54 protein-coding genes and 1 tRNA gene (1 of these 55 cut by a window edge) are annotated in these 56,131 nt (G+C 67.8%); 22 read left to right on the forward strand and 33 right to left on the reverse strand.

From position 1 onward, the window contains the following. Positions 1 to 95: 95 nt before the first annotated feature. The 13 genes from fusA to H0I76_RS13320 form a co-directional block, all read right to left on the reverse strand. Positions 96 to 2,237: an elongation factor G gene (gene fusA, locus H0I76_RS13260; protein ID WP_200610598.1), complete on the reverse strand. Its 2,142-nt coding sequence runs from the start codon at positions 2,235 to 2,237 to the stop codon at positions 96 to 98. Between the two features lie 15 nt (positions 2,238 to 2,252). After that, positions 2,253 to 2,723 carry a 30S ribosomal protein S7 gene (gene rpsG / locus H0I76_RS13265; RefSeq protein WP_200610601.1) on the reverse strand — a complete coding sequence of 157 codons (471 nt, stop codon included), beginning with the start codon at positions 2,721 to 2,723 and terminating at the stop codon, positions 2,253 to 2,255. 12 nt (positions 2,724 to 2,735) lie between these two features. Continuing rightward, entirely contained in the window at positions 2,736 to 3,107 is a 372-nt protein-coding gene (gene rpsL, locus H0I76_RS13270; protein WP_200610603.1) for a 30S ribosomal protein S12, read from the reverse strand. Between the two features lie 281 nt (positions 3,108 to 3,388). Next, entirely contained in the window at positions 3,389 to 3,916 is a 528-nt protein-coding gene (locus H0I76_RS19470) for a YbjN domain-containing protein (protein ID WP_200610605.1), read from the reverse strand. Positions 3,917 to 4,078: 162 nt separating this feature from the next. After that, positions 4,079 to 8,323, reverse strand: coding sequence for a DNA-directed RNA polymerase subunit beta' (gene rpoC, locus H0I76_RS13280; RefSeq protein ID WP_200610607.1), 4,245 nt, complete (start codon positions 8,321 to 8,323; stop codon positions 4,079 to 4,081). Positions 8,324 to 8,415: 92 nt separating this feature from the next. Next, complete coding sequence (gene rpoB / locus H0I76_RS13285; protein WP_200610609.1) at positions 8,416 to 12,519, reverse strand: DNA-directed RNA polymerase subunit beta; 4,104 nt, start codon at positions 12,517 to 12,519, stop codon at positions 8,416 to 8,418. Positions 12,520 to 12,777: 258 nt separating this feature from the next. Next, positions 12,778 to 13,164 carry a 50S ribosomal protein L7/L12 gene (gene rplL / locus H0I76_RS13290; RefSeq protein ID WP_200610611.1) on the reverse strand — a complete coding sequence of 129 codons (387 nt, stop codon included), beginning with the start codon at positions 13,162 to 13,164 and terminating at the stop codon, positions 12,778 to 12,780. Between the two features lie 83 nt (positions 13,165 to 13,247). Then, a complete protein-coding gene (gene rplJ, locus H0I76_RS13295) occupies positions 13,248 to 13,763 on the reverse strand; it encodes a 50S ribosomal protein L10 (RefSeq protein ID WP_200611224.1) in 516 nt (171 codons plus the stop codon). Between the two features lie 290 nt (positions 13,764 to 14,053). Continuing rightward, positions 14,054 to 14,749: a 50S ribosomal protein L1 gene (gene rplA, locus H0I76_RS13300; protein ID WP_200610612.1), complete on the reverse strand. Its 696-nt coding sequence runs from the start codon at positions 14,747 to 14,749 to the stop codon at positions 14,054 to 14,056. Further along, positions 14,749 to 15,174, reverse strand: coding sequence for a 50S ribosomal protein L11 (rplK, locus tag H0I76_RS13305; protein WP_200610615.1), 426 nt, complete (start codon positions 15,172 to 15,174; stop codon positions 14,749 to 14,751). The genes rplA and rplK overlap by 1 nt, the downstream gene beginning before the upstream one ends. Before the next feature lie 107 nt (positions 15,175 to 15,281). After that, positions 15,282 to 15,815, reverse strand: a complete 534-nt coding sequence (nusG, locus tag H0I76_RS13310; RefSeq protein WP_200610618.1) for a transcription termination/antitermination protein NusG — start codon at positions 15,813 to 15,815, stop codon at positions 15,282 to 15,284. Between the two features lie 234 nt (positions 15,816 to 16,049). Beyond that, entirely contained in the window at positions 16,050 to 16,232 is a 183-nt protein-coding gene (gene secE, locus H0I76_RS13315) for a preprotein translocase subunit SecE (RefSeq protein ID WP_234455316.1), read from the reverse strand. A gap of 57 nt (positions 16,233 to 16,289) precedes the next feature. Continuing rightward, positions 16,290 to 16,365 (reverse strand) — tRNA-Trp (locus H0I76_RS13320). Between the two features lie 173 nt (positions 16,366 to 16,538). Between H0I76_RS13320 and H0I76_RS13325 the strand changes: the two genes are divergently transcribed. Next, entirely contained in the window at positions 16,539 to 16,916 is a 378-nt protein-coding gene (locus tag H0I76_RS13325) for a cyclic nucleotide-binding domain-containing protein (RefSeq protein ID WP_200610620.1), read from the forward strand. 24 nt (positions 16,917 to 16,940) lie between these two features. Here the strand turns inward: H0I76_RS13325 and H0I76_RS13330 are convergent, their stop codons facing one another. Further along, a complete protein-coding gene (locus tag H0I76_RS13330; protein ID WP_200610621.1) occupies positions 16,941 to 17,681 on the reverse strand; it encodes a sulfotransferase-like domain-containing protein in 741 nt (246 codons plus the stop codon). Between the two features lie 366 nt (positions 17,682 to 18,047). Between H0I76_RS13330 and H0I76_RS13335 the strand changes: the two genes are divergently transcribed. Together H0I76_RS13335 and H0I76_RS13340 are read left to right on the forward strand one after the other, a co-directional pair. Next, positions 18,048 to 18,857: a tyrosine-protein phosphatase gene (locus H0I76_RS13335; protein ID WP_200610622.1), complete on the forward strand. Its 810-nt coding sequence runs from the start codon at positions 18,048 to 18,050 to the stop codon at positions 18,855 to 18,857. Between the two features lie 128 nt (positions 18,858 to 18,985). Beyond that, the gene (locus H0I76_RS13340; RefSeq protein ID WP_200610623.1) at positions 18,986 to 20,272 is read left to right on the forward strand and encodes a pyridoxal-phosphate-dependent aminotransferase family protein; all 1,287 of its coding nucleotides are present in this window, start codon (positions 18,986 to 18,988) and stop codon (positions 20,270 to 20,272) included. A gap of 195 nt (positions 20,273 to 20,467) precedes the next feature. Here the strand turns inward: H0I76_RS13340 and arfB are convergent, their stop codons facing one another. From arfB to rpsB, 5 genes are all read right to left on the reverse strand, one after another. Next, positions 20,468 to 20,902: an alternative ribosome rescue aminoacyl-tRNA hydrolase ArfB gene (arfB, locus tag H0I76_RS13345; protein WP_200610624.1), complete on the reverse strand. Its 435-nt coding sequence runs from the start codon at positions 20,900 to 20,902 to the stop codon at positions 20,468 to 20,470. A gap of 1 nt (position 20,903) precedes the next feature. Next, positions 20,904 to 21,500: a VUT family protein gene (locus tag H0I76_RS13350; protein ID WP_200610625.1), complete on the reverse strand. Its 597-nt coding sequence runs from the start codon at positions 21,498 to 21,500 to the stop codon at positions 20,904 to 20,906. Positions 21,501 to 21,584: 84 nt separating this feature from the next. Continuing rightward, the gene (locus tag H0I76_RS13355; protein ID WP_200610626.1) at positions 21,585 to 22,808 is read right to left on the reverse strand and encodes a mandelate racemase/muconate lactonizing enzyme family protein; all 1,224 of its coding nucleotides are present in this window, start codon (positions 22,806 to 22,808) and stop codon (positions 21,585 to 21,587) included. 201 nt (positions 22,809 to 23,009) lie between these two features. Then, entirely contained in the window at positions 23,010 to 23,903 is an 894-nt protein-coding gene (gene tsf / locus H0I76_RS13360) for a translation elongation factor Ts (protein ID WP_200610628.1), read from the reverse strand. A gap of 141 nt (positions 23,904 to 24,044) precedes the next feature. Beyond that, complete coding sequence (gene rpsB, locus H0I76_RS13365; protein ID WP_200610631.1) at positions 24,045 to 24,830, reverse strand: 30S ribosomal protein S2; 786 nt, start codon at positions 24,828 to 24,830, stop codon at positions 24,045 to 24,047. A 221-nt stretch (positions 24,831 to 25,051) separates the two neighbouring features. Here rpsB and H0I76_RS13370 point away from each other — a divergent pair, with 221 nt between their 5' ends. Further along, positions 25,052 to 26,317, forward strand: a complete 1,266-nt coding sequence (locus tag H0I76_RS13370) for a glycosyltransferase family 87 protein (RefSeq protein ID WP_200610633.1) — start codon at positions 25,052 to 25,054, stop codon at positions 26,315 to 26,317. After that, positions 26,314 to 27,273 (forward strand): tRNA (adenosine(37)-N6)-dimethylallyltransferase MiaA, encoded by a 960-nt coding sequence (miaA, locus tag H0I76_RS13375; protein ID WP_200610636.1) that lies wholly within the window; start codon positions 26,314 to 26,316, stop codon positions 27,271 to 27,273. Before H0I76_RS13370 ends, miaA begins: the two co-directional genes overlap by 4 nt. 58 nt (positions 27,274 to 27,331) lie before the next feature. Here miaA and H0I76_RS13380 read toward each other — a convergent pair whose 3' ends face one another. Continuing rightward, positions 27,332 to 27,889 carry a hypothetical protein gene (locus tag H0I76_RS13380; protein WP_200610638.1) on the reverse strand — a complete coding sequence of 186 codons (558 nt, stop codon included), beginning with the start codon at positions 27,887 to 27,889 and terminating at the stop codon, positions 27,332 to 27,334. Positions 27,890 to 28,228: 339 nt separating this feature from the next. Here H0I76_RS13380 and H0I76_RS13385 point away from each other — a divergent pair, with 339 nt between their 5' ends. From H0I76_RS13385 to H0I76_RS13410, 6 genes are all read left to right on the forward strand, one after another. Beyond that, positions 28,229 to 29,977 (forward strand): acetolactate synthase 3 large subunit, encoded by a 1,749-nt coding sequence (locus tag H0I76_RS13385; RefSeq protein WP_200610641.1) that lies wholly within the window; start codon positions 28,229 to 28,231, stop codon positions 29,975 to 29,977. Between the two features lie 43 nt (positions 29,978 to 30,020). Further along, a complete protein-coding gene (locus H0I76_RS13390) occupies positions 30,021 to 30,866 on the forward strand; it encodes a sulfotransferase domain-containing protein (protein WP_200610644.1) in 846 nt (281 codons plus the stop codon). A 95-nt stretch (positions 30,867 to 30,961) separates the two neighbouring features. Further along, positions 30,962 to 31,534, forward strand: coding sequence for an acetolactate synthase small subunit (gene ilvN / locus H0I76_RS13395; RefSeq protein ID WP_200610648.1), 573 nt, complete (start codon positions 30,962 to 30,964; stop codon positions 31,532 to 31,534). Continuing rightward, the gene (locus H0I76_RS13400; RefSeq protein WP_200610651.1) at positions 31,531 to 32,187 is read left to right on the forward strand and encodes a hypothetical protein; all 657 of its coding nucleotides are present in this window, start codon (positions 31,531 to 31,533) and stop codon (positions 32,185 to 32,187) included. Before ilvN ends, H0I76_RS13400 begins: the two co-directional genes overlap by 4 nt. 107 nt (positions 32,188 to 32,294) lie before the next feature. Further along, a complete protein-coding gene (gene ilvC, locus H0I76_RS13405; protein WP_200610655.1) occupies positions 32,295 to 33,317 on the forward strand; it encodes a ketol-acid reductoisomerase in 1,023 nt (340 codons plus the stop codon). 26 nt (positions 33,318 to 33,343) lie between these two features. Next, complete coding sequence (locus H0I76_RS13410; protein WP_200610658.1) at positions 33,344 to 34,000, forward strand: trimeric intracellular cation channel family protein; 657 nt, start codon at positions 33,344 to 33,346, stop codon at positions 33,998 to 34,000. A 220-nt stretch (positions 34,001 to 34,220) separates the two neighbouring features. Here the strand turns inward: H0I76_RS13410 and H0I76_RS13415 are convergent, their stop codons facing one another. Then, entirely contained in the window at positions 34,221 to 34,394 is a 174-nt protein-coding gene (locus H0I76_RS13415; RefSeq protein WP_200610660.1) for a hypothetical protein, read from the reverse strand. Between the two features lie 132 nt (positions 34,395 to 34,526). Between H0I76_RS13415 and H0I76_RS13420 the strand changes: the two genes are divergently transcribed. The 6 genes from H0I76_RS13420 (at position 34,527) to H0I76_RS13445 (ending at position 39,375) form a co-directional block, all read left to right on the forward strand. Continuing rightward, complete coding sequence (locus H0I76_RS13420; protein ID WP_200610663.1) at positions 34,527 to 35,117, forward strand: GNAT family N-acetyltransferase; 591 nt, start codon at positions 34,527 to 34,529, stop codon at positions 35,115 to 35,117. Positions 35,118 to 35,181: 64 nt separating this feature from the next. Beyond that, the gene (locus tag H0I76_RS13425) at positions 35,182 to 35,952 is read left to right on the forward strand and encodes an SDR family NAD(P)-dependent oxidoreductase (RefSeq protein ID WP_200610666.1); all 771 of its coding nucleotides are present in this window, start codon (positions 35,182 to 35,184) and stop codon (positions 35,950 to 35,952) included. Positions 35,953 to 36,088: 136 nt separating this feature from the next. Beyond that, a complete protein-coding gene (secG, locus tag H0I76_RS13430) occupies positions 36,089 to 36,499 on the forward strand; it encodes a preprotein translocase subunit SecG (protein WP_200610669.1) in 411 nt (136 codons plus the stop codon). Next, positions 36,496 to 38,259 (forward strand): ArnT family glycosyltransferase, encoded by a 1,764-nt coding sequence (locus H0I76_RS13435; RefSeq protein WP_200610671.1) that lies wholly within the window; start codon positions 36,496 to 36,498, stop codon positions 38,257 to 38,259. Before secG ends, H0I76_RS13435 begins: the two co-directional genes overlap by 4 nt. Before the next feature lie 73 nt (positions 38,260 to 38,332). Next, the gene (locus H0I76_RS13440; RefSeq protein ID WP_200610673.1) at positions 38,333 to 39,064 is read left to right on the forward strand and encodes a glycosyltransferase family 2 protein; all 732 of its coding nucleotides are present in this window, start codon (positions 38,333 to 38,335) and stop codon (positions 39,062 to 39,064) included. Next, positions 39,064 to 39,375, forward strand: coding sequence for a lipid-A-disaccharide synthase N-terminal domain-containing protein (locus H0I76_RS13445; RefSeq protein ID WP_200610675.1), 312 nt, complete (start codon positions 39,064 to 39,066; stop codon positions 39,373 to 39,375). Before H0I76_RS13440 ends, H0I76_RS13445 begins: the two co-directional genes overlap by 1 nt. Before the next feature lie 10 nt (positions 39,376 to 39,385). On the opposite strand, the gene H0I76_RS13450 is transcribed toward H0I76_RS13445, so the two are convergent. After that, positions 39,386 to 40,609, reverse strand: coding sequence for a patatin-like phospholipase family protein (locus H0I76_RS13450; RefSeq protein WP_200610677.1), 1,224 nt, complete (start codon positions 40,607 to 40,609; stop codon positions 39,386 to 39,388). Positions 40,610 to 40,838: 229 nt separating this feature from the next. On the opposite strand from H0I76_RS13450, the gene H0I76_RS13455 reads away from it, so the two are divergent. Together H0I76_RS13455 and H0I76_RS13460 are read left to right on the forward strand one after the other, a co-directional pair. Next, positions 40,839 to 42,482, forward strand: coding sequence for a CTP synthase (locus H0I76_RS13455; RefSeq protein ID WP_200610679.1), 1,644 nt, complete (start codon positions 40,839 to 40,841; stop codon positions 42,480 to 42,482). Between the two features lie 449 nt (positions 42,483 to 42,931). Further along, positions 42,932 to 43,699 (forward strand): hypothetical protein, encoded by a 768-nt coding sequence (locus tag H0I76_RS13460; RefSeq protein WP_200610681.1) that lies wholly within the window; start codon positions 42,932 to 42,934, stop codon positions 43,697 to 43,699. Between the two features lie 243 nt (positions 43,700 to 43,942). Here the strand turns inward: H0I76_RS13460 and H0I76_RS13465 are convergent, their stop codons facing one another. Beyond that, complete coding sequence (locus H0I76_RS13465) at positions 43,943 to 44,536, reverse strand: HD domain-containing protein (protein WP_325166451.1); 594 nt, start codon at positions 44,534 to 44,536, stop codon at positions 43,943 to 43,945. Positions 44,537 to 44,850: 314 nt separating this feature from the next. On the opposite strand from H0I76_RS13465, the gene H0I76_RS13470 reads away from it, so the two are divergent. Next, positions 44,851 to 45,048 carry a hypothetical protein gene (locus H0I76_RS13470; RefSeq protein WP_200610684.1) on the forward strand — a complete coding sequence of 66 codons (198 nt, stop codon included), beginning with the start codon at positions 44,851 to 44,853 and terminating at the stop codon, positions 45,046 to 45,048. Positions 45,049 to 45,070: 22 nt separating this feature from the next. Here H0I76_RS13470 and H0I76_RS13475 read toward each other — a convergent pair whose 3' ends face one another. Beyond that, positions 45,071 to 45,457, reverse strand: a complete 387-nt coding sequence (locus H0I76_RS13475; RefSeq protein WP_234455317.1) for a DUF2237 family protein — start codon at positions 45,455 to 45,457, stop codon at positions 45,071 to 45,073. 133 nt (positions 45,458 to 45,590) lie between these two features. Between H0I76_RS13475 and H0I76_RS13480 the strand changes: the two genes are divergently transcribed. Continuing rightward, entirely contained in the window at positions 45,591 to 46,157 is a 567-nt protein-coding gene (locus H0I76_RS13480; protein WP_200610686.1) for a lipid-binding SYLF domain-containing protein, read from the forward strand. A 28-nt stretch (positions 46,158 to 46,185) separates the two neighbouring features. On the opposite strand, the gene rpe is transcribed toward H0I76_RS13480, so the two are convergent. From rpe to H0I76_RS13495, 3 genes are all read right to left on the reverse strand, one after another. After that, on the reverse strand, positions 46,186 to 46,884 hold the full coding sequence (gene rpe, locus H0I76_RS13485; RefSeq protein ID WP_200610687.1) for a ribulose-phosphate 3-epimerase: 699 nt from the start codon (positions 46,882 to 46,884) through the stop codon (positions 46,186 to 46,188). Positions 46,885 to 46,976: 92 nt separating this feature from the next. Beyond that, complete coding sequence (locus H0I76_RS13490) at positions 46,977 to 47,645, reverse strand: gamma-glutamyl-gamma-aminobutyrate hydrolase family protein (protein WP_200610688.1); 669 nt, start codon at positions 47,643 to 47,645, stop codon at positions 46,977 to 46,979. Positions 47,646 to 47,714: 69 nt separating this feature from the next. Beyond that, positions 47,715 to 48,611, reverse strand: coding sequence for an NAD(P)-dependent oxidoreductase (locus tag H0I76_RS13495; protein ID WP_200610689.1), 897 nt, complete (start codon positions 48,609 to 48,611; stop codon positions 47,715 to 47,717). Positions 48,612 to 48,762: 151 nt separating this feature from the next. Between H0I76_RS13495 and H0I76_RS13500 the strand changes: the two genes are divergently transcribed. Next, positions 48,763 to 51,246 (forward strand): penicillin acylase family protein, encoded by a 2,484-nt coding sequence (locus tag H0I76_RS13500; protein ID WP_200610690.1) that lies wholly within the window; start codon positions 48,763 to 48,765, stop codon positions 51,244 to 51,246. A 121-nt stretch (positions 51,247 to 51,367) separates the two neighbouring features. Here H0I76_RS13500 and H0I76_RS13505 read toward each other — a convergent pair whose 3' ends face one another. The 6 genes from H0I76_RS13505 to H0I76_RS13530 all read right to left on the reverse strand — a co-directional run. Then, on the reverse strand, positions 51,368 to 51,562 hold the full coding sequence (locus tag H0I76_RS13505) for a hypothetical protein (protein WP_200610691.1): 195 nt from the start codon (positions 51,560 to 51,562) through the stop codon (positions 51,368 to 51,370). Positions 51,563 to 51,730: 168 nt separating this feature from the next. Further along, positions 51,731 to 52,948 (reverse strand): cysteine desulfurase, encoded by a 1,218-nt coding sequence (locus tag H0I76_RS13510; RefSeq protein WP_200610692.1) that lies wholly within the window; start codon positions 52,946 to 52,948, stop codon positions 51,731 to 51,733. A gap of 19 nt (positions 52,949 to 52,967) precedes the next feature. Then, a complete protein-coding gene (locus H0I76_RS13515; RefSeq protein ID WP_200610693.1) occupies positions 52,968 to 53,543 on the reverse strand; it encodes a hypothetical protein in 576 nt (191 codons plus the stop codon). Positions 53,544 to 53,561: 18 nt separating this feature from the next. After that, positions 53,562 to 54,263 (reverse strand): Yip1 family protein, encoded by a 702-nt coding sequence (locus H0I76_RS13520; RefSeq protein ID WP_200610694.1) that lies wholly within the window; start codon positions 54,261 to 54,263, stop codon positions 53,562 to 53,564. 71 nt (positions 54,264 to 54,334) lie between these two features. Beyond that, positions 54,335 to 54,937, reverse strand: a complete 603-nt coding sequence (locus tag H0I76_RS13525; protein ID WP_200610696.1) for a hypothetical protein — start codon at positions 54,935 to 54,937, stop codon at positions 54,335 to 54,337. A 45-nt stretch (positions 54,938 to 54,982) separates the two neighbouring features. Next, on the reverse strand, positions 54,983 to 56,131 hold the 3' portion of the coding sequence (locus tag H0I76_RS13530) for a SufB/SufD family protein (RefSeq protein ID WP_200610699.1). Its footprint extends 123 nt past the window's final position; 1,149 of the gene's 1,272 nt are visible here — the last part of the coding sequence; its start codon lies off the right edge, out of view; its stop codon occupies positions 54,983 to 54,985.

Consider the following 56,131-nt stretch of genomic DNA (forward strand, 5'->3'; position numbering starts at 1 on the left):
TTCACATGCGGCTTATTCCGCTCGAACTTTGCCTTACCCATTGTTTCTTCCTCCTAGTGGGGCGTCAGATGCTGCGGCTGCGCGGAGCAGCCGGATCACGCATACTTCGCCTGGATTTCCTCAGAGATGTTCGACGGAACCGGCTCGTAGTGGTCGAACTGCATCGTGAACTGCGCGCGACCCGAAGACATCGAGCGCAGGTTGTTGATGTAGCCGAACATGTTGGCGAGCGGCACGAAGGCGTTGATGACATTCGCGTTGCCGCGCGTGTCCTGACCCTGCACCTGACCGCGGCGGCTGGTGAGGTCGCCGATGATGCCGCCGGTGTATTCCTCCGGGGTCACGACCTCGACCTTCATGATCGGCTCGAGCAGCTTCGCGCCGGCCTTCTTGAGGCCCTCGCGCATGGCTGCACGGGTCGCGATCTCGAACGCCAGGACCGACGAGTCGACATCGTGATACGCGCCATCGACCAAGGCGACCTTGAAGTCGATCACCGGGAAGCCCGCGAGCGGACCCGACTCCATGACCGACTTGATGCCCTTCTCGACACCGGGGACGTACTCCTTCGGCACCGCGCCGCCGACGATGCGGCTCTCGAACGAGTAACCCTCGCCCGGCTCGGTCGGGGTGATCTCGAGCTTGACGCGGGCGAACTGGCCCGTGCCGCCGGTCTGCTTCTTGTGCGTGTAGTCGATCTCGGTCGCGCGCGAGATAGTCTCGCGGTAGGCAACCTGCGGCGCACCGATGTTCGCCTCGACCTTGAACTCGCGCTTCATGCGGTCGACCAGGATGTCGAGATGGAGCTCGCCCATGCCCTTCATGATGGTCTGGCCCGACTCGAGATCGGTCTCGACGCGGAACGACGGATCCTCGGCCGCGAGGCGCGCGAGCGCCGCCGACATCTTCTCCTGGTCGGCCTTCGACTTGGGCTCGACCGCGATCTCGATGACCGGCTCGGGGAAGGTCATGGTCTCGAGGACGACCGGGTTCGACGGATCGCAAAGCGTGTCGCCGGTGGTCGTCTCCTTCAGGCCCGCGAGCGCGATGATGTCGCCCGCGAAGGCCTCGTCGATCTCCTCGCGGTTGTTCGAGTGCATCATCATCATGCGCCCGACGCGCTCGCGCTTGCCCTTGGTCGAGTTGAGCAGCGCGTCGCCCTTCTTGATCGAGCCCGAGTAGATCCGGGTGAAGGTGAGCGAGCCCACGAAGGGGTCGTTCATGATCTTGAACGCGAGGCCCGAGAACGGCTCGGCGTCATCGGCGTGGCGCTCGATGTTGCGCGTCTCCGTCTCGTCGCCCGGCTTGAAGCCCTTGTAGGCCGGCACGTCGAGGGGCCCGGGCAGGAAGTCGATGACAGCGTTCAGCATCGGCTGCACGCCCTTGTTCTTGAACGCCGAGCCACAGAGGACCGGCACGAACGACATCGCGAGAGTGCCCTTGCGGATCAGGTCGAGCAGCTCGCGGTAGTCAGGCTCGTTGCCCTCGAGATACGCCTCCATCGCCTCGTCGTCCTGCTCGACGGCAAGCTCGACCAGCTCGGCGCGCATTTCGGCGGCCTTGTCGGCCAGCTCGGCGCGGATGTCCTGAACGACCCACGATGCACCAAGGTCCTCGCCCTTCCAGACCCACTCCTTCATGGTGAGGAGGTCGATGAGGCCTTCGAACTCGTTCTCAGCACCGATCGGGCACTGGATCGGCAGGGGCTGGGCGCCCGTGCGATCCTTGATCATGCGCACGCAATTGAAGAAGTCGGCGCCGATCTTGTCCATCTTGTTGACGAACACGACCCGCGGCACCTCGTAGCGGTCGGCCTGGCGCCATACCGTCTCGGTCTGGGGCTCGACGCCCGCATTCGCATCGAGCACGCAGACCGCGCCGTCGAGCACCGCCAGCGAACGCTCGACCTCGATGGTGAAGTCGACGTGGCCAGGGGTGTCGATGATGTTGAAGCGGAAGCGCGCCTCGTCCGGCGTGTCGCCATAGAGACCCGTCGGGTTCTTGCCGTCCTCGGTGCGGAACCAGAAGGTCGTGGTCGCAGCCGAGGTGATCGTGATCCCGCGCTCCTGCTCCTGCTCCATCCAGTCCATCGTCGCGGCGCCGTCATGCACCTCGCCGAGTTTGTGGCTCTTGCCGGTGTAGTACAGGATGCGCTCGGTCGTCGTGGTCTTGCCGGCATCAATGTGGGCCATGATGCCAAAATTGCGATAACGGCTGAGCGAATATGCGCGGGCCATCGTAAGTTCCTCGGGTTACCAGCGGTAGTGGCTGAACGCCTTGTTAGCGTCGGCCATCTTGTGCGTGTCTTCGCGTTTCTTCACGGCCGTGCCGCGGTTCTGCACCGCGTCCATCAGCTCGGCGGCGAGACGCTCTTCCATGGTGTTCTCGTTGCGCTTGCGCGACGCGTCGATCAGCCAGCGGATCGCCAGCGCCTCGCGGCGCTCGGGGCGCACGTCGACGGGAACCTGGTAGGTGGCACCACCGACACGGCGCGAGCGAACCTCGACCGCGGGCTTCACGTTGTCGAGCGCCTCGTGGAACACCTCGACGGGCTCGCGCTTCAGACGCGCCTGGATGCGGTCGAAGGCGCCGTAGACAATGCCCTCGGCGGCCGATTTCTTGCCGTCATACATCAGGTTGTTCATGAACTTGGTGACCACGCGGTCACCAAACTTGGCGTCCGGCAGAACTTCGCGCTTCTCGGCGCTGTGACGACGGGACATCTCGCGGTCTCCTTATTTCGGACGCTTGGCGCCGTACTTCGAACGGCGCTGCTTGCGGTCCTTCACGCCCTGCGTGTCGAGCACGCCGCGCAGGATGTGGTAGCGCACGCCCGGAAGGTCCTTCACGCGGCCGCCGCGGATCAGAACCACCGAGTGCTCCTGAAGGTTGTGGCCCTCGCCGGGGATGTAGCTGATCACCTCGTAGCCGTTGGTGAGCCGCACCTTCGCCACCTTGCGGAGCGCCGAGTTCGGCTTCTTGGGCGTCGTGGTGTAGACGCGCGTGCAGACGCCGCGCTTCTGCGGACAGGCCTGCAGATGCATGGCCTTCTGTCGCTTCACTTTGGGCTGCCGGGGCTTCCGGATCAGCTGCTGAATCGTCGGCATGGGTCGCGTTGCCCTTCTCGTTCTTCCATCCGTTCCCTGCGGTCCCCCGGCGGCCCCGAGGGGCCATGCGGGAACGCACGAAAAGCCGCAAGCCGATGCGAAGATCGCACCCCTGCGGCAGAATTTCAGAGGACCGGGCCGAAGCCGGGTCATGCATGCCATTCTTAAGGCAGTTCTTCACCCCGCACGAGGCAGCTCGCGCGAAAGTCCGCGGAACATACTCGCGCCCCCCTGGTCGGTCAAGGGCGATTTTTCGCCTTCCGCAGCGCGTCGCCGGCGGCCTAACGCGCTGTGAAATCTTGAAATTCCGTCAGAGCGACGCGCCACCAGTCGAACCATGCATCAAGGTTCTGGCGGGTGACGCCGCCGGCGAGAGTCGCATTCATCTCGAGGATCAGCTCGCCAGGCTCTTCCCCGGCGCTCACCTTGCCGAAACGGCGCTCGAGATTCCACCGGTTCGCCTGCCACACGCGCGCCTGGCGCGACGCCGGCTTGTCGGGATCGTCAGAATCGCGAAGATCCGCGCGCGTGACGAACCGCAGGTCGGTGCAGCCCTGCCCCTGATCGCAGCCATAGAACTCGATCGCGTAAGGGATGCCCGCCATCTCGGCCTCGATCCGCGGGTCCCCCATCGCGTCGGTGCGCCACGGGGCCGGCCCGTAGCGCCAGGCGATTTCCGAGATCGGCTGGGGGTCGCTCGCGTCGACATAGCCCTCGGGCGTGGGCACGGGCTGCTCGGGCCGCTCGAAGCCAGCGGGCACGCCGGAGCAGGCGGCCGCGCCCGCAAGGACGGCGCAGACGGCAGGCACGGAAAAGGATCGGGTGGCAAGGCAAGCGCGCAGCATGGAGCAGACCCTGCCGCGCCGCCGGGCGCCGCGCAACAGCTAATGCCGCCCCGCCGCCCGCGCGGAAAACGGAAAGCCCGGCCGCATGGGCCGGGCTTTCACGATCTTGTAGCGACCTGGGCGCGATCAGAGGATGTCGCCGAACCCGCCGCCACCTGACGACGCCTCGGCGTCGGCAGATTCCTCTGCGACATCGATCACCTCGAGCGCAGCGGCCGCCTCGCGTGCCGCCGCCTCGCGTTCGGCAACGATGCGCTTGTCGCGCCGCTGGGCCTCGAGCTTCATGCGCATCGTCGCGCCGCCAGTGCCCGCCGGGATCAGGCGCCCGACGATCACGTTCTCCTTGAGACCGACGAGCTTGTCGCGCTTGCCCTGGACGGCCGCCTCGGTCAGCACGCGCGTCGTCTCCTGGAACGAGGCCGCCGAGATGAACGACCGCGTCTGCAGGCTCGCCTTGGTGATGCCCAGCAGGACCGGACCACCCTGGGCGGGACGCTTGCCCTGCGCTTCCATCTTGGCGTTGACCTCGTCGAACTCGGCGCGGTCGATCTGCTCGCCCGGAAGAAGCGTGGTGTCACCCGACGCGGCGATCTCGACCTTCTGCAGCATCTGGCGAACGATCACCTCGATGTGCTTGTCGTTGATCTTCACGCCCTGCAGGCGATAGACGTCCTGCACCTCGTTGATCAGGTACTCGGCCAGCGCCTCGATCCCCATGATGGCGAGGATGTCATGGGGGGCGGGATTGCCGTCCATGATGTACTCGCCCTTCTGGATCACATCGCCTTCCTGCACGGTGATGTGCTTGCCCTTCGGGATCAGGTATTCCCGCGGCTCGAGGCTGTCGTCGAGCGGCTCCAGCACGATCCGCCGCTTGTTCTTGTAGTCCTTGGCGAAATGCACGGTGCCGTCGATCTCGGCGATGATGGCGTGGTCCTTCGGACGCCGGGCCTCGAACAGCTCGGCCACGCGCGGCAGGCCGCCCGTGATGTCCTTGGTCCGCGCACCTTCACGCGGGATACGCGCGATGACGCCGCCAGCCTTGATCTCCTGCCCGTCCTCGACCGACAGGATCGCGTCGACGGACATGAAGTAGTGGGCCGGATTGCCGTTATCGAGCTTGACCATCTCGCCATTGGCGTCGACCAGCGTGATCGCCGGACGCAGCTCGTTGCCCTTGGGCGCCGAACGCCAGTCCGAAACGATGCGCTGCGCGATGCCGGTGGCCTCGTCCGTCTCCTCGCGCACCGAGATGCCGGCATAGAGGTCGACGAACTTCGCCACGCCCGCCTTCTCGGCGATGATCGGTAGGGTGTACGGGTCCCACTCGGCCAGACGGTCGCCGCGCTTCACCTCGGTCCCTTCCGGAGCCAGAAGCTTGGTGCCGTAGGTGACCTTGTAGGCGGCCCGCTCGCGACCCTGCTCGTCGACGATCGCAAGCTGCATGTTGCGCGCCATCACGATCGTCTCGCCGTCCGCGTTGGTCAGCTTGTTGGTGTTGCGGTACTCAAGCTTGCCTTCCTGCGTCGACTCGAGGAACGACTGGTTCGAGACGTTCGCCGCGCCGCCGATGTGGAAGGTCCGCATCGTCAGCTGGGTGCCCGGCTCGCCGATCGACTGCGCCGCGATGATGCCGACGGCCTCGCCGACATTCACCCGGGTGCCGCGGGCAAGGTCACGCCCGTAGCACTGGGCGCAGATCCCGTCCTCGGCCTCGCAGGTCAGCGGCGAGCGCACGTAGATCTCCTGGACCTTGGCCTCGTCGATGGTCGCGGCGTGACGCTCCTCGATCAGCTCGTCGGCGGGGTGGATTACCTCGCCGGTCGCCGGGTCGAGCACGTCCTCGAGCGGGACGCGGCCAAGCACCTGCTCGCCGATCGACGAGATCACGTTGCCGCCGTCGATCACCGCACGCGCGGTGATGCCCTGCGAGGTGCCGCAATCCTCGATCTTGATGATGCAGTCCTGCGCCACGTCGACCAGACGCCGCGTGAGATAGCCCGAGTTCGCGGTCTTAAGCGCCGTGTCGGCAAGGCCCTTGCGCGCGCCGTGGGTCGAGTTGAAGTACTCGAGCACGGTGAGGCCTTCCTTGAAGTTCGACACGATCGGGGTCTCGATGATCTCGCCCGACGGCTTCGCCATCAGGCCGCGCATGGCGGCCAGCTGACGCATCTGGGTGGGCGAGCCACGGGCACCCGAGTGGCTCATCATGTAGACCGAGTTGGGCTCCTTCTCGCGGCCCGTCTCCTCGTCGATCTGGACCGACGAGATCTCCTTCATCATGGCGTCGGCCACCTTGTCGGTGCACTTCGCCCAGGCGTCGACGACCTTGTTGTACTTCTCGCCCTGGGTGATCAGACCGTCCATGTACTGCTGCTCGAATTCCTTCACGAATTCGCGCGTCTCGTTGACGATGTCCCACTTCGATTCCGGGATCACCATGTCGTCCTTGCCGAACGAGATGCCGGCGTTGCAGGCCTCCTTGAAGCCCAGCGACATGATCCGGTCGCAGAAGATCACCGACTCCTTCTGGCCGCAGTGGCGGTAGACGGTGTCGATCACCTCGCCGACCTCGCGCTTGCGCAGCACGCGGTTGACGATGTCGAAGGGCACCTTGTGGTTCCGCGGCAGCAGGTTCGCGATCATCATGCGGCCGGGCGTGGTCTCGACGCGCTGGACAATCCTCTCGCCGTTCTCGTCAACCGTGTGGAAGCGGGTGACGATCTTGGTGTGGAGATTGATCATCCGCGAGGCGAGCGCGTGCTCGATCTCGGCCATGTCGGCGAAGGCCTTGCCCTCGTTGGGCTCGCCTGCCTTCTCCAGCGACAGGTAGTAGAGGCCGAGGATCATGTCCTGCGAGGGCACGATGATCGGCTTGCCGTTCGCCGGGCTGAGCACGTTGTTCGTCGACATCATCAGGACGCGCGCTTCCAGCTGGGCCTCGAGGCTCAGCGGAACGTGCACGGCCATCTGGTCGCCGTCGAAGTCGGCATTGAACGCGGCGCAGACCAGCGGGTGCAGCTGGATCGCCTTGCCCTCGATCAGCACCGGCTCGAAGGCCTGGATGCCCAGGCGGTGCAGCGTCGGCGCGCGGTTCAGCAGGACCGGGTGCTCGCGGATCACCTCGTCGAGGATGTCCCAGACTTCCGGGCGCTCCTTCTCGACCAGCTTCTTGGCCTGCTTGACGGTGGCCGAATAGCCCTTGGCATCAAGCCGCGAGTAGATGAACGGCTTGAACAGCTCCAGCGCCATCTTCTTCGGCAGGCCGCACTGATGAAGCTTGAGCTCGGGACCCGTCACGATGACCGAACGGCCCGAGAAGTCGACGCGCTTGCCGAGCAGGTTCTGGCGGAACCGGCCCTGCTTGCCCTTGAGCATGTCCGACAGCGACTTCAGCGGGCGCTTGTTCGCGCCGGTGATGACGCGGCCACGCCGGCCGTTGTCGAACAGCGCGTCGACGGCCTCCTGCAGCATGCGCTTCTCGTTGCGCACGATGATGTCGGGCGCGCGCAGCTCGATCAGCCGCTTCAGGCGGTTGTTGCGGTTAATGACCCGGCGGTAGAGATCGTTGAGGTCCGAGGTCGCGAAGCGGCCCCCGTCCAGCGGCACCAGCGGGCGCAGCTCGGGCGGGATGACCGGAACCACGGTCAGCACCATCCATTCCGGCCGGTTGCCCGACTCGATGAAGCTCTCGACGAGCTTCAGGCGCTTGATGATCTTCTTGGGCTTGAGCTCGCCGGTCGCCTCGGCGAGGTCAGCGCGCAGCCGCTCGGCCTCGTCCTCGAGGTCGATCGCCGCCAGCATCTCGCGGATCGCCTCGGCGCCGATGCCGGCGCGGAAGGCGTCCTCGCCGTACTGGTCCTGCGCGTCGAGATGCTCCTCCTCGGTCAGCAACTGGCCGGGCGTCAGGTCGGTCATGCCGGCCTCGATCACCACGTACTGCTCGAAATAGAGGATGCGCTCGAGATCGCGCAGCGTCATGTCCAGCATCAGGCCGATGCGGGACGGCAGCGACTTGAGGAACCAGATGTGCGCGACCGGCGCGGCCAGCTGGATGTGGCCCATGCGCTCGCGCCGGACCTTCTGCAGCGTGACCTCGACGCCGCATTTCTCGCAGGTCACCCCGCGATACTTCATCCGCTTGTACTTGCCGCAAAGGCACTCGTAGTCCTTGATCGGCCCGAAGATGCGGGCGCAGAACAGGCCGTCGCGCTCGGGCTTGAAGGTGCGGTAGTTGATCGTCTCGGGCTTCTTGATCTCGCCGAACGACCACGAAAGGATCCGCTCCGGGCTCGCCAGCGAGATCTTGATCTCGTCGAACGACTTCGGCGCGTCATGGGTATGGAACAGATTGGTGAGTTCCTGGTTCATGTCAGACTCTCCGTCATCTCCCCCATCAGCGATGGGAGCCCCCGGAGGCGCCGCGCGGGGGATGGTGCGCGGCGCCCTTGGGGCAATTCCTGTCAAGCCGCGTCGTCTTCGCTGTCCTGCAACTCGACGTTGAGGCCCAGCGAGCGGATCTCCTTGACGAGAACGTTGAACGATTCCGGAATGCCGGCCTCGAAGTTGTCCTCACCCTTGACGATCGACTCGTAGACCTTGGTGCGGCCTGCCACGTCGTCCGACTTCACGGTCAGCATTTCCTGCAGCGTGTAGGCAGCGCCATAGGCTTCCAGGGCCCAGACTTCCATCTCGCCGAAGCGCTGTCCGCCGAACTGCGCCTTGCCGCCCAGCGGCTGCTGGGTCACGAGGCTGTAGGGGCCGGTCGAGCGCGCGTGGATCTTGTCGTCCACGAGATGGTGCAGCTTCAGGAGGTACTTGTACCCCACGGTCACCTTGCGCGCAAACGCCTCGCCGGTGCGCCCGTCATAGAGCGTCACCTGCCCCGACTCGTCGAGGCCCGCCATGCGCAGGTGCTCGTTGACGTCGGCTTCCTTGGCGCCGTCGAAGACGGGCGTCGCGATCGGCACGCCGTTGCGGATGTTGGCGGCGGCCTCGACCAGCTCGGACTCGTTCATGTCCGAGGTCGCCTCCGAGAAGATCTCGTCGCCATAGACGATCTTCATCGCATCCTTGACCGGCGTGAGGTCGCCCGAGCGGCGATAGGCATCAAGCGCCTCGCCGACCTGGCGGCCCAGGTTTGCCGCGGCCCAGCCCATATGCGTCTCGAGGATCTGCCCGACGTTCATGCGCGAGGGCACGCCCAGCGGGTTGAGCACCAGGTCGACCGGGCGCCCGTCCTCGAGGAACGGCATGTCCTCTTCGGGCACGACGCGGCTGATGACGCCCTTGTTGCCGTGGCGGCCGGCCATCTTGTCGCCGGGCTGCAGCTTGCGCTTCACCGCGACGAACACCTTGACCATCTTCATGCCGCCCGGCGGCAGGTCGTCACCGCGCCGGACCTTTTCGACCTTGTCCTCGAAGCGGGCATCGAGCACGCGCTTGGCGGCGTCGAACTGCTTGTTCAGCGCCTCGACCGCGGCCGCGTCCTGCTCCTCGGGCAGCGCCAGCTGCCACCACTGGCCGCGGGACAGCTCGGACAGAAGCTCCTCGGTCACCGTGGTGCCCGCCTTCACGCCCTTCGGTCCCTTCACGATCGACTTGCCCAGGATGAGGTCCTTGAGACGCGCATAGATGTTGCGCTCGAGGATCGCGAGCTCGTCATCCCGGTCACGGGCCAGACGCTCGATTTCCTCGCGCTCGATCTGCAGCGCACGCTCGTCCTTGTCGACGCCGTGGCGGTTGAAGACCCGCACCTCGACCACCGTGCCGAAGTCGCCCGGCGGCATGCGCAGCGACGTGTCGCGCACGTCCGAGGCCTTCTCGCCGAAGATCGCACGGAGAAGCTTTTCCTCCGGCGTCATCGGGCTTTCGCCCTTCGGCGTGATCTTGCCGACCAGGATGTCGCCCGGCCCCACCTCGGCACCGATGTAGACGATGCCCGCCTCGTCGAGGTTGCGCAGCGCTTCCTCGCCGACATTGGGGATGTCGCGGGTGATCTCCTCGGGCCCGAGCTTGGTGTCGCGGGCCATGACCTCGTATTCCTCGATATGGATCGAGGTGAACACGTCGTCCTTGGCAATCCGCTCCGAGATCAGGATCGAATCCTCGTAGTTGTAGCCGTTCCACGGCATGAACGCGACGAGCACGTTCTTGCCGAGCGCCAGCTCGCCCAGGTCGGTCGAGGGACCATCAGCCACGACGTCACCGGCCTTCACCGTGTCGCCCACCTTCACCAGCGGGCGCTGGTTGATGCAGGTGTTCTGGTTCGAGCGCTGGAACTTGCGCAGCCGGTAGATGTCGACGCCCGGATCGCCGATCTCCATCTCGTCGGTCACGCGCACGACGATACGGGTGGCATCCACCTGGTCGATTACGCCACCGCGCCGCGCGGTGATCGCGGCACCCGAGTCCCGCGCCACCTTGGCCTCGATCCCCGTGCCCACGAAGGGCGCCTCGGCACGCAGCAGAGGCACCGCCTGGCGCTGCATGTTCGAACCCATCAGCGCACGGTTGGCATCATCGTTCTCGAGGAACGGAATGAGCGCCGCCGCGACCGACACGAGCTGCTTGGGGCTCACGTCGATCAGGTCGACCGCGTCGCGCGGGCTAAGCGTGAACTCGCCGCCCTTGCGCGTCGAGACGAACTCGTTCTGGAACGTGCCATCCGCGTTCAGACGCGCATTGGCCTGGGCGACGGTGTGGCGCATCTCCTCGGTGGCGCTCAGATAGACCACCTCGTCCGTCACCTTGCCGTCCACCACCTTGCGGTAGGGCGTCTCGATGAAGCCGTACTTGTTCACGCGCGCGAACGACGCGAGCGAGTTGATCAGGCCGATATTCGGCCCTTCCGGCGTCTCGATCGGGCACATGCGGCCATAATGCGTCGGGTGCACGTCACGCACCTCGAAGCCCGCCCGCTCGCGCGTCAGGCCGCCCGGCCCCAGCGCCGAGAGGCGCCGCTTGTGCGTGACCTCGGACAGCGGGTTGGTCTGGTCCATGAACTGCGAGAGCTGCGACGAGCCGAAGAACTCGCGCACCGCGGCCGCCGCCGGCTTGGCGTTGATCAGGTCCTGCGGCATCACCGTGTCGATCTCGACCGAGCTCATGCGCTCGCGGATCGCGCGCTCCATGCGCAGAAGGCCGACGCGGTACTGGTTCTCCATCAGCTCGCCGACCGAGCGCACGCGACGGTTGCCCAGGTGGTCGATGTCGTCCACCTCGCCGCGCCCGTCGCGCAGGTCGACCAGCGCCTTGATGACCGCCAGCATGTCCTCCTTGCGCAGCGTGCGCTGCGTGTCGGGGGCGTCGAGTTCGAGACGCATGTTCATCTTGACCCGGCCCACGGCCGAAAGGTCGTAGCGCTCGGCATCGAAGAACAGCGACTGGAACATCGCCTCGGCGGCCTCGAGGGTCGGCGGCTCGCCCGGGCGCATCACGCGGTAGATGTCGAGCAGCGCCGTCTCGCGGCTGACGTTCTTGTCCACCGCCATCGTGTTGCGGATGTAGCCGCCGATCGAGATGCCGTCGACGTCCAGCGTCTCGATCTCGGTGATGCCGGCTTCCTCGAGGGTCTTGAGCGTGTCCTCGTCGAGCTCGTCGCCCGCCTCGACATAGATCGCGCCCGTCTCCTCGTTGATCATGTCGGCCGCGACATAGCGGCCGATGATCGCCTGGTAGGGCACAAGCACGTGCTCGACGCCGTTCTGCGCGAGATCGCGCAGCTTCTTGGGCGTAAGCTTCTGCCCGGCCGAGGCAACCACCTCGCCGCTCGCGGCATCGACCAGGTCATGCACCGGCGTCGTGCCCCGCAGGCGGTCAACGTTCAGCGGCGTCGCCCAGCCATCGCCCTGGCGGCGGTAGGTCACGCGGTTGTAGAAGTAGTCGCAGATCCCTTCCTGATCGAGACCCAGCGCATAGAGCAGGGTCGTCACCGGCAGCTTGCGGCGCCGGTCGATGCGGGCATAGACGATGTCCTTCGCGTCGAACTCGAAGTCCAGCCACGAGCCGCGATAGGGGATCACGCGGGCCGCGAACAGCAGCTTGCCCGAGGAATGCGTCTTGCCCTTGTCGTGATCGAAGAAGACGCCCGGGCTGCGGTGCATCTGGCTGACGATGACGCGCTCGGTGCCGTTGACGACGAAGGTGCCGTTCGAGGTCATGAGCGGCATGTCGCCCATGTAGACATCCTGCTCCTTGATGTCCTTGACCGAGCGCGCGCCCGTGTCCTCGTCCAGATCGAACACGATCAGCCGCAGGGTGACCTTCAGCGGCGCCGAGAAGGTCATGTCGCGCTGCTGGCATTCCTCGACGTCGTATTTCGGCGCTTCGAGCTCGTACTTCACGAACTCAAGAACCGCCGTCTCGTTGAAGTCCTTGATCGGGAAGACCGACTGGAACACGCCCTGCATGCCCTCGCCATCGGTCGGTTTCGGCCCGTCACCGGACTGGAGGAAAAGATCGTAAGAGCTTTTCTGAACCTCGATCAGGTTCGGCATGTCCGCCACTTCGCGGATCTTGCCAAAATACTTGCGAATACGCTTCCGGCCGGAAAACATATTGCCCATTGTTACCTCGGGTCCTGCGTCCACGCATGTCGGCTCAGGGGCAACCGTCATGCGCCGGTTCTGGTGCGATCTGGGGCCCCATCCCTCCGGCCGGCGCCCCCGCCGACCGTGCCCGGACCCCTTCCGCGCCGTCCGAGAGCCTGCGCCGGGGCACACGCCCCGCATCTCAGGCCCTGAGACGACGCGGGCCGGACCCGCCGTTGCAGCGGATCCAGCCGTTTCTTCCTCAATCCCGCGTGGCGAAGGCCACGCGCGGGATCACTTGAGCTCGACCTTGGCGCCAGCCTCTTCGAGCTTCTTCTTGATCTCCTCGGCCTCGGCCTTCGGAGCCTGCTCCTTCACGGCCTTGCCGCCGGCTTCGACCAGATCCTTCGCCTCCTTGAGGCCCAGGCCGGTGATGGCACGGACTTCCTTGATGACGTTGATCTTCTTGTCGCCCGCCTCGACGAGGATGACGTCGAACTCGGTCTTTTCCTCTTCGGCCGCAGCGGCGTCACCGCCGCCGGCGCCCGGCATCGCGGCCACGGCCACGGCGCCAGCCGCGGGCTCGATGCCGTACTTGTCCTTGAGGATGTTCTTCAGTTCCGCCGCTTCCAGCAGCGTGAGGCCGACGAGTTCCTCGGCCAGTTTCGCGAGATCAGCCATGTGTCTCTTCCATTCCGTTCATTTCAGATGTGGGTCTGGGGCGCAGTTTCGCGTCTGCCCCGATCCACGGTTTCGCGTCGATGTCAGGCCGCTTCCCTCGTCTCGAGGGTTTCGCAGATCGCTGCAATCTGGCTGCCAGGCGCGGTGATCGCCGCGACGAGGTTGCCGGCGGGCGACATGAGCATGCCGACGATCGAGGAGAGAAGCTCCTCGCGCGAAGGCATGCTTGCCACCGCCTTGACCCCATCGGGGTTGAGAACCTCGCCGCCCATTGCGCCGCCAACAATCTGGAACTTGTCCTTCTTCTTGGCGAACGCGTCCGCGACCTTGGCCGCGGCGACGGGGTCCTCGGAGTAGGCGAGCACCGTCTGCCCCTTCAGGAACTCACCCATGCCTGCGCAGGGTTTTCCTTCCAGGGCGATCTTGGCGAGCCGGTTCTTGGCGACCCGAACCCCGCCCCCAGCTGCACGCATCTGGGTACGGAGATCCGACATCTCGGCGACCGTGAGACCGGCGTAGTGCGCAACCACCACGACGCCAGAGTCCGCAAAGATCCGGCCGAGTTCATCGACCGCCTGTGCTTTTTGGGCTCTATCCACAGTCGTCTCCAAGTTTGGCTTCGGGGATGCCCCCTCCGCCGGCTCAGTTTCGCCGGGGCGGTCGTCCCGCCTCGGCTCTCAGGCTCCCGTCCGGGGTCCCGACCAAGATCGCCGGCGCCGCGACGCGGCATTGGCTGATCCGTTCGATCCCCGTCTATGGCAGGACTTGCGCCCCCGAGGGGACTGCCCACCGTCTCGGACAGGTGGGGGCGTTTCGGCCCCCGGGCACTCCCGGCAGAAGCCGGGAATTCCGTCATGCACCGCGGGGGACGTCCCCGCGGTGCGATAGCTCACGCGCTCAGGCTGTCGAGGGCCACCGAGACGCCGGCGCCCATGGTCGAGCTCACCGACATCTTCTTGAGGTAGGTCCCCTTGGCGCCCGTGGGCCTCGCGCGGTTGACCGCATCCACCAGCGCGCGGATGTTCTCCACCAGCTTGGCGCCGTCGAAGCTGACCTTGCCGACGCCGGCATGGATGATGCCGGCCTTCTCGACGCGGAACTGCACCTGGCCGCCCTTGGCGTCCTGCACCGCCTGCGCCACGTCCATCGTGACCGTGCCGACCTTGGGGTTCGGCATCAGGCCGCGCGGGCCGAGGATCTTACCCAGGCGACCAACGATCGGCATCATGTCCGGGGTCGCGATGCAGCGGTCGAAGTCGATCTTGCCCGACTGCACGATCTCCATCAGGTCCTCGGCGCCGACCACGTCCGCACCGGCTTCCTTGGCCTCGTCGGCCTTCGCGCCACGCGCGAAGACGCCGACGCGGACCGACTTGCCGGTGCCGTTCGGCAGGTTGACCGAGCCGCGGACCATCTGGTCGGCGTGACGGGGATCGACGCCCAGGTTCAACGCAACCTCGACGGTCTCGTCGAACTTGGCCTTGGCGTTCTCCTTGATCAGCGCGACCGCCTCGTCGAGCGGCAGGTTGGCCTTGCCCTCGGTGGCGGTGCGGATCGCCTTCATGCGCTTGCCGATCTTCGCCATCACTTCACCTCGATGCCCATGGACTTCGCCGAGCCCACGATGATCTGCATCGCGGCTTCCACGGTGTTCGCGTTGAGGTCCTTCATCTTGGACTCCGCGATCTCGCGCACCTGCTTGAGGCTGATCGTGCCCTTGGTCTCGCGACCCGGCTTGTTCGCCCCGCTCTTGAGCTTCGCGGCCTTCTTGATCAGGTACGACGCCGGCGGCGTCTTGATCTCGAAGGTGAACGACTTGTCCTGGTAGTAGGTGATCACGGTCGGGCACGGTGCGCCCGGCTCGATCTCCTGGCTCTTGGCGTTGAATTCCTTGCAGAACGCCATGATGTTGATGCCACGCTGGCCGAGCGCCGGGCCGATTGGCGGCGACGGGTTCGCCTTTCCGGCAGGAACCTGCAGCTTCAGCGTGCCGATGACCTTCTTCGCCATCGTTCCTTCCTCTTCTCTCCGGCCCCGCGACGCGTCACGGGGCACTCTGCGAAAGCGTGGTGCGGTCCGGACGGCGCGCCGCCCTCGCCTCCCACGGGCTCAACCCGTCAGGCCGGTTTCGAGACCTGCGAGTATTCCAGATCGACCGGGGTCGCCCGGCCGAAGATCGAGACGCTCACCTTCAGGCGCGCGTTCGACTCGTCCACATCCTCGACCAGACCGGTGAAGCCCTCGAAGGGGCCGTCAGTGACATTGACCTGCTCACCGATCTCGAAGGTGATCGAGGGACGCGGCCGCTCCAGCCCTTCCTCGACCTGGTTCAGGATCCGCGCCACCTCCGAGTCGCGCAGCGGCGTCGGGCGGCCCTGCGGGCCGAGGAAACCGGTGACGCGCGGAATGTCGTTGATCGCGTGGTACGAGCGGTCGGTCATCTCCATCTTCACGAGCACGTAGCCCGGCATGAAGCGCCGCTCGACATTAACTTTCTGGCCGCGACGGACCTCGACGACCTCTTCGGTCGGGACCATCACTTCCTCGATCTCGTCCTCGAGGCCCTGCTGATGCATGGCATCGCGGATCGCTTCGGCGACCTTCTTCTCGAAGTTCGAGAGGACATGGACCGAATACCAGCGCTTCGCCATCGTGTCGTGCCGCCTTTTATCGCTCGCGCCGGGGCGCTGCCTGTCCGCCCGCGACCGCCTGCCCGTTGCCGCGCCGGACAGCTCCGGCCGGTAAAAACCCTGCCTGCTCCAGCCCTTGCGGTGCCTGCCTCAACCGGAAAGGCGCGCGAACGCGAATCGCCGCGCGCCGGGACAGTTGATGAAGCCTGCCGGGACTATCGCTCAAGCCCGAGGAAATCAAGTCCCGATCGCTGCTCAGAGCGACAGCAGAAGCTCGACACCCAGGCTCAGGAGCTGGTCGACCGCAAAGAAGAACGTCGCGACCAGCGCCGCCATGATGAACACCATCACCGTGGTGAGTCCCGCCTCCTTGCGCGTCGGCCAGACGACCTTCGCTGCCTCGGAACGGACTTCCGCGACGAATTTCGCCGGGTTCATCATGCTTAACTCCCTTCGAAGACCCCGCCCGCGCGCCATACGCCGATGGGCGGGCGGTGGCAGGGGCAGCAGGACTCGAACCCGCGACCCTCGGTTTTGGAGACCGATGCTCTACCAGCTGAGCTATACCCCTAGGCCGAGGCAGCATTTACGGGCAAACAGCGCTCTATGCAAGGGGGCGTGGCACCCCGGGTCGACCTGTTGCGCCGGTCGCGCGTGGCGCACGTGGATCGTGACTGAAGCCGCGCTTTAGATTAAGGTTTTTGGCGCATGGGTGGGACAGGCGAACCGAAAGGAGTTGGGCCGATGTCCCGAATCGAGTTCGCGCCGGGCGAGGTCATCTTCCGCCAGGGCGACCCTAGCACGCACTGCTATCGCGTCATATCAGGCCGGGTCGAGATCCGGATCGACGTGCCGAGCGCCATGCGGCGCGGCCGCAGCACGGCCATCGCCACCAGCGGACGCGGCGATCTGATCGGCGACATGAGCCTGATCGACAACGCCCCGCGATCGGCAACGGCAGTCGCGCTCGAACGCACCGTCTGTGAATCCTACAGCGCTGCCGCTTTCCTGCGGATGCTCGAAGCCGAGCCGGACGAGGCATCCTCCTATGTGAGGCGTCTCATCCACCGCGTGCGGGACGGCAACCGGAAGCTTGCGCGCGGCGCGCCGCCGCGAGGCTGACGCCTCGCGCTGGCAGCCGTCAGTTCATTCTCCCGCTTCGACAGGGCCGAGGCGCCAGGCGCGCATCGTCTCGTAATACGGCATGCAGGCCTCGACCACGCCCTCCAGCTCCGGCGGAACCGGTCCAGGCTCGCGATAGCGTGCAAATCCCGTCGACTGCTCGACCCTGCCGTACCAGTGGGCGCCCCAGACGCCGTCACTCGCGCGCCGCCCCGCCGGCCAGCGCAGCATCGCCGGGTCGAAGACCACACCCAGCGCGCCGCACAGCGCGGGCAGCATCGCCTCGGGCCGCTCGAGCACGTCGCGGGCCTCGGCGACCGGCGGCGCCATGCCGGTGAGCTGGCAGATATGGTCGAAAAGCTCGGCCTGCTGGCGATAGCCCAGGTCGTCCGCCCTCATCCCTGCCCAGCCCTTGTGGAAGGACGCCGCCACCGCCTGCGGCGGCCGGATCAGGAAGGCATGGCGCACGGACCCCATCCAGGCACGCGGCGCGCCGTCGATCATGTGCTGGCACATGTGCTTCTGGTAGATGATCGGCGCGTCGTCGGCCGTCGCGCACCGCTGGGCGATTGCCTCCCAGTCAGTCGCGTGGCACGCGATCACTTCCTCCCTCATCGGGTGGTCGAGCCCCGTGTCGTTCAGATACGCGGCATAGAAAGGCTCGTCCATGACGACCGTGTCTCTCCGGTTCTCCCACGCGCGCATCATGGCCGTCGATATGTTGCGCGGACCGGACCACATCGCGATCCGTACTGTACAGGGCATATCCCTCACGTCCTTGCCGGTTACGCCAATCGTCAACCTCGTCTGCCTCACCGCCGCGCGTTCCCCAAAACACCGGGGTCGCACGATCATCGGTTCGCGGATACGCGCTTAGAGGCCGCTTCGCTGCGATCCGGACACCTCGCCGTAACGGCGGGGACCGGTGGCGCTGCACGACAGTACGGCCGATCTGCAACGCATCCATGGTTCAGAGTGCACGAGGATGGTGCCGATGTTGAGGCACGAAATATCACTGAACCGTCACAAAGGTCACAGGGTGAGGCACAGAATCGACACATTGGATCCGGGCGGGACACGCAGGCGGCTCGCGCTTGTGACGCGGCACATGTCGCGGTATAGCGCCGCCCCATGCGCGAGACAGCATCCCGACCGGACGACGACGCCCAGGCGAGCCCCTCTGACCGGGATCCTGCGCACGCGGCGAAGGCCGGCCCGGCGGAGCCGCCCGCCCCGGAGCTCGACGGCTGGTACCTCAAGCATCGCGATCGCATCGAGCGCTGGCAGCGCCCTCTGACGACGCCGCGCGACCGGCTCAGCGCCTGGGCCAACATGCTGCTGGTCGACCACGGCTTCCTGCGCCTGGTCTACTCGAACACCTTCAGGGTGACGCCGCAGCTGTGGCGCTCGGCCCAGCCGGCGCCGCACAACCTGCGCCGGTTCAAGGCGGCGGGCGGGCGCACGGTCGTGACGCTGCGCGGCGGGCTCACCTTCGGCTCGCTGCCGCTCGAGCGCGAGGCCTGCGAGAAGCTCGGCCTCGACTTCCGCAGCTTCACCCTGCGCTCGCGTGGCCTGCCCAGCCGCGACGAGCTTGCCGCGATCGACCGCCTGTTCGCCGAGGTCGAGCGCCCCGTGCTGCTGCACTGCAAGTCCGGCGCCGACCGGGCAGGCTTTGCCGCCGCGCTCTGGCTCATGCTGGTCGAGGATGCGCCAGTCGAGGTCGCGTGCCGCCAGCTCTCGCTCCGCTACGGCCATGTCCGCCAATCCAAGACCGGCGTGCTCGACGCGTTCTTCGATGCCTATGCCCGCGAGGGCGCGTCGCAGGGACGCTCGCTTCGGGACTGGATCGCGACCGACTACGACCCCGCCCGGATCACGCGCGAATTTCACGCTCAGGGCTGGGCGAGCCTGCTCGTGGACCGTATCCTGAATCGCGAGTGAGCGTCACCGATCACCATCGGTGATCGTCTGCATCAAGATTCGCGCCTTGCCTTGCGCCGGGCGCGGCATAGCCTGCCCGCACCACGCCCCCGCGACCGAGCCAGGGCGGCCCGATTTGAGAGAACCGCATGACCCTCGCCGATACCCGCCTCTCCGCCCGGCCTCGTGCCGCCGCGACCGCGACCCCTGCCCTGAAGCACGGCCGCCATTTCCTCTCGATCCCCGGCCCCTCGGTGATCCCCGACCGCGTGCTCGCGGCGATGGCATGCGCCATGCCCAACATCTACGAGGGCGAGCTGGTCGAGCGCTCGGAAAGCATTCTGGCCGAACTGCCCTCGATCGCGCGCACCACCACGGGCGTGCCCTTCATCACCGTCTCGAACGGCCATGGCGCGTGGGAGATGGCGCTCACCAACACCCTGTCGCGCGGCGACAAGGTGCTGGTGCTCGAGAGCGGTCGCTTCGCCGTGGGCTGGGGCGAGATGGCCCGGGTCATGGGCATCGAGGTCGAGGTGCTCAACGCCCGTCCGCGGCGCGCCGTCGATCCTGCCGCGGTCGAGACACGTCTCCGCGAAGACCGCCAGCACGAGATCAAGGCCGTGCTCGTGGTCCAGATCGACACCGCCTCGTCGGTCTGCAACGACATCGCCGCGATCCGCGCCGCGATCACCAATGCGGGCCACCCTGCCCTTTTCATGGTCGACTGCATCGCCTCGCTCGGCTGCGTGCCCTTCGAGATGGACGCCTGGGGCGTCGACGTCACGGTCGCGGGCAGCCAGAAGGGCCTGATGGTGCCCCCGGGGCTCGCCTTCTGCTGGGCGGGCCCGCGCGCGATGGAGGCCTGCCAGACCGCGGGCCTGCGCACCGGCTACTGGGACTGGCGCGCCCGCTCCGCCGAGGGGCAGCACTACCTGCGCTATTGCGGCACGCCGCCGGTCTCGCATCTCGCGGCACTGCGCGAGGCGCTCGACATGATCGCCGAGGAAGGACTCGAGAACGTCTGGGCACGGCACGCGGCGCTCGCGCGGGCCGTGCGTGCGGCGGTCGCGGTCTGGTCGACCCCGGGGGGCATCGAGATCAACGTGACCGAGCCATCCGAGCGCTCGGACGCGGTCACGACCGTGCTGACCGGCAGCATCGACGCTGCGCGCTTGCGCGCCGTCTGCGAACAGCGCGCGGGGCTCACGCTCGGCATCGCCTTCGCGCCGAACGAGGGCCGAGCCTTCCGCATCGGCCACATGGGGCATCTGAACCCCCCGATGATCCTCGGCACGCTCGGCACCATCGAGGCGGCACTGATCGGCATGGGCGCACCCATCGGCGGCTCTGGCGTGGCGGCGGCGGCGACCTCGATCGCGGCGGATCTCGGGGCCGCCCTGGTTCCTGGCACGGACGCGCCCTCCTTCAACCCGTGACGGCACCGTCGGGGACGGCCCTCGCTTTGGCGTGAAGCACGGGCGCCGCATTGGCCGGAAGGTCTTTGCGGGTGCGTCGCAGATATGGGCCGCGATGGTCTCGGTCATCGGCCCCAGCGCCGGGCCGAGGATCCTCGTGCGAGAATTTGCGCCCCGACGCAGCGCTGGGTCATCGGCCACGCCTCGCGGCCCGGCCTAGTCGTCCTCGCCGGGCCCCTGCCGCAATGCCTTGACCTGGCCTCGGGTCTTCTTGGCCTCGATCCGGCGGTGCTGCGAGGCCCGCGTCGGCTTCGTCGGGATGCGCGCCTTCGGCCGCACGGCGGCACGGGCCACGAGGTCGACCAGGCGCGCCAGCGCCTCCTCGCGGTTGCGTACCTGGCTGCGGTGGGTGTCGGCATGGATCACCAGCGCGCCATCCTCGGTCCAGCGCCGTCCCGCCAGCCGCCGCAGCCGCGCCTTGACGTCCGGCGCCAGGTTGGGCGAGCGCGCCGCCTCGAAGCGCAGCACGACCGCTGTCTCGACCTTGTTGACGTTCTGGCCCCCGGGGCCCGATGCGCGCGTGAAGCTCTCGCTCAGCTCCCAGGGCTGAAGCGTGATCCGTTCCGTGACACGAACCGGACCGTCGACCATCTCAGGTCCGTCCCGGCCCCGCCACCTCGATGGCCGCACGGAACGGCAGCAGCGCGAGCAGCGCGAGCGCGATCTTCACGCCGAAATCGCCGACCGCGAGGCTCACCCACAAGGCGACCGGCGCGCCCATGCCCAGCAACGGCACCGGCTCGGCCGCCCAGTCCGCGCCGCCGCCGAGAAAGCCGAAGGCCGGCGCGAACGCCATCGAGAAGAACAGCGCCGTATCGACGGCCGAGCCGATGACGCTCGACACCAGCGGCGCGCGCCACCATGCGCCCCGGCGCAGCCGGTCGAAAACCGCCACGTCAAGGAGCTGCGCGCAGAGGAAGGCGGTCCCCGAGGCGATCGCGATGCGCGGCGTCGCGAACCAGGCCGACAGGGCGATCGCCAGCACGAAGCCCACAAGGACCACGCGCCGCGCGCCCGCAGCACCGAGGTAACGGTTTGAAAGGTCCGTCACCAGGAAAGCCATGGGATAGGTGAAGGCGCCCCAGGTCAGCCAGTCGTTGAAGGGGTATTGCACCAGCACGTTCGACGCCGTGACGATGACCATCATCGCCACAACGCCCAAGAGAATGCCCCGCGTCGCCTCGTTCATGCCGCGCCTCCGAACCTCGCCGGAACCGCCCGGCAATGGAAGGCCGCCTCTCTACGCCCCATTGCGCCGCGGGCGCAAGACCCATCAGTTGCGTCCGGCTGCCGCCTCGGGGCTCTCGCCCGCCATGATCAGGTGCTGCTCGGTCCCCTCGTAGGGATGCGCACGGGCGACCTCCTCGTCCAGCTCGATACCCAGGCCAGGGCTATCGGGCGGCAGGACATAGCCGTCCTCCCAGCGGATCGGGGTCTTGAGCAGCTTCGAATGGAAGCCGTCCCAGCGCTCGATCGACTCGAGGATCAGGAAGTTCGGGATGCACAGGCTCAGCTGGACGTTCGCCGCGCCCCCGACCGGCCCGCAATAGAGATGCGGCGCCAGCTGCACATACTTCGCCTCGGCCATCGCCGCGATCTTCTTGGTCTCGAGGATGCCGCCCACGCGGGCGATCTGCGGCTGGAGGATGCGCGCGGCCCCGGTCTCGAGCACGCGTGCGAACTCCCACTTGGTCGACAGCCGCTCGCCCGTCGCCACCGGGACCGAGGTGGCGCGCTGCACCTCGGCCATAGCCTCGGGCATGTCGGGGGGCACCGGCTCCTCGAACCACAGCGGATCGTAGGGCTCGAGCCGCCGCGCCATGCGCTTGGCGCCCGAGACGGTGAACTGACCATGGGTTCCGAACAGCAGATCCGCGCGCGTGCCCACCGCCTCGCGCAATGCCCGGCAGAAACGCTCCGAGCGGTCGAGGTCGGCCATCGAGGGCTCGTGCCCGTCATAGACGGTGTAGTCGCCCGCCGGGTCGAATTTCAGCGCCGTGAAGCCGAGCGACAGGTAATGCAGCGCGCGCTCGGCGGCGATGTCGGGGTCGTTATAGGCGTTGGGCAGGCTCGGGTCCGGGTAGGTGTCGCCCTCGGACGGGTAGATATAGGTGTAGCTGCGCAGCCGGTCACGGCAGCGCCCGCCCAGAAGGTCGCAGATCGGCTTGTCCGCCGACTTGCCGATGATGTCCCAGCAGGCGACCTCGAGCCCCGAGAGCACGCCGGTCACCGACGGGTCGGGCCGCAGCGTGTAGCCCGTGCCATAGGTCAGGCGCCACAGATGCTCGATCCGGTGCGGGTCGGCCCCTTCGAAATGCCGGGCGAACACGTCCTCGATCATCGCCTTCACGACCTTGGGGCCGAAGGCATGGGCATAGACCTCGCCGATCCCGGTGATGCCGCAGGCGGTGGTCAGCTTGACGACGATGAAGTAGCGCCCGCCCTTGCGCGGCGGCGGGTTGCCGATGATGAAGACCTCGCATTCCGAAAGCTTCATGGCGATCTCGCCTCCCCTCTGCCGCGGCCCCGCCGCTCGCACACGCGTCGGGAGGACAGTGACGGCCCGCAATTCTCGCCGCGCCCGGAAAAGCGACATGCGGGGTCGGAAACCGGGCGTGCCCGGCCTGCCGCCCCCGAAAAAGCAAGGGGCGCCGGCCTTTCGGCACGGCGCCCCGCGTTCTCCCAGCAGAGGCTGAACTCAGCCCTTCGCGGTCTTGGCGACCTCGGCGGCGAAGTCTTCCTCTTCCTTCTCGATGCCCTCGCCGACGGCGAGGCGCACGAAGCCGGTCACCTTGGCGCCCGGCGCGGCCTCGGCCACCGCCTTCTCGACGGTCAGGTCGGGGTTGATGACGAAGCTCTGCTTCAGGAGGCAGACCTCCTGGTAGAACTTGTTCATCCGGCCCACGATCATCTTCTCGATCACGTTGTCGGGCTTGCCCGACTCGCGCGCCTGCTCGGTCAGCACCGCCTTCTCGCGCTCGACCAGCGCGGGATCGAGATCGGCAACGTCGAGCGAGGCGGGCGACGTGGCGGCGACATGCATCGCCACCTGCTTGCCAACGGCCGCGGCGGCCGCGGCGTCACCGCCCTCGATGCCGACCAGCACGCCGATCTTGCCCATGCCCTCGGCCGTCGCATTGTGCACATAGGCCGCGACCGTCGAGGCCTCGACCGTCGCCATGCGGCGCAGCGACATGTTCTCGCCGATGGTCGCGATCTTGTCGGTCACGATCTCGGCCACGGTCTTGCCGGCCATCGGCGCGGTCTTCAGCGCCTCGACATCCGCGACGCCAAGCGCGATCTTCGCGATCTCGCCCACCATCTGCTGGAAGTCGGCATTGCGGGCAACGAAGTCGGTCTCCGAGTTCACCTCGACCGCCACGCCGCGGCCACCCTCGACGGCAACACCAACGAGGCCCTCGGCGGCGGTGCGGCCCGCCTTCTTGTCGGCCTTCGCGATGCCCTTGGCGCGCAGCCAATCGACGGCGGCCTCCATGTCGCCAGCGGTTTCCGTCAGCGCCTTCTTGGCGTCCATCATGCCGGCGCCGGTCTTGTCGCGCAGCGCCTTCACCATGCTCGCGGTGATCGTCATCTCACTGTCTCCATGTTCTCGTGGCCGACGCAGCCGCCGCGCCGCACCGGGCGCGGCCCCGGCCGCGTCGAATATCGCAGGGGCGTGACGGGTTTGCGACGGCGCGGGGGGCCGCCTCGGCACCCCCGCGCCATGCAAGCGTCACTCGGCCTTGACGCCTTCCTCGGCGCTGGCCGCCGCGTCGAGTTCCTCGACCGGCAGATCCTCGAGCTCGCCCAGGTCGAAGCCCGCGGCGTCGAGCTGGCTGGCCATGCCGTCGATCACGGCGCGCGCGGCGAGGTCGCAGTAGAGCGAGATCGCGCGGCTCGCGTCGTCATTGCCCGGGATCGGGTAGGTCACGCCCTCGGGATCGCAGTTCGAGTCGAGGATCGCCACCACCGGGATGCCAAGCTTCTTCGCCTCGGCGATCGCCAGCTGCTCCTTGTTCGTGTCGATCACGAACAGCATGTCGGGCAGGCCGCCCAGCTCGCGGATGCCGCCCAGCGAGGCGGTCAGCTTCGCGCGCTCGCGCTCGAGGTTCAGGCGCTCCTTCTTGGTGAAGCCCTGAGCGCCACCGTCGAGCTGATCGTCAAGGGCGCGCAGTCGGTTGATCGAGTTCGACACCGTCTTCCAGTTGGTCAGCGTGCCGCCCAGCCAGCGGTGGTTCATGAAGTACTGCGCCGAGCGCCGCGCGGCGTCGGCCAGCGGCTCCTGCGCCTGGCGCTTGGTGCCGACGAACAGGATGCGCCCGCCCTTGGCCACGCATTCGCGCATCGCGTTGAGCGCGGCATCGAGCAGCGGCACGGTCTGGGTGAGGTCGAGGATGTGGATCCCGTTGCGGTCGCCATAGATGTAGGGCGCCATGCGGGGGTTCCAGCGGTGCGTCTGGTGACCGAAGTGAACGCCAGCCTCGAGGAGCTGACGCAAAGTGAATTCAGGCAGAGCCATCTCGCGGTTTTCCTTTCCGGTTTCGCCTCGGCAGGGGTGAGAGCATTCGCCCAACCGGTGGACCTTCGGGGATGTCTCCCCCGTCGGCCCGGACCCTGCCTGCGGATTACTTGCGCGCGGCTATAGCGGGGTTTTGGCGATTGCGCAACCGGGGGCGCGCAGTTGCCGCCAATCCGTGGTGGCGATACACCAACCAAATGGCATGATGGCGAGGGCTGGGCGTGGCCGAAGATACCGATCCGGAAGTGACTGCGATCGCGACCAAACGCTCAACGTCGCTCGAACGCCTGAAGCAGGCACTGCCATCGCTCGCGGTGGTTTTCGCCGCGACCTTCGTTCTGGCCGAGTGGGTGGATATCGTCGGCAGCGCCGAGCGCGCTAGTACGACCGGGGGTTATCTCGTCGATCACGTCGCCATCTGGGCCGCGGCAAAGCTCTCGCTCGCGGGAACGCCCGCGCTGGCCTATGACACGGACGTGCTGCGTGTGGCGCAAGACCTTCCGGAAGGGACACCGCCGGACGCCCTACTGTTGTGGATGTACCCTCCGCACGCTTTCATCCTCGCGACACCTCTGGGCATGTTGCGCTTCAGCTTGTCGTTCCTGATCTTTTCCGCCGTGTCGCTGCTTGCATGGTCATGGGCCATCGCGCGCCCGACCGCACGTCTTCCGGCATCGCGGCTCTGGTTGTTGGCGGCGCCACCGCTTGTCTACTGCCTCGTAACCGGTCAACCGTCCCTGCTCTGGATGGCGGGCTTCGTCCTCGCCCTCGAAGCGCTGCGCGAGCGCCGCGAGGTGACGGCGGGCGTGATTCTCGCCGTGTTGACGATGAAGCCTCATTTCGGCCTGCTCGTCCCGATCGCGTTGATTGCCGGCGGCTACTGGCGCACCCTCGCCTGGGGCGCCGCAGCAACCGCCCTGCTTCTCGCCGTCGGCACGGCCATGACCGGGCTCGAAGGCTGGCGCGGCTTTCTCGAAGCAGTTTCATTCCACCGCAGCTTGATCGAGCACGGCGGCGCCCGGGTGCACCATCTGCTGGGCGTGTATCCCTTCCTCCGTACTTTCGGCGTGCCGCACGACATTGCCCTGATCGCACAGCCCGCGACGATCCTCGTTATGGCGATCCTCGTTGCCGTGATCTGGAGGCGCGGTGACGCGATCTGCTTCGATGCACGCGCGGCGGTGCTCTGCCTCGCAGGCTATTTCGCGGCACCATACGCACAGTTCTACGATGCTCTCTTTCTGGCAGTCGCGGGCCTCTTCTGGGCGCGAGCGCTGCACCAGCAGGGCCGCTTCGATCGTGCCGCACGCGGGCTGATCGTGGCGGGGGGGGTAGCCACCTGCTTCGTCTTCGTCCCCGGCTTTCCGATCACGGTGCTGCTCACCCCGATCGCGGCGGCTGCGCTGATCTGGTTGCTCACCGGCACTTCGACTCCGCAACGCGGGACCGATGACGAGTTCCCGCCGCGTGCGGAGGCGGCAGGGTGAGCGAGACGCGCGAACGCAGCAACCCGGCCCCCATCCTCATCGCCGGCCCCACGGCCTCGGGGAAGTCCGCCCTTGCGCTCGCGCTGGCCGACGCCCTTGGCGGCGTCGTCATCAATGCCGACAGCCAGCAGGTCTATGGGGGCTGGCGCATCCTCACGGCACGGCCGTCGGCGGCGGACGAGGCCCGCGCGCCCCATCGGCTCTATGGCCACGTGCCCCTCGGCACCGCCTATTCGACCGGCCAGTGGCTGCGCGACCTCGCCCCGGCGCTGGCCGAGACGCGTGCTGAAGGCCTGCGGCCGATCATCGTCGGTGGCACGGGGCTCTACTTCCGGGCGCTCACGATGGGACTTGCAGGCATCCCGCCGATCGCGCCAGACATTCGCGCCGCCGGGGAGGCCGCGCTCGACCGCCTCGGGCTTGCCACCTTTGCCGAGGCGTTCTCCCGGCGCGACCCGCAGACCGCCGCCCGGATCGACCTCTCCAACCCCGCCCGCGTGCTGCGTGCCTGGGAGGTGATCGAGGCCACGGGCAAGCCCCTCGCGCACTGGCAGGACGAGACGCCGCCGCCGCTCCTGCCGATCGCCGCCACGATCCCGTTTGCCCTGGTGCCGGCGCGCGCCACGCTGGCGGCGCGCTGCGACGCGCGGCTCGACGCCATGCTGGGCAAAGGACTGCTCGACGAGGTGCGCGCGGTGATGGCGCTGGATCTCGCGCCCGACGCGCCCGGGATGAAGGCCGTCGGCGCGCCCGAGCTGATGGCTCATCTGAGGGGCGAGGCCACGCTCGACGCGGCGATTGCCGCCGCCAAGACAGCGACGCGGCGCTATGCCAAGCGCCAGGTCACGTGGATCCGGGGCCAGATGGCGGACTGGCCACTGATCGCGGCGCCCGATCTGCCGCCAGTGCTCGATCGCATCGCGGCCGCGGACAAACTGGCCCGCGCCTCGAACTGAGGCGCGGGCCAAGATAGATCATCACCGCCGGGGCCCCGCCGTGACGGGGCCGGCTGCATCATTCCTCGTCGTCGCCGAAGAGCCCCAGCATCCCGTCGACAACGCCCTGCACGGTTTCGTTGATCGACTTGTTCGCGGCCGCCTCCAGCTCCGCGATGTCGCGGCTCAGGCTGTACGTGCCAAGGTGCCCCACCGTCGAGTTGGGCGCTGCGTTCTCAAGCGCGCGCTCGCTCGCATGCGCGGCATTGAGCGAGCCCAGCGCCGATGCCGTCGCCCCGTGCGCGCCTGCGGTGTGGTCCGGATCGTGCCCGAAGCCATGGCCGCGCCCGTGATCGGCGTCATGCCCGCGCCCGTGCCCTCGACCGTGGCCATGGCCGGCATCGCTCTCGGCGCCCGCCGTGTCGCCGCCGCCGCCGCGGCCGCCGCCATTGCCGTTCCCACCACCGTTGCCGCCGCCATTTCCGCCGCCGCCGCCATTACCACCGCCTTCACCCTTGGCGAAGGCGACGCCGGCGCCATCGATGACGCCCCCGACGGGTGTGGCAGCAAATGCAAGGCCAAGCGCAACCGCAGCCGCGACCGAGGCGGCCTTAATCTCGAACGTGAAACCCGACATCTTCAATCTCCTCGCAGGACGCGGCACCCATGCGGCTCGCGACCGTCCGCCCCGGTGTGATCATTCAGCCGAACGCCCCGACGCGACGTTTTGTTCCGCCCCGGCGCGCCCGATCGCATCATTTTTGCGCCGGGCGCGCTTGACGCGGACAGCAAATCGGGTCATTCATCGCCGCACACAGAGGAGAAAGGCCCATGGGGCGGATTCTTGTAGTGTTGGCGCGTAGGGGACGGATGGGCTGAGCCCAGACCGGAGACTGCGCGCATCGGGCCCCTCACGGGGCTTTTTTTATGTCCGGACGCCACAGGAGAATCGCCGGACAGGGCAAGGAGAAGATCGATGTCGACCGAGATGACCGGTGCGGAAATCGTCGTTCAGGCGCTCAAGGATCAGGGCGTCGAGGTGGTGTTCGGCTATCCCGGCGGCGCGGTGCTTCCGATCTATGACGAGATCTTCAAGCAGAACGAGATCCGCCACATCCTGGTCCGCCACGAACAGGGCGCGGCCCACGCGGCCGAGGGCTATGCGCGCTCGACCGGCAAGCCGGGCGTCGTGCTGGTCACCTCGGGCCCGGGCGCGACGAACGCCGTCACCGGGATGACCGATGCCCTGATGGATTCGATCCCGCTGGTCGTGCTGACCGGCCAGGTCCCGACCTTCATGATCGGCAACGACGCCTTTCAGGAGGCCGATACCGTCGGCATCACGCGTCCGTGCACCAAGCATAACTGGCTGGTGCGGGACACCGACCAGCTGGCGGACACGATCCACCGCGGGTTCCATGTCGCCACCCATGGCCGCCCCGGCCCGGTGCTGATCGACATCCCCAAGGACGTCCAGTTCGCCACCGGCACCTATGTCGCGCCCGAGCAGGCCCGCACCCACACCTACGCGCCCCGCACCCGCGGCGACCGCGCGGCGATCGAGGCGGCGGTCGAGTTGCTCGAGCGGGCCGAGCGGCCGGTCCTCTACACCGGCGGCGGCGTCATCAATTCGGGCCCGCGTGCCTCGGCGTTGCTGCGCGAACTGGCGGCGGAGACCGGCTTTCCGCTGACCTCGACGCTGATGGGGCTGGGCGCCTACCCGGCATCGGGCCCGGCCTGGATCGGCATGCTGGGGATGCACGGCACCTACGAGGCGAACATGACGATGCATGGCTGCGACGCCATGTTCTGCATCGGTGCGCGCTTCGACGACCGCATCACCGGCAAGCTCGACGCCTTCAGCCCCGGCTCGCGCAAGGTGCATGTCGACATCGACCCCTCGTCGATCAACAAGAACATCCGGGTCGACGTGCCCATCGTCGGCGACATCGCCGAGGTGCTCGAGGAGATGCTGGCGATCTGGCGCGAGCGTGGCGCGAAGAAGCGCGACGTCTCGGCCTGGTGGAAGCAGATCGAGGAGTGGCGCGCGGTCAAGTGCCTGACCTACAAGGCCTCGACCTCGACCATCAAGCCGCAATACGCCATCGAGCGGCTCGAGGCGCTGACCCGGGGCATGGACCGCTACGTCACCACCGAGGTCGGCCAGCACCAGATGTGGGCGGCCCAGTTCATGGGCTTCGACGAGCCCAACCGCTGGATGACCTCGGGCGGGCTGGGCACCATGGGCTACGGCACGCCCGCCTCGATCGGCGTGCAGGTCGCCCACCCCGAATCGCTGGTCATCAACGTGGCGGGCGAGGCCTCGTGGCTGATGAACATGCAGGAGATGGGCACCGCGGTGCAGTACCGCCTGCCGGTCAAGCAGTTCATCCTGAACAACGAGCGGCTGGGCATGGTGCGCCAGTGGCAGCAGCTGCTGCATGGCGAGCGCTACTCGCACTCCTGGTCCGAGGCCCTGCCCGACTTCGTGAAGCTGGCCGAGGCCTTCGGCTGCAAGGGCATCAAGTGTGACGACCCGGCCGATCTCGACGACGCGATCCGCGAGATGCTGGCCTATGACGGGCCGGTCATCTTCGACTGCGTCGTCGAGAAGCACGAGAACTGCTTCCCGATGATCCCCTCGGGCAAGGCGCACAACGAGATGCTGCTCGGCGAGGCCTCGACCGAGGGCGCGATCGGGTCGTCCGGGGCGGTGCTGGTCTGAGGGCCGCCATGCGGCCCGGTGCGATGGAGATCGGTGGCGAAAGATGGCCGACGAGACGCTGACATCCGGCCTTGCCGCGCCCGCACAGCGCAAGCGGGCGCTGCCGGTGCTCTATTTCAGCTACGGCATGACCAAGTGCGGCTCGACGCTGGCCTTCGAGATGGTCCGCACGATCCTCGAGCAGGCGGGCTTCGCGCAGCCCCGCCTCGGGGCCGGGGCGGTTGCCGACTGGTCAGCGATCAACTTCGCGGAAGGGCTGGGGCCCGAGCGTGTCGCGGCCCTGCGCCGCGAGGCCGAGGCGATCGGCCACCCGGTCGTCGTCAAGCTGCATGGCGGCTGCACGCGTGCCGCGGCGACGCTGCTGCGCGATGGCGTGGCGAAGGCGCATGCGGTCTACCGCGACCCCCGCGACATGGCGCTCTCGCTCATGGATGCGGGGGCCCGCGCGCGCGAGAACGACCGCCCCGCCTTCGCCGAGATCGCGACCCTCGACGACGCGCTCGCGGCCACGCGGCGTCAGCACAGGACGCTGTGCACCTGGCTCCGGCACATCATGGTCGCGCCGCTCTGCTATGACGACGTGGCCTTCGACCCGGTGCGCATGATCCGGCGCCTCGCGCTCCAGATCGGCGTGCCGGCCGAGCCCGAGCGGGTGCTTGAGACGATCGAGCGCGAGCGCTTCACCCAGCGCAACAAAGCGGTGCGCGCCCGGCATGAGACCGAGCTTGGCGCAGAGGACAGCATGCGGATCGCGGCCGAATTCGGGCCCCTCACCGCCCTGTCGATCGACGCCCGCGTCTCGCCCCTCGACCCCGGCGCGAGCGGTTACATGGAGTGGCGCCGCGCGCTGGCGCGGGCGGCGCGCGAACATATCGCACCCCCGGCCTGACGGGGGGGCACACGGCCGCGCGGCGTCCTGTCGTGGCGGACGCGGATGCGGATATCCCGCCACCCTCGGGTGGCAAGCGACGGAGCGAACGGCACATGAGCCCGATGACCCTGAAACCCGGATCGAGCGCGCAGAGCGCCTACAACCTCCGCTCGACCCTGCCCGAGAGCCACGAGCGCCACACCCTCAGCGTGCTGGTCGACAACGAGCCGGGCGTCCTCGCCCGCGTCATCGGCCTGTTCTCGGGCCGCGGCTACAACATCGAGAGCCTGACCGTGGCCGAGACCGACCACGCCTCGCACCTCTCGCGCATCACCATCGTGACCACTGGCACGCCGCAGGTGATCGACCAGATCCACGCCCAGCTTGAGCGCATGGTGCCGGTTCACGGCGTCACCGACCTCACCGTCCTGGGCGCGCATATCGAGCGCGAGCTCGCCCTCGTGAAGGTCGCCTCGACCGGCGAGAAGCGGGTCGAGGCGCTGCGTATGGCGGACCTGATGCAGGCCCGCTGCGTCGACGTGACCCTCGAGAGCTTCGTCTTCGAGATCGCCCAGACCTCGGACCAGATCGATGCCTTCATCGAGCTGATGCGCCCGCTGGGTTTGCTCGAGGTCGCGCGCACCGGCGTCGCGGCCGTCATGCGCGGCAAGGAACCGATGGAATGAAACCGACCGCCGCCCTTCTCGTGCTAGGTCTCGGCGTGCTCGCCGGCTGCGCCTCGGATGGCGACCGGGCGGGCGGCGGCGCCAACGAAGCCACCGCAGGGGCCGCGGGCGCAACCGGCGCCGCGACAGAGGACACGGCCGGGGGGACAGCAACCGGGGGTGCCGGCAGCGCCGTGCCCCGGCCCGGCTCCTCGCTGCCGACGCCGCAGTCCGGCGCGCAGGCGAACCCGGGCGGGCTGCAGCGTCCGGTCGATTCCGACGACGTGCGCGACATCTACCTCGCCTTCGAGGGAAGCCCCGGCAGCACCATCTCCGTGGTCTTCGCGATCGACCGCAACGCGGACGGTACCGCCACGGGCGAGCCCGCGCTGCGCCTGAGCCCCGAGAACGGCGAGTGCAACCCGCAGGAGATGCGAAGCTACAACTTCGCCCCCGACAGCACCCCGGTCTTCGGCATCGCCCAGGCGCGCCGCGGCGTCACGCCGACCGAACTGCCCCGCTATCTCGCGGCAAGCGTCACCGAGGCGATGCTGAGCCGCGGCCTCGCCGCCACCCAGGAAGAAACGCTGCCGCAGAACGTCTGCACCCGCAAACTCTGGGAGGCCCTGGTCGCCGCCCAGCGCGCGCGCGTCGAGGCGGCTGGACAAGGCTAGACCCATCAACTAACCAGCCGCCGGGACGAAATGCCGGCGGCGGCCCCGCCATGCGGCGACCCGAACGACCGGGCCTGCCGCGACCATGAGGAAAGGACGAGAGGGACATGCGCGTCTATTACGATCGCGACTGCGACATCAATCTGATCAAGGACAAGAAGGTGGCCATCGTCGGCTATGGCAGCCAGGGCCACGCGCATGCGCTGAACCTTCGCGACTCGGGGGCCAAGAACCTCGCGGTGGCGCTGCGCCCCGGCTCGGCGTCGGCCAAGAAGGCCGAGGCCGAGGGCCTGACGGTGAAGTCGATCGCCGATGCGGCGGCCTGGGCCGACCTCATCATGATGTGCATGCCTGACGAGCTGCAGGCCGAGACCTACTACGCGCACATCCACGACAACCTGCGCGAGGGCGCGGCGATCGCCTTCGCCCATGGCCTCAACATCCACTTCAAGCTGATCGAGCCGAAGGCCGGCGTCGACGTGCTGATGATGGCGCCCAAGGGCCCCGGCCACACCGTGCGCGGCGAGTTCGTCAAGGGCGGCGGCGTGCCCTGCCTCGTCGCGGTCGACAACGACGCCTCGGGCCGCGCGCTCGAGATCGGCCTGTCCTACTGCTCGGCCATCGGTGGCGGGCGCTCGGGCATCATCGAGACCAACTTCAAGGAAGAGTGCGAGACCGACCTCTTCGGCGAGCAGGCGGTGCTCTGCGGCGGCCTGGTCGAGCTCATCCGCATGGGCTTCGAGACCCTGGTCGAGGCCGGCTACGCCCCCGAGATGGCCTATTTCGAGTGCCTCCACGAGGTGAAGCTGATCGTCGACCTGATCTACGAGGGCGGCATCGCGAACATGAACTACTCGATCTCGAACACCGCCGAGTACGGCGAGTACGTCTCGGGTCCGCGCATCCTGCCCTACGACGAGACCAAGGCCCGCATGAAGGCCGTGCTCGACGACATCCAGCAGGGTCGCTTCGTCCGCGACTGGATGCTCGAATGCAAGGCCGGCCAGCCGTCGTTCAAGGCCATCCGCCGCAACAACGACGCCCACCAGATCGAGCAGATCGGCGAGAAGCTGCGCGGCATGATGCCGTGGATCGCGGCCAACAAGATGGTCGACAAGTCGAAGAACTGAGCGGCCAGGGTCGGGGACGTCCACGCATGGAAGGGGTCGCAGCCATCGATGGCCTGCGCCTCTGGCTGGGCGTCGCCGGCACCGTCGCCTTTGCGGTCACCGCGGTGATCGCCGTCGCGCCGAGGGGGGTCGACCTCTTCGGCGTCGTCGTTCTGGGGGTCATTACCGCCGTCGGCGGCGGCACGCTGCGCGACCTCATCATCGGCGCACCCGTGTTCTGGACCGTTGATCAGACCCTGGTCTGGGTCGCGATTGGGGCGAGCCTGCTCGCCTTCGCCGCCCAGCCGCTGTTCCAGCGCCGCTCGCTGTTTCTTGCCCTGCTCTATCTCGACGGCCTCGGCGCGGCGGTATTCGGCATCCAGGCGGTCACCAAGGTCTGGGCGCTCGACATCGGCCGCCCGCTCGCTCCCATCGTCCTCGGCGTCGTGACTGCCGTCGGCGGCGGCATCCTGCGCGACATGCTCGCTGGCCGGCCCTCGCTGCTGATGACGCGCGAGCTCTACGCCGTGCCGGTCCTGACCGGCTGCACGCTCTATGTCGCGGCGCTGTCGCTGTGGCCCGCGCATGGCACCGAGGCGGCGGTGTTTGCGGCCTGCCTCATCTTCGCGATCCGCGCGGCCGCAATCCGGTGGAAGCTGGTGATGCCCCGGATCCTCGTGACCCGCACGCATCCCGACGCCTGAACGCGGCCCCTCAGAACCGCACGAAGCGCCCCAGCCGCAGCGCCATCACCAGCATTCCCCAGAACAGCGCCCCCAGCCCGTGCGCCGCCAGCGTCGCGGGGCCGCGGAAGCTCACGAGCGCAAGCATTCGCGCGGGACCAGGTGGCAGGTCGATCTCGAGCGTCCACGGAGGGCCGCCGGCCAGTGCCTCGAAATAGAGCGTGGTGGCCGCCGGCGCGACCTAGGCGAACAGCCAGAAGCCGAGGCAGGCAATCGCGATGCGCCCCGCGATCCCGCGGCCGCGGGCAACGCGCCGCACCGCCAGCAACGTGCCGGCCACCAGCAGCGCCAGCAGCACCAGCAGCCCTGCGGCCTGTTCCAGCCCCAGCGAAAAGAACGGGTCCCCACCATACATGGTCGCCTGATAGCGCAGCCCGTATCCCGCCGCCAGTCCAAAGGGTTGACGCCGGTCGACACGCGCAAGCCCGCGCGTGCTATACTGTTACGTCGCGCCTTCGGGCGCGGGATGGCGAGGGGAGGATACCGCATGCTGGGCATCGGCGACCGCAGCTACCGTCTGCTCGCGCCGGGGGACATTCCGGCCGCGCGCGCGCATCTCGAGGCCTTCGACACCGAGGACCTCTTCCATCACTTCCACCAGTTCATGGAGCCCGAGCATTTCGACGCCTGGGCCGAGCGCGCGCTCGGCCACGACCTGGTCGGCTGCTTCGAGAAGGGCCGGCTCGTTGGCATGGCCGAGATCGCCTATGACGGCCCCGAATCCGAAATCGCGCTCAGCGTCGATCCCGCCCGACGCCGCCATGGCATCGGCACCCAGCTGTTCGAACGCGCCTGCGCCCGCGCCCGCAGCCGCGGCGCCCTGCGCGCGGCGGTGCTGATCGCGCGCGGCGACCGGCCGATGATCGACCTCGCCGTGCGCCATGACGGCTTCACCGCCTACAAGCGCGGCGAGTCGCTGATCATGCCGGGTGTCCGGCACTCGCTGCTGACCTGGCTGATCTTCGACCTCGAGCACATGCCGCCCACGGACCTCTTCGGCAGGGCGGTGCGCAGCGTGCGCGTGGCGCTCGGGCTCGACAAGGATCGCAGCACCGCGGATCTGCGCAGCCGCGATTGACGCGCCCCCTTCCGCCTGCTCACCTGCGCCCATCGGCAGGGCCGGACGAGGAGAGGGCACGGGCATGGCACCAGGCATCGACGGCATCGCGGGACAGTCGGTCCTGATCATCGGCGGCAGTTCGGGCATCGGCCTCGCGGCCGCGCGCACCTTCGACGCCGCGGGCGCCCGGGTCACCATCGTCGGCCGCTCGGCCGAGCGGGGCGCTGCGGCCCGCGCCGAGCTTGGCGCCGGCGCAACCTTCCGCGCCTGCGACGCCGCCGAGCCCGCGTCGCTCGAGCGGATGGTGGCCGACACCCTCGCCGCCCATGGCCGGATCGACACGCTCATGGTCTCGCCCGGCACCACCCGCCTGCCCGAGCTCCTGTTCCGCCAGAGCCTCGAGGACATCCGCACCAGCCTGATCAAGGATCTCGCCCCGGTCCTGCTGAGCTGCCGCGCGGTGCTGCCGGCGATGATGGCGCAGGGCGCGGGATGCATAATCAACGTGGCCTCGGACGCCGGCAAGATCGCCACCCCAGGCGAGAGCGTGATCGGCGCCAACATGGCCGCGGTGATCCAGTTCACCCGCGGCCTCGCGATCGAGGGCAAGCGCAATGGCATCCGCGCCAATGTCATCACCCCCTCGCTGGTCGAGGGCACGCCGCTGACCGAGCGGCTGATGGCCGAGGGCACCTTCCCCGCGAAGCTCTTCGCCAAGGCTCGCCAACTGGCCCATCTTGGCCCGACGACGCCCGAGGACCTCGCGTCGCTTGCCCTGTTCCTCGCGGGCCCGGGGGCCGCGCGCATCACCGGACAGGCGATCTCGGTCAATGGCGGGATCAGCGCGGCCTGACGCGCGTGCGCCCGCCGGCGGCGCCAACGTCGCTTTTCCAATCGACAGCACGGCTCCAAGCGGCTAGAACCGCGCCCGATCGCGGGCGGCCCGCAACGGCGCGCCCACCTGAGAACTCGACGGAGACTGTCCGACCATGGAGAATGTCGTTCTCGTCATCCACCTGATCCTCGCGCTGTGCCTGATCGGGGTGGTGCTGTTGCAGCGGTCCGAGGGCGGCGCCCTCGGCATCGGCGGCGGCGGCGGCGGGCTGGTGTCCGCGCGCGGCGCGACCACGGCGCTTTCCAAGATCACCTGGTTCCTGGCCATTGGCTTCATCACCACGTCGATCACCCTCACGATCCTCTCGGGCGGCGGCCGCGACACCGGCTCGGTGCTCGACCAGTTCATCGAGGAAGGCGAAGGCGCGATCCCGCTGCCCGACCTGCCAGCGCCGGCCGAGGATGGCGACGCGCTGCTGCCGCCGCTCACGCCGCCCGCCGCGGGCGAGGGTGAAGGCGCCGCGACCGGCGCCACCGCGCCGCAGACCCCGCCGGCCGCGCAGTGACCGAAGCTCCGCCGTCCGGTGACAACGCCGGGCAGGCGGAGACGGGCCGGGCGCCGCCGCCCGCCCGCATTGCCATCTGGCTCGACGGCGCGTTCCGCGCCCTGCTCGACCGCGCCGCGCGCACCCCGGTGCGCGCGGCGCTGACCGTTCTGCTGGTGGCGCTCGCCGTCGCCCTGCCCGGCCTCGAGACCCTTCCCGTCACCGACCGCGACGAAGCGCGCTTCGTCCAGGCCACCAAGCAGATGCTGGAGAGCGGCGACCTCGTCGACATCCGCTTCCAGGACGAGCCGCGCTGGAAGAAGCCCGTCGGCATATACTGGCTCCAGGCGCTGTCGGCCGGCGCGCTGGGCGGCCCCGAGGCGCCCGCCTGGGCCTACCGCATCCCCTCGGCCCTCGCGCTCGTGCTTGGGGCGCTCGCCACGCTCTGGGCGGCCTGGCCGCTCGTCGGCGCGCGCGCGGCGGTCGTCGCGGGCATCGCGCTGCCGACCGCCCTGCTCGCCACCGTCGAGGGCCACATCGCCAAGACGGATGCGGCCCTGATGCTCAGCGCGGTCCTCGTCTTCGGCGCGCTGGCGCGCGCGCTTGCCGGGAAGGCCGGGCGCTTCACCTGGCTCGCCTTCTGGCTCGCCATGGCCGGCGCGATCCTGCTCAAGGGCCCGGTGGTGCCGGCGATCGCCCTCCTCGCGGTGCTGGGCGTCTGGCTCGGGCTGCTGCGCCTGCCGCGCATCCGCCCCTTGCGGCCGCTGCTGGGGCTCGCGCTGACGATTGCGCTGGTCGCGCCCTGGCTGGTTGCGATCTGGGTGGTGTCCGAGGGACGCTTCTTCGCCGAATCGGTGGGCGAGGACCTGATCGCCAAGGTCCAGTCGGGCCAAGAGTCCCACGGCGCGCCGCCGGGGCTCTATTTCCTGCTGGTCTGGGTGACGTTCTGGCCATGGGCGGTGTTCCTGCCGCTGGCCGCGCGTCGGCTCTGGGCGGCCCGGCGCGAGGTCGCCGCTGCTACCGCCCTCGCCTGGGTCGTGCCCTTCTGGCTGGTGCTCGAGGCCGTGCCGACCAAGCTGCCGCACTACGTGCTGCCGCTCTACCCGGTGCTCGCCATCGCCGTCGCGGCCGCGCTGACCGGGGACGGCCCGGTGTCGCCAGGCCGCTGGCCCGCGCGCCTCTCGGCGGCGTTCACCGCGACGCCCGCACTGGTCCTCGCGCTCGCCGTCGTCGTCCTGCCCCTCGCGGTCGAGGGGCGCGTCATCTGGCCCGCGCTCACGCTGGGCCTTGCCGGCGCGGCCTTCGGGCTGGTCGGCGCCGTGGCCGCGCTGCGCGGCCTCAGGCTGGGCCAGGCGGCTGCGGGCGTTCTGGCGGCACTGGCGCTTTATCCGGCGGCGCTGCACTTCGCCCTGCCGGCCATGACCACGGCCTTTCCCTCGCCGCGGATGGCGGCGCTCGCCGCGCGCTTTTCGCCCTGCGCCTCGGGCCCGCTGATGTCGCTCGGGTATCGCGAGCCGAGCCTCGTCTTCCTCACCGAGACCGCGACCATGCTCGGGCCCCCGGACGCGATCGCGGCCCGGCTGGCCGCCGACCCCGGCGCGATGGTGCTGGTCGAGGACCGTTGGCGCCCGACGCTGGACAAGCTTCTGGGCGACCAGGCTCCCGCCCTCGTCGAGCGCGCCGCGATCGGCTACTTCAACTACAACCGAGGCAAGCCCGAGACCGCGCGCCTGCTCACCCGGGACGACCCGCGCTGGCAGCCCTGCGCGGCGCGGCAATAGCCCGCTTGGCCCGCCCGCGCGCATCCTCTATGGTCGCGCCGGCCGGGGGAGCCATGCAAGCCAGGGAGGGGGGATGACCGACACGCCGCGTTTCACCGTCGTCGCCCCCATGCTCAACGAGGCCGACAACGTCGAGCAGATGGCGCGCGAGATCGCCGACGCCTGTGCGGCGCTGGGCCCCTTCGAGGCGATCTTCGTCAATGACGGCTCGACCGACGCCACCGCCCGGCGCATCGCCGAACTGCGCGGCGAGTTTCCCTGGCTGCGCGAGGTCCGCCACGCCGCGCCCTGCGGCCAGTCGGCCGCGGTGCGCTCGGGCGTCATCGCCGCCCATGCACCGGTGATCTGCACCATCGACGGTGACGGCCAGAACCCGCCGGCCGAGATCCCGCGCCTGGTCGCTCCCCTGCTCGACGGCCGCGCGCGGCTGGGGCTGGTCGCGGGCCAGCGCGTCGCCCGCCAGGACAGCAAGCGAAAGCGCTTCGGCTCGATCCTCGCCAACCGCCTGCGCGCCCATGTCCTGCGCGACGACACGCGCGACACCGGCTGCGGGCTCAAGGCCTTCCGGCGCGAGGTGTTCCTCAGCCTGCCTTTCTTCGATCACATGCACCGCTACCTGCCCGCGCTGGTCAAGCGCGAGGGCTGGGAGATCGAGCTCATCGACGTGAGCCACCGCGCCCGCGCCGCGGGCAGCTCGAAATACACCAATCTCGGGCGGCTGATGGTCAGCTTCATGGACCTCGTCGGCGTGTGGTGGCTGCTGCGCCGCCGCCGTCTGCCGGTGGTGACGCACGAGGATCCCTGATGCAGGTGCTGATGTCCGCGCTCGGCGCCCAGACCCAGGCCGAGTTCATCTGGATCCTCGTCGGCCTCGGCGGCCAGATCCTCTTCATGATGCGCTTCCTCGTCCAGTGGATCGCGTCCGAGAAGGCGCGCCGCTCGGTCATGCCGGTGGCGTTCTGGTGGTTCTCGATCGGGGGTGCGGCGATCCTGCTGGCCTATGCCATCTACCGCATGGATCCGGTCTTCATCCTCGGCCAGTCGCTGGGCTTCGTGATCTACGCGCGGAACCTCTGGCTGATCCAGGCCGAGCGCAGGCGCGACCCGCAGCCGTGACGGGCCGGGCTCACTGCGGCGCCCCGTTGTCGTCGACGATCCCCACGCCCACCAGGATATCCCGCCCCGCGATCCACGGGTCGTCGTTCAGCATCGAGTTGTAGCCAACGCTGTAGAGCGCGCGCATGTAGTCGGGATCGAACAGCTCGCGCTCCACCAGCCCCAGGTTCGGCGGCACCGCCGTGAACTGCGACGCGAATCCCTCGCGTCGGGCCATTTCCGCCAGCAGGACCGCATTGTCGGCCGCGTTCGAGCGAATGAGCGTCGAGACCGCCCGCTGCGCCAGCTCTAGCAGCCCAAGCTCAACGAGCTGGTAGTCCGGCGAGAGGTTGGCGTTGCGGATCACGTAGATCGTGCCCGCCCGCATCGCCGCCGACGTCTCGTCGCGCAGCGAGCCGTGACGCGTCGCGCTGGCATAGAGGAAGAACTGCCGCGTCACGCCGCCATCGACATGGATCTGCGAATACCGCCTCCCGGCCGCCTCGACCTCGAACGAGACCGGCGGCAGCAGGCCCGGGATCGCGGCCGAGGCGCGCAGGATGTCACGGATCAGCGCCGGCGCGCCCGGATGCCCCGAGGCCGCGATCGCACCGACATTCCACGTCACCGGGCGCTGGGCGTCGAGATTGGTCGTGCCGATCCAGAGGCGCCGCCCGCGCATGTGCTCGCGCCCGATCTCGGCGACCAGCTCGGCCGTGAAGAGCTCCTCGAGCGTCTCCTGCATGGTCGTCGTGTCGGAGGCCGCAAGCCCGCTGAACAGGCCAAAGAAGGGCTTGAACTTGACCTGCCTGCGCTGGCTGATGCGGTCCAGCACCTCGCGCAGTGTCGCGTCGTATTCGGGACCGAGGAACGCGAAGGGCGCGATCAGCGCGCCGATCGAGATGCCGGTGACCAGCGTGAACTCGGGGCGTCCGCCCTTTTCGTCCCACGCATCCAGCAGGCCCGCGCCGTAGGCCCCGTCCGACCCGCCGCCCGACAGCACCAGGACGTCCAGCACCCCGCCATTGGGCGCGCGTCCTTCCTCGGCCGTGCGCCGCGCGATCTGCTCGCGCCAGACCGCGGCACTTTGCGCCAGCGCCTCCGGTGGCAGGTCGCCCCACTGCCAGATCGAGCCGTCATAGCCGGGGATCACCGCGTCGTTGGCCAGCGCCTCGGGCAGCCCCGGAAGCTCGCGTTTGGCAGTGCAGCCCGCCAGCAGCGCCAGTGCCAGCACGATGCCGATCACGCCCCGCATGTCCCCTCCCCGACGGCGGTCCGCCGCCGGCGCGGACCGGCACGATGATACCCGCCGGGCGCACCTGCGGGAACCCGGCCACATTCGGCCGCCCGGATGCGTCTTATCGGGTACAAATGCGGTCGGGGCGCCTTGCTGCCCTCGGACGAATCCCGTATACGTCAAACCCCGTAGTACGACATAAAGCGGCCCTTCGGGGGCCCGACACAACATCTACGGGGTCCCGGGCATGGCGCGATTCATCTTCATCACCGGCGGCGTTGTTTCGTCGCTCGGCAAGGGTCTGGCTTCGGCGGCGCTGGGCGCGCTGTTGCAGGCGCGCGGCTACACGGTGCGGCTGCGCAAGCTCGACCCGTATCTGAACGTCGACCCGGGCACGATGTCGCCCTTCGAGCATGGCGAGGTCTTCGTCACCGACGACGGGGCCGAGACCGACCTCGACCTCGGCCATTACGAGCGCTTCACCGGCGTGGCCGCGCGGCGCACCGATTCGATCTCGTCGGGCCGCATCTACCAGAACGTGCTCGACCGCGAGCGGCGTGGCGACTACCTCGGCAAGACCATCCAGGTCATTCCGCACGTCACCAACGAGATCAAGGACTTCATCCGGATCGGCGAGGACGAGGCCGACTTCATGCTGTGCGAGATCGGCGGCACCGTCGGCGATATCGAGGGCCTGCCCTTCTTCGAGGCGATCCGCCAGTTCGCGCAGGAAAAGCCGCGCGGCCAGTGCATCTTCATGCACCTCACGCTCCTGCCCTACCTCGCCGCCTCGGGCGAGCTGAAGACCAAGCCGACCCAGCACTCGGTCAAGGAGCTGCGCGCCATCGGCATCGCGCCCGACGTGCTGGTCTGCCGCACCGAGCACCCGATCCCCGAGACCGAGCGCGCCAAGATCGCCCTCTTCTGCAACGTGCGGCCCGAGGCGGTGATCCCCGCCATGGACCTCGCCTCGATCTACGAGGCGCCGCTCGCCTACCACGCGGTCGGGCTCGATCAGGCGGTGCTCGACGCCTTCGGCATCCAGCCGGCGCCGCGCCCCAACCTCGCCACTTGGCAGGACGTGGTCGAGCGCATCCACCACCCCGACGGCGAGGTGCGCATCGCGGTGGTCGGCAAGTACACCCGCCTCGAGGACGCCTACAAGTCGATCGCCGAGGCGCTGACCCATGGCGGCATCGCCAACCGCGTGAAGGTCCGCGCCGAGTGGATCGACAGCGAGATCTTCGAGCGCGAGGACCCCACCCCCTGGCTCGAGGGCTTCCACGGCATCCTCGTCCCCGGCGGTTTCGGCGAGCGCGGGACCGAGGGCAAGATCCGCGCGGCCCAGTTCGCGCGCGAGCGCAGCGTGCCCTATCTGGGCATCTGCCTCGGCATGCAGATGGCGGTGATCGAGGCGGCGCGGAACCTCGCAGGGCTATCGACCGCGGGCTCCGAGGAGTTCGACCACGAGGCCGGGCACAAGCGCTTCGAGCCGGTGGTCTACCACCTCAAGGAATGGGTCGAGGGCAACCGCACCATCAAGCGCGAGGTCACCGACCAGAAGGGCGGCACCATGCGGCTGGGCGCCTACAACGCCACGCTGGGCGATGGCTCGAAGGTCGCCGACATCTACGGCACCCGCGCCATCTCGGAACGCCACCGCCACCGCTACGAGGTCGACATCAAGTACCGCGAGAAGCTCGAGGCTTCGGGCCTCAAGTTCTGCGGCATGTCTCCCGACGGCCGCCTGCCCGAGATCGTTGAATTCGAGGGTCACCCGTGGTTCATTGGCGTCCAGTTCCACCCGGAACTGAAGTCGAAACCATTTGAGCCCCACCCGCTGTTTGCGGATTTCGTCAAGGCCGCGGTGGAGCAGTCGAGGTTGGTTTAATGCCAAGTTTTGAAGAGCTATTTTTGACCGAAAATCCAAAATATACTATTTCCGAAGACAATAGTATTTTAGAAAATTTGTGGGAAGACGAATCAATATCTTGCGCTATCCCAGAAGATCGGGAGAATTTTTTTAAGGCGCTGTTGGAGGTTCGATATCCGACACAGCTCTCAGCGCTGCTTCACCCGAGAGCAAATAGTGTAGAGATAATATTCACGGCCTATAAGCATGGACAGACCTATATTGGCAGAAAATTTAAATTCTGTTTTGAGGGAAAATAATATAACTGTGAATTCAGGAGCCCAAGCGAGCATTTACTTCTGATTGCACAGGCCGTCCAGCTTCAACGCCCTGCATCAGACACTGACTTCAGAAACTTAAGAAGCTTCAACTCATACACGAGAGCGAAAGCCAGAGACTTTCCCGATCTGGAGAAAGTATTTTATCCAGTGAACTTTTGGATTGAAGGCTTCGATGGCGACGAGGAAGATCTTGTATATATCTGCAAACATTTAAATTTTTATATGGAATTATTCGACACAAGAACGCCAACAATTATTTTTCATTATAAAAGCCCGGAAAACGAACGAATAAAGCAGCTCCGATTTCCATTTGATAATTTTCCAAGTGAAATAAGGGCGATATCAACAGATAATTTTTTACTTCAAACGATGGAGAGCGCGAGAATTGGGTTTCCGTCTCAGCGCTTCATAAGATATTATCAAGTACTTGAGTATGTCACCTTTTATTTCATCAAAGGAGACATACAAAGGCGCCTGACGCGTGCAATTAGTGCGCCCGACGCATTTAACAATCCGACGAAACTGGTAAATTATGCGATTGATGTCCTTTCCGAAGACAAGATAAGCGATAATGAAAAATTTACTCATATGATAAATGAGCTTGTCGACCCGCAAATAATTTGGAGTTACATTGAAAACAATAGGGATTTATTTTGTTGTGATACCGAGTTCGATGGTGGATTCGTTTTTAGCTCCATCTGTAGACCAAATTGGACAATCGATGACTTTAAGAGTTCATGGATTCCGAAGCTACCAGATTCCCTGAGGCGAATGAGGAACGCGCTGGTGCACGGGAGAGAAGCGAGAACCTCCCGGGTCATTACTGGCACTAGGGAGAATGAAGAAAAGATTTCTCGCTACCTGGGGATTATGCATTTGCTTGCCCTTCAATGTGCCGCATATCGTGTATACTGATTATAAATATACTTAATACTTACTCATAACATTATTGTTGATTTTAAATGATTAATTCGTTGTAATTATTTAAATTTCACGCAATGGAGCCGGCTGAGACCTTTTGCAAGCTAGGCAACGATAATTCGGATCCGTCACGGCACTTTTTTCGCGTCGCGGCAAAGGCCCTCACGCGGATCATCTGCCATCACCTCCTACTCGTCCATGTAGTGGAAGTTGTCATCGACATGGACCGTCCACTGCTCATTCATTGGGCAACTCTCCCTCACGCGCCCCATCCAGAGCGCTGTCCAGAACGCCATCCAGCGCCCCTGCCAGCGCCGCCGCCGCCTCGTCGTACGCGGCCTCCAGCCGGGCATTCGTGCCGCGCGCGCCCGCGACCACCCTGCCCGCCCAGTCCAGGTACTCGCGCTTGCGCGCGACGTTCCAGCCCGCGGGGGGCGAGGCCAGGATCGCGCGCAGGTTCGAGGTCTTGTCCGCCAGCTTGATCATCTTCGCGCGGGGCGACTTGGCGGGCGCGTGCTCGACCTGCAGCCGCTTGCGCTCGGCCTTTTCCAGCGACTTGTCGTCCGTCACCTCGGCCACCAGGTCGGCCACGTCGCGGTTGAACGCCGCCTCGATCTGCGCATGGCTCACCCCCGCATCCTCGATCGCGTCGTGCAGCAGCGCCGCCGCGATCAGGTTGGGGTCGCCGCCGTCGGTCGCCTCGGCCACCAGCGCCGCGACCTCGGTCAGGTGGTTCACATAGGGCTCGGCCCTTTCGCCCTTGCGGCGCTGATCGGCATGCCAGACCGCGGCCTGGTGGCAGGCCCTGGCGACAAGCGTGATGGTGGTCACGAGAGGGTCTCCTTTCTCGCGGGCCGGGTCCTGCGGCGGACCGGCGGCCCTGGCAGGTTGATGATGTCTGGGAACGCTCCGAGTATGCGCACGCGCGGCGAGGGGCGCAAGCCGCCCGCGGCGTTGCCACGCCCGCCACCGGCCCGCGGGGCCTGCGAGAATACGTGAGCGGCATTTGCATTATCGTTTGAATTCAATGTTCTAATATCACTTTCACGCGTGAAAGCCGCGCTGCGACTTCGCTACGCCTGCCGGCGGATCTCGGATATACTGGGTCTGATCCGCGGCCCCGAAGCCCAGGGAGGAGACCACCGATGACGATCCGCTACATGGTCGGCACCAGCGAGTCCAACCGCTGCCTCAGCGTCACCGTCGAGGCCGAGGACGCCCTGATCGCCGCCCTCAAGGTCAAGCACGAATACCCCGGCGCGATGATCACCTATGTCCGCAAGGCCAACGCCCGCGGCGACCTGCGCCACCCCCACCCCGACGTCGCCGAGGTCGACGCCTGAGCAGCCCCGCCCGCGGCAGCCCTCAATTGCGCTCGAGCGCCAGCTCGCGCAGCGCGTCCAGCGGCACGACCTCCAACGCCTTGCGGTGGGTCGCCACCAGCGAGACCCGCGGCGCCATCCCGGCGCGATAGGCCTCGAGAAACCGCGCCGCGCACAGGCACCAGCGGTCCCCCGGCTTGAGCCCGGCAAAGCCGAATTCCGGCCGCGGCGTCGACAGGTCGTTCCCCCGCGCCTTCGAGAAGGCCAGGAATTCCGCCGTCATCACCGCGCAGACGGTGTGCGAGCCGTGGTCGGCCGCGCTGGTATCGCAGCAGCCGTTGCGGAAGAACCCCGTCAGCGGCCGCACCGAGCAGGGTTCGAGCTCGTCACCCAGCACGTTGACCGACGCGTCGATCTCCACGGGCATCATGCATGTCCTCCCTCGCGCCACGATGTCGTCCGAGGGTAGCGCAGCCGCCGCCACGCTCAAGCCTCCGTCTTGCCGGGCAGGCACCGCGTCCCCATACTCTGGATGACGCTTGCATCCGAAGGGAGCCACAGACATGCGCCTCACCCGCCGCCCCGTCCTCGCCGCGCTCGGCGCCCTCGCAGTCGCCGCCGCAACGGGGCCCGCCCTGGCCGAGGACGCCGCCGTCATCGACGCGCGGGTGAACCTCGCGCTCGAAAAGCTGTTCACCGAGGTGCCGGGCACCCGTGACCTGTCGCAGAAGGCCTTCGGCATCCTGGTGATGCCCGAGGTGGTGAAGGGCGGGTTCATCCTCGGCGGCTCGTATGGCGAGGGCGCCCTGCGCCTCAACGACGGCTCGGGCTACAAGAACACGGCCGAGTACTACTCGGTCGGCGCGGCCTCGCTGGGGCTTCAGGCCGGCATCCAGTCGTCGAGCCACGCGCTGTTCTTCCTCACCCAGGCCTCGCTCGACAAGTTCCGCCGAGCCGACGGATGGGAGGCCGGCGCCGACGCCGAGGTCACCTTCCCCTCGGCCGGCATGAACGTGGGAACCGACACCACGACCGCGCAGAAGCCGATCGTCGCCTTTGTCTTCGGACAAGACGGCCTGTTGCTCGGCGCGAGCCTCGAGGGCGCCAAGTACTCGCGCATCGTCCGCTGACGCCCCCGCCTCCGCGGGTGTGGGCCGCTCAGAGCGCCGCTTCGGCGGCCTCGCGGATCGCGCGGATGTTGCGGCCATAGACGGCGGTATCCGCGACCGAGCCGCCCTTGAAGACGCCCGATCCCGCGACGAGGACGTCGGCGCCCAGGGCCGAGCAGTTGCCCGCATTGTCGGGCACGACCCCGCCGTCGATCTCGATATGGATGTCGCGGTCGGCGGTCATCTCGGACAGGCGCGCGATCTTGGGCAGCACCGCCTCGATGAAGCCCTGCCCGCCGAAGCCCGGATTGACCGTCATCACGCAGACGAGGTCGATCTGGTCGAGCACGTGCTCGATCGCCTCGGCCGGTGTCGCCGGGTTGAGCGCGACCCCCGCCCTGCAACCTAGCGCCCGGATCGCCTGGAGGCTGCGGTGCAGATGCGGACCGGCCTCGACATGCACCGTCAGGATATCGGCGCCGGCCTTGGCGAAGGCCTCGAGGTATGGATCGCAGGGCGCGATCATCAGGTGCACGTCCATCACGCCCTTGATATGCGGGCGCAGCGCCGCGCAGACATTCGGGCCGATGGTCAGGTTCGGCACGAAATGCCCGTCCATGACATCGACATGCACCCAGTCGGCGCCCTCGGCCTCGATCGCCCGGCATTCCGCACCCAGGTTCGCGAAATCGGCCGACAGGATCGACGGCGCGATCTTGATGCGGCGGTCGAAGGATTCGTAGGGCATGGCGCGGCTCCTGGCGGTCTGGGGTCGGCGCTTCCTTAGCGGATAGCCGGGCTGCGGAAAAGCCCCGCAAGATTGCGCTTCTGGCCGGGCGCTCAGGCGTGCGCGGCAAGCGCCTTGAACAGCCGCGCGTCGCGGCGCGACAGCAGCAGGTATTCCGGGTGCCATTGCACGCCGATGACCAGCCGCGGCCCCTCCTCGGACTCGATCGCCTGGACGACGCCCGCCTCGTCCCACGCGACCGCGGCGAGGCCCTGCCCCAGGCTGTCGACCGACTGGCGGTGAAGTGCGTTCACCCGGCTCGGCATGTCGCCGAGAATGTGCGACAGCCGCGAATTCGGCGCGATATGCACCAGCTTGCGCGGCAGCGGGGTGTTGAGGCGGCGCGCGCCGGGATAGCTGTCGTAGATGTCCTCGTGCAGCGTGCCCCCGCGCGCGACATTGATGAGTTGCGCGCCGCGGCAGACGCCCAGGATCGGCAGTCGCCGGCTCTCGGCCTCCTCGATGAGCGCAAGCTCGAGCCGGTCGCGCGCGTCGTCGAAGCGCGAATGCGGGACCAGCTCGCCGCCATAGAGCTCGATGCCGACATCGTCGCCGCCGCCTATGATGAGCCCGTCGAGCCCCTTGAGGTTGCCGCGCGCACGCCCTGTCTCGATCCGGACGGCGACCGCCCCCGCCCGGTGCAGGCCCCAGCGGAAGAACGGGAAGACCCGCCATCCGGTGCGGGCCGACACCGATACGCCGATATGCGGGCGCCGCGTCACGCCGGCCTCAGTGCCGGCTGTGCAACGGCATCCGCATCATGGCAGGCTGGCACGCGCGGCGCCGCGGCGTCAGTGCTTGAGGCGACGGATGAGCGACGAGGTGTCCCAGCGCCCGCCGCCCATGTCCTGCACCTCGCCGTAGAACTGGTCGACCAGCGCGGTCACGGGCAGGCGCGCGCCATTGCGCTTGGCCTCGTCAAGGCAGATGCCGAGGTCCTTGCGCATCCAGTCCACGGCGAAACCGAACTCGAACTTGTCGTCCAGCATCGTCTCATAGCGGTTCGACATCTGCCACGAGCCGGCCGCCCCCTTCGAGATCACGTCGACAACCGCGCGCCCGTCGAGCCCGGCCATCTGCGCGAAGTTCAGGCCCTCGGCCAGGCCCTGGACGAGACCGGCGATGCAGATCTGGTTGACCATCTTGGTAAGCTGGCCGGCGCCGGGACCACCGAGTAGGCGGCAGGCGCGGGCATAGGCCATGATCACCGGCTCGGCGCGCGCGTAAGGCGCCTCCTCGCCGCCGCACATCACGGTGAGGGCGCCGTTCTCGGCTCCCGCCTGCCCGCCCGAGACCGGCGCGTCGATGAAGCCGATGCCCATCTTCGCCGCCTCGGCGTGCAACTCGCGCGCAACGTCCGCGCTGGCGGTGGTGTGATCGACCAGGACGCTGTCCTTCGACATCCCCGCGAGCGCGCCATCGGGCCCGAGCACCACCGAGCGCAGATCGTCGTCGTTGCCGACGCAGACCATGACGAACTCCGAGCCCTCGGCGGCCTCGCGCGGGGTCTGGGCGGCGCGCCCGCCATGCTTCTCGGCCCAGGCTTTGGCCTTGGCCGCGGTGCGGTTGAAGACCGCCACCTCATGGCCCTTCGCCGCTAGATGGCCCGCCATCGGAAAGCCCATCACGCCCAGTCCCAGAAAGCTCACCTTCGCCACTGTCTCTCTCCCGTGACCCGATCGGGCCATCCTTGAATCGGCTTGCTGTTGAACCTGCGCGATGCATCTGAAAGAAGGATCGCGCGGGCGGGGCGCAGGGTGGTCCGTGGCCGGGCCGCCGTCAAGTCCAACCGCCCGGGGGATTTCGGCAGATGAGAGCAGAGAAGGACGTGCGGCCCGAATGAACGCGATCCTGCGATGGCTGCTGCGTGGGCTCGCACTTGTCGCCGCGCTGGTCGGGCTCGGCGCGGCGCTGGGCGCATATCTCGTGACGCGCTCACTGCCCGACCCGAATGCGACCGTCAGCCTCGAGGGCCTGGATGCGCCGGTCAGCGTGATCCGAGATGCGAACGCGGTGCCCCATATCCGCGCGGCCAGCGCGCGGGACGCGGCCTTCGCGCTCGGCGTCGTCCACGCCCAGGACCGGCTGTGGCAGATGGAGGTGGCCCGCAGGGCGGCGCAGGGCCGGCTCTCGGCCATCCTCGGCGAGCGCACGGTCGCGCTCGACCGGCTGGTCAAGGTGCTCGACATCTACGGGCATGCGCGGCGCTCGGTCGACGAGCAGACGCCCGAGACGCAGGAAGCGCTCGCCGCCTACGCCGCCGGGGTCAACGCCTGGATCCGCCACGTCGACCGCGAGGCGCTGGGTCGCGGCGCGCCCGAGTTCTTCCTGTTCGGCGAGGAGGGGCTTTCCCCATGGACCGAGGCGGACTCGCTCGCGGTCCTGAAGATGATGGCCCTGCGCCTCTCGGCGGCGGCGCGCTCCGAGGTCCGGCGCGGGCGGTTCCTGCTGAGCCTGCCGCCCGAGCGGGTGCGCGACATCCTGCCTGACTATCCCGGCCCCGCGGTCACGACCCCGCCACGCTTCGCCGAACTCTTCGACGGCGCGAGGTTTGCCGGGCTCCCGGCACCCCGCCATGACGACCCGTTGCTGAGCCTGCTTGGGCCGGTCGACCGGCCCGAAAGCGCGGGCGCCTCGAATGTCTGGGCGGTGGATGGCAGCCGCTCTGCGACAGGCAAGCCGCTGCTGGCGTCCGACCCGCATCTTTGGCTCTCGGCGCCGTCGCTGTGGTATCTCGCCGACATCCAGGGCGGCGATCTCGCGGTCATCGGTGGCACCCTGCCGGGCACGCCGCTGGTCCTGATCGGCCGCAACCGCACGCTGGGCTGGGGGATGTCCACCACGACGGCCGACGACCAGGACCTTTACATCGAGCGGGTCAATCCCGACGACCCCGGCAGCTACCTTTCGCCGGATGGCTGGCAGCCCTTCTCCAGCCGGCGCATACGCATCGACGTGCGGGGCAGCGAGCCGATCGTCGAGACCGTGCTCGAAACCCGCAACGGACCTGTGCTCAGCCACGACATGCTGGGGGTCGACGCGATCACGCCCGAGGGTCATGTCGCGGCGTTGCGGTGGACTGCCCTGGAAACGCCCGACCGGACCATGAGCGCGATGATGGCGCTGATGCGCGCGACCGACGCTGGCGAGATCGAGGCAGCGGCGGCGATGGCGCTCGCCCCCGCCCAGAACGTCATCTTCTCGGACGGGCGTGACATCGGCATGGTGGTCGCCGGCGCCCTGCCCCGCCGGCGCGCGGACAGCCCCAGCCAGGGCCGCGTTCCCTCGCCCGGCTGGCTCGCCGAGACCGAGTGGCAGGGCCTGCGCCCCGCGCGCGAAAACCCCCGGATCCTGGCCCCGGCAACGGGCGCGGTGGCGAACGCGAACAACCGGATCACCGAGGCCGCCTTTCCCGACAACATCAGCTTCGACTGGGACGCGCCCTACCGGATCCGGCGGCTCGAAAAGGAGCTCTCGGCGCGCGACTTCCACTCGCGCGACAGCTTCGTGGCGCTGCAGAACGACGCCGTGTCCGAGATGGCGCGCGCGGTGCTGCCGCTCGTCGCCCGCGAGCTGTGGTGGCGCGGTCCGGCCGAAACCGACGTCCCGTCCGGCGAGCCGGCGCGCCGCGCGCGTGCGCTCGAGCTGCTCGCGAACTGGAGCGGCGACATGGACCGCCACACGCCCGAGCCGCTGATCTTCTCGGAATGGATGCGCCAGCTCACCCGCCGCCTCGCGGCCGACGAACTCGGCCCCCTGTTCGGCGAGATCGAGGGGCCCCGTCCCCTCTTCGTCGAGCGCGTCTTCCTCGACATCGACGGCGCAGGCGTTTGGTGCGATGTCGACAAGACGCCCGAGGTCGAGACATGCGCCGAGATGGCGTCGCTGGCCTTCGACGACGCGATGGCGCGGCTCACCCGCGATTACGGCACGAACATCGACGGCTGGCGATGGGGCGCCGCGCACCTTGCCGAGCAGAAGCACACCCCCCTGGGCTATCTGGCGCCGATCGGCCTTCTGTTCTCGGTGACGCACGAGACGTCGGGCGGCGACTACACGATCCTGCGCGGCCAGTCGTCGGGCAAGGGCAGCGAGCCCTTCGCCAACATCCATGCGTCCGGCTTGCGGGTGGTCTACGATTTCGCCGATCTCGACCGCTCACTGATGATCATCTCGACCGGGCAGAGCGGGCACCCGTTCTCGCGCCACTACGACGATCTCGGCGACCTCTGGGCGCGTGGCGACATGATCTCGATGTCGATGATGGACGACGAAGCCCAGGCCGGCGCTCTGGGGACAATGACGCTGCTCCCGCAGGAGTAAGGGCTCGTCTGATCAGGCGCTCCGGTGCGGTCGCGCGACCAGGCGCCAGCATGAAGGAAGTCACTGCCGCGTCCTCGCAAGCGCGACGGCGCGGCGCTTTCGGGTGCGCGGCCTGCGCGTCTCAGTCGCGGTCCGGCCCGCCTCCGCGCATCGCCTCACCCGCCACGATCATCGCGGCCCGCATCGGCGCGGCCATCATGGTCGCCATGACGGCAAAGCCCTGGAGCATGGCCTCGGGCTGACTGAAACTGAAGGGGTCGAGCCCCAGATCGTCCGGCCGGGCCTTGACGCCCGGGGTCGTCGGTCCACACGGCATTTTTTGTCCTGCCCCTTTATGTAAAACATGCGGGTCGATTCTACCCCGCATACCGTTAAACTACTGTCACGAAGGGGTCGCAGTCGAGCACCGTGAAACCGAATTCCGCAATCTCACGAAATTGTGCGGCTGCGAAACGACACTTTCTTATTTCGCAGCCGCCATTCGTCAGCCGAAAAGCTCGTGGCAGAGTTCGAGCGCATCGACCAGCCGGTCGACCTCGTCGGTCGTGTTGTATAGCGCGAAGGACGCCCGGCAGGTCGCCGTGACCCCCAGATGCGCCATCAGCGGCTGGGCGCAGTGGTGCCCGGCGCGCACTGCCACGCCCTTGCGGTCGACCACGGTCGAGATGTCGTGCGGATGCGCGCCCCCGCGCATGGTGAAGGAAAAGATCGCCCCCTTCCCCGCCGAGCGCCCCTGCAGGTCGAGCCAGTTGAGCCCGCCCAGACGCTGGCGCGCATAGTCGCGAAGGATGCGTTCATGCGCGGCCACGTTCTCCATGCCCAGCCCGGTCAGGTAGTCGATCGCCGCGCCGAGGCCGATCTGCTGCACGATGCCGGGCGTGCCGGCCTCGAACTTCATCGGCCCGTCGGCGTATGAGACGTGATCGCGCGTCACCTCGCGGATCATGTCGCCGCCACCCAGGAAGGGGCGCATCTCGGCCTGCCGCTCGCGCCGGGCATAGAGCGCGCCGGACGCCGAGGGGCCGTAGAGCTTGTGGCCCGTGATCGCGTAGAAGTCGCAACCGATCTCGGCCATGTTGACAGGCATGTGGACGGCGGCCTGACTGCCATCGATGACGCTGACGATGCCCCGCTCGCGCGCCGCCTGGCAGATCGTGGCGACATCGACGACCGTGCCCAGGACGTTCGACATGTGCGTGACCGCCACGATCTTGGTGCGCGGCCCGAAGGCATCGATCACCGCCTGCGGGTCAAGCCCGCCGTCGGGATCCGTCTCGACCCATCTGAGCACCGCACCGTGCCGCTCGCGCAGGAAGTGCCAGGGCACGATATTGGCGTGGTGCTCCATGACCGAGAGCACGATCTCGTCGCCGGGCTCGATCCGCGGCTCGGCCCAGCCATACGAGACGAGGTTGAGCCCCATGGTCGATCCGGTGGTGAAGATGATCTCGTCCTCGGCCGCGCCCAGGAAGCGCGCGATCTTGCCCCGCACCGCCTCGTAGTTCTCGGTCGCGAGGTTCGAGAGGTAGTGCAGCCCGCGATGAACGTTGGCGTATTCCTCGGAGTAGGCGCGCGTCACCGCGTCGATCACGGCCTGCGGCTTCTGGGCCGAGGCGCCGTTGTCCAGATAGACCAGATCGACCCCGTTCACCTTGCGCGAAAGGATCGGGAAGTCCTCGCGGACCCGTCCGACGTCGTACATCACCAGACCTCCGCCGGCGTCAGGGCGCCGGCACCATGTTCATGAAGAGTGCGGAGAGCAGGAACAGGACGCCGAGGATGACGCCCATCACGCCCCACGGATTGCTGAAGCCGTGCAGCACGGCCGTGTAGACCGACAGCACCCACAGCCAGACTGCCGCCGCGGCCACCATCAGCCCCAGCAAGGGCGGCGACAGTTCCTTCCCCAGCGCGACGCTGGCCATCCCGATCAGGAAGGGCGGCGACAGCACGGTCGTGACCAGCGTGTGCCACGACACGATCAGGAAGGCCCGCTTGCGCGTTCCCGTGCCCCCGAACAGCCGCCCGATCGCGAAGATCATGAACGACATGAACGCCACCAGGAAGACCTGCAGCAGCAGGTTCAGCATGTGCAGCGTAAGCGGCACATGCCCGATCCCGTCCGGCAGCGGCCGCGCGCCGGGCAGCACGATCTGGATGATCGCCTGCAACACGTAGGCCAGCGCCACGAACAGCAGCGCGGTGTCCAGCCCGAGATCGGCTGACAGCAGCCAGCGCGCCGAGCGCGCCGGCTGAAAGAGGCCCTCGATCATGCGGGCCAGCAAATTGCGGATCACAGGGCCTCCTGCGCGAACTCAGCGTACGTGGTTTGCGTACAGATAGATGCCCAGGATGAGAAGGATAACCGTCAGGACCGAGAAGGTGATGAAGACCGGCGAGGTGTTGCGGAACCGATGCGCCTCGGCCACCGACGCCGAGACGAAGAACACGAAGAACACCATTCCGATCAGATGCGCCGGCAGCGTCACGACCGGCTCGGCCAGGATCGGCACGGCGTGTTCGAGATGCGCGAACAGCGCAACCACCAGCGCGCCCAGCACGCCGATTGGCGCGGCCACCAGTGAGGCCCAGAAGACGCCGGTGCGCGTGTCGCGCCAGCTGCCCTGGCCGCCGAACTGACGGCAGACGAAGGCCACGAGGCCCGAGAACAGGTAGAGTGTCAGCGTCCGAAGGAACAGCGCGACGACCAGCCACAGGCCGACCTCGAGCGGCAATTTCTCGGATGCGCCAGACCCCGGCGAGATCACCAGGGACACGCCACGGTTGAGAAAGAAGATCACGTCCGACAGCAGCACGAAGAACAGAAGACGCGCCTCGCTGGGGTTCTCGCCGATCAGCTGGCGCGTGGCAGCGCGCATGTCGGAGTAGCTGAGCAGCATGCGTCGCCAGAGCGACATGCCCTCGATGCGTTCGTCGTCGCCCCGGATATCCGACAGCCGCACATCGGGCAAATCCGATACGAACGTCCCATCGAGCCTGCGTTCGCTCGTCATCATGGCCAGAGCCCTCCCTCGCTCCGCAACGGAGTACCGAACACGCAAACGCGTACCGAACCGCCGCGGGCATCTCAGACCCTGCCCGCCAAGCCCACCACCGCCACCACCCCGATGGCTGCGAGGCTCACGCAAACGAACACCGGCCAAGCGCGCCGAAACCCATGCACCTCGGCCAGACATATAGAGAGTGCAACCGCATGGGCCACGGATGCAAGACTTTGGATGAAGATTGGGGTCCATCCCCCCTCCTGGGGACTCATTCCAATGGCGAAAGTGGCAGCAAAGCCGATCGGCGCCGCGGCAAGCGCCGACCAGAACACCGCCGCGCGACTCGCTTGCCAGTCGCCGCACCCCCCTGCCGCGCGCATCGCAAGGCCCGCGATTCCTGCCACGCCATAGAGCGCGAGCGTCCGGAACAGGATCGCACCGACGAAGAGTGCCGCGACCCGTGCCGTCAACTCGTCAGGCCCAATTGCCGCCGTGGCAGGGTCGAGCCAAAGGCCCGTGACGTTCGCGAGGAACGCCACGAAGCCCGACAGCATCGCGAGGAAAAGAAGGCGCCCCTCGCTCGGGGCCTCGGCCATGAGCGCGCGCATCGAGCCGCGGATGTCGGCCCAGAAGGTCAGGACACGCAGGGCAAGCGGCTGCCGCGATGATGCCGCGATGTCTGTCATGCCCGGTCCTGGCCTCTCGTCAGCCTCCGCGAAGGCAGGGCCCGATCAGGTCCTGCCGGCCATCCACTTTGCAACCAGAGCGCGCATCCGCTCCTGCATCGCCTCGTCCGCGATCTCGCTGATCGCCTCGTCGACGAAGGCCGCGACCAGCATCGACTCGGCCACCCGCTTCGGCACCCCGCGCGAGCGGAGATAGAAGAGCGCGGTCTCGTCCAGCGCACCGGTGGTCGAGCCATGGCTGCACTTCACGTCGTCGGCATAGATCTCGAGCTCGGGCTTGGCGAGGAACTGCGCCCCCTCCTCCAGAAGGACCGACTGGCTGATCTGGTAGCCATCGGTCTTCTGCGCCCCGGCGCGCACGAAGATCTTGCCCTGGAAGATGCCGCGGGATGCGCCCGCCAGCACGTTCTTGAACACCTGCCGGCTCTCGCCGTGCTCGGCCGAATGGGTGACGAAGACGGTGTTGTCGATATGCGCGTCGCCCTTGCCCAGCACCGCCCCGGCGATGTGGCCCGAGGCATGGTCGCCGACGATGTCGATCACCACCTCGTTGCGGGTGAGCACCCCATCCGCCGTCAGCGTGAAGGTCTTGAATTCTGCCTCCGCGCCGATGCGGGCGAAGACATGCGTCACAGCGGGCGCGCGCTCGCCAGTCTGCACGCGAACATGATGGAACGTCCCGCCATCGGCGACCTCGACCTCCATCACGCTGTTCGTGGGCACGCCCGCCTCCAGCAGCGTCAGCGAGGCCCCGGCCTCGACGCGGATGACGTGGCGCACGAGGCTCGCGCCCTCGCCGATCTGGTCGTACGAGACCAGCACCGGGCGCACCGTCGCGCCATGCGCCTGGATCGCGAGCCCCTCGGTCGCAGCGGCGGTGTTGAGGATGGCGAGCGGACGGCTCACCTTCTCCTGCGCCGCAAGCTCAAGCTGGCCGACGAGTTCGCGCACGATGCTGATGTCCTGCTTCAGCACCTCGCCGAGCGGCGCGATCGCCGCCCCGTCAAGCGCCAGGGGGTCGGAAAGATCAGCCCGCAGCCGGCCATTCACCAGCCGCACCCGCAGGGCGTCGACATCGCCGAAGACAGCGGCGGCCTGTGCCGGCGCCTCGCCCGCCTCGGCGGTCGCGATGGGCGCGGTCAGGCGCGCGGGATCGGTGAAGCGCCAGTACTCGTCGCGCCGGACGGGCGCGCC

The sequence above is a fragment of the Thermohalobaculum xanthum genome, assembly GCF_016623495.1.
Lineage (GTDB): Bacteria > Pseudomonadota > Alphaproteobacteria > Rhodobacterales > Rhodobacteraceae > Thermohalobaculum > Thermohalobaculum xanthum.

Coding starts and splice junctions, on each gene's coding strand:
- H0I76_RS13510 (WP_200610692.1), bottom strand. CDS start 52,948: ATGTACGACGTCGGACGGGTCCGCGAGGACTTCCCGATCCTTTCGCGC.
- rpoC (WP_200610607.1), bottom strand. CDS start 8,323: ATGAACCAGGAACTCACCAATCTGTTCCATACCCATGACGCGCCGAAG.
- H0I76_RS13450 (WP_200610677.1), bottom strand. CDS start 40,609: ATGCGGGGCGTGATCGGCATCGTGCTGGCACTGGCGCTGCTGGCGGGC.
- H0I76_RS13415 (WP_200610660.1), bottom strand. CDS start 34,394: ATGTATGGTGGGGACCCGTTCTTTTCGCTGGGGCTGGAACAGGCCGCA.
- H0I76_RS13520 (WP_200610694.1), bottom strand. CDS start 54,263: ATGATGACGAGCGAACGCAGGCTCGATGGGACGTTCGTATCGGATTTG.
- H0I76_RS13385 (WP_200610641.1), top strand. CDS start 28,229: ATGTCGACCGAGATGACCGGTGCGGAAATCGTCGTTCAGGCGCTCAAG.
- H0I76_RS13495 (WP_200610689.1), bottom strand. CDS start 48,611: ATGGCCCGATCGGGTCACGGGAGAGAGACAGTGGCGAAGGTGAGCTTT.
- H0I76_RS13425 (WP_200610666.1), top strand. CDS start 35,182: ATGGCACCAGGCATCGACGGCATCGCGGGACAGTCGGTCCTGATCATC.
- H0I76_RS13355 (WP_200610626.1), bottom strand. CDS start 22,808: ATGAAGCTTTCGGAATGCGAGGTCTTCATCATCGGCAACCCGCCGCCG.
- secE (WP_234455316.1), bottom strand. CDS start 16,232: ATGAACCCGGCGAAATTCGTCGCGGAAGTCCGTTCCGAGGCAGCGAAG.
- secG (WP_200610669.1), top strand. CDS start 36,089: ATGGAGAATGTCGTTCTCGTCATCCACCTGATCCTCGCGCTGTGCCTG.
- rpoB (WP_200610609.1), bottom strand. CDS start 12,519: ATGGGCAATATGTTTTCCGGCCGGAAGCGTATTCGCAAGTATTTTGGC.
- ilvC (WP_200610655.1), top strand. CDS start 32,295: ATGCGCGTCTATTACGATCGCGACTGCGACATCAATCTGATCAAGGAC.
- H0I76_RS13480 (WP_200610686.1), top strand. CDS start 45,591: ATGCGCCTCACCCGCCGCCCCGTCCTCGCCGCGCTCGGCGCCCTCGCA.
- H0I76_RS13340 (WP_200610623.1), top strand. CDS start 18,986: ATGACCCTCGCCGATACCCGCCTCTCCGCCCGGCCTCGTGCCGCCGCG.
- rplL (WP_200610611.1), bottom strand. CDS start 13,164: ATGGCTGATCTCGCGAAACTGGCCGAGGAACTCGTCGGCCTCACGCTG.
- H0I76_RS13440 (WP_200610673.1), top strand. CDS start 38,333: ATGACCGACACGCCGCGTTTCACCGTCGTCGCCCCCATGCTCAACGAG.
- H0I76_RS13410 (WP_200610658.1), top strand. CDS start 33,344: ATGGAAGGGGTCGCAGCCATCGATGGCCTGCGCCTCTGGCTGGGCGTC.
- nusG (WP_200610618.1), bottom strand. CDS start 15,815: ATGGCGAAGCGCTGGTATTCGGTCCATGTCCTCTCGAACTTCGAGAAG.
- H0I76_RS13500 (WP_200610690.1), top strand. CDS start 48,763: ATGAACGCGATCCTGCGATGGCTGCTGCGTGGGCTCGCACTTGTCGCC.
- H0I76_RS13330 (WP_200610621.1), bottom strand. CDS start 17,681: ATGCCCTGTACAGTACGGATCGCGATGTGGTCCGGTCCGCGCAACATA.
- H0I76_RS13390 (WP_200610644.1), top strand. CDS start 30,021: ATGGCCGACGAGACGCTGACATCCGGCCTTGCCGCGCCCGCACAGCGC.
- rpsB (WP_200610631.1), bottom strand. CDS start 24,830: ATGGCTCTGCCTGAATTCACTTTGCGTCAGCTCCTCGAGGCTGGCGTT.
- H0I76_RS13505 (WP_200610691.1), bottom strand. CDS start 51,562: ATGCCGTGTGGACCGACGACCCCGGGCGTCAAGGCCCGGCCGGACGAT.
- rpe (WP_200610687.1), bottom strand. CDS start 46,884: ATGCCCTACGAATCCTTCGACCGCCGCATCAAGATCGCGCCGTCGATC.
- H0I76_RS13400 (WP_200610651.1), top strand. CDS start 31,531: ATGAAACCGACCGCCGCCCTTCTCGTGCTAGGTCTCGGCGTGCTCGCC.
- arfB (WP_200610624.1), bottom strand. CDS start 20,902: ATGGTCGACGGTCCGGTTCGTGTCACGGAACGGATCACGCTTCAGCCC.
- ilvN (WP_200610648.1), top strand. CDS start 30,962: ATGAGCCCGATGACCCTGAAACCCGGATCGAGCGCGCAGAGCGCCTAC.
- rplK (WP_200610615.1), bottom strand. CDS start 15,174: ATGGCGAAGAAGGTCATCGGCACGCTGAAGCTGCAGGTTCCTGCCGGA.
- H0I76_RS13325 (WP_200610620.1), top strand. CDS start 16,539: ATGTCCCGAATCGAGTTCGCGCCGGGCGAGGTCATCTTCCGCCAGGGC.
- rpsG (WP_200610601.1), bottom strand. CDS start 2,723: ATGTCCCGTCGTCACAGCGCCGAGAAGCGCGAAGTTCTGCCGGACGCC.
- rplA (WP_200610612.1), bottom strand. CDS start 14,749: ATGGCGAAGATCGGCAAGCGCATGAAGGCGATCCGCACCGCCACCGAG.
- H0I76_RS13445 (WP_200610675.1), top strand. CDS start 39,064: ATGCAGGTGCTGATGTCCGCGCTCGGCGCCCAGACCCAGGCCGAGTTC.
- H0I76_RS13420 (WP_200610663.1), top strand. CDS start 34,527: ATGCTGGGCATCGGCGACCGCAGCTACCGTCTGCTCGCGCCGGGGGAC.
- H0I76_RS13525 (WP_200610696.1), bottom strand. CDS start 54,937: ATGACAGACATCGCGGCATCATCGCGGCAGCCGCTTGCCCTGCGTGTC.
- rpsL (WP_200610603.1), bottom strand. CDS start 3,107: ATGCCGACGATTCAGCAGCTGATCCGGAAGCCCCGGCAGCCCAAAGTG.
- H0I76_RS13470 (WP_200610684.1), top strand. CDS start 44,851: ATGACGATCCGCTACATGGTCGGCACCAGCGAGTCCAACCGCTGCCTC.
- H0I76_RS13335 (WP_200610622.1), top strand. CDS start 18,048: ATGCGCGAGACAGCATCCCGACCGGACGACGACGCCCAGGCGAGCCCC.
- H0I76_RS13475 (WP_234455317.1), bottom strand. CDS start 45,457: ATGATGCCCGTGGAGATCGACGCGTCGGTCAACGTGCTGGGTGACGAG.
- H0I76_RS13380 (WP_200610638.1), bottom strand. CDS start 27,889: ATGTCGGGTTTCACGTTCGAGATTAAGGCCGCCTCGGTCGCGGCTGCG.
- H0I76_RS13455 (WP_200610679.1), top strand. CDS start 40,839: ATGGCGCGATTCATCTTCATCACCGGCGGCGTTGTTTCGTCGCTCGGC.
- tsf (WP_200610628.1), bottom strand. CDS start 23,903: ATGACGATCACCGCGAGCATGGTGAAGGCGCTGCGCGACAAGACCGGC.
- fusA (WP_200610598.1), bottom strand. CDS start 2,237: ATGGCCCGCGCATATTCGCTCAGCCGTTATCGCAATTTTGGCATCATG.
- H0I76_RS13350 (WP_200610625.1), bottom strand. CDS start 21,500: ATGAACGAGGCGACGCGGGGCATTCTCTTGGGCGTTGTGGCGATGATG.